The 57,163-nt window shown below is 72.8% G+C and carries 52 protein-coding genes; 23 read left to right on the forward strand and 29 right to left on the reverse strand.

What is annotated here, in order from left to right; translation table 11 throughout:
* Positions 1–39: 39 nt before the first annotated feature.
* Both ACFXAM_RS09215 and ACFXAM_RS09220 read right to left on the reverse strand, forming a co-directional pair.
* A complete protein-coding gene (locus tag ACFXAM_RS09215) occupies positions 40–306 on the reverse strand; it encodes a hypothetical protein (protein ID WP_380289052.1) in 267 nt (88 codons plus the stop codon).
* A complete protein-coding gene (locus ACFXAM_RS09220; protein ID WP_380289054.1) occupies positions 306–845 on the reverse strand; it encodes an RNA polymerase sigma factor in 540 nt (179 codons plus the stop codon). Before ACFXAM_RS09220 ends, ACFXAM_RS09215 begins: the two co-directional genes overlap by 1 nt.
* Before the next feature lie 217 nt (positions 846–1,062).
* On the opposite strand from ACFXAM_RS09220, the gene ACFXAM_RS09225 reads away from it, so the two are divergent.
* Positions 1,063–4,410, forward strand: a complete 3,348-nt coding sequence (locus tag ACFXAM_RS09225) for a HEAT repeat domain-containing protein (RefSeq protein WP_380289056.1) — start codon at positions 1,063–1,065, stop codon at positions 4,408–4,410.
* A 407-nt stretch (positions 4,411–4,817) separates the two neighbouring features.
* On the opposite strand, the gene ACFXAM_RS09230 is transcribed toward ACFXAM_RS09225, so the two are convergent.
* Together ACFXAM_RS09230 and ACFXAM_RS09235 are read right to left on the reverse strand one after the other, a co-directional pair.
* Entirely contained in the window at positions 4,818–5,246 is a 429-nt protein-coding gene (locus ACFXAM_RS09230) for a VOC family protein (RefSeq protein ID WP_380289058.1), read from the reverse strand.
* A gap of 78 nt (positions 5,247–5,324) precedes the next feature.
* Complete coding sequence (locus ACFXAM_RS09235; protein ID WP_380289060.1) at positions 5,325–7,682, reverse strand: LPXTG cell wall anchor domain-containing protein; 2,358 nt, start codon at positions 7,680–7,682, stop codon at positions 5,325–5,327.
* A 203-nt stretch (positions 7,683–7,885) separates the two neighbouring features.
* Here ACFXAM_RS09235 and ACFXAM_RS09240 point away from each other — a divergent pair, with 203 nt between their 5' ends.
* On the forward strand, positions 7,886–8,497 hold the full coding sequence (locus ACFXAM_RS09240) for an NADAR family protein (protein WP_380289062.1): 612 nt from the start codon (positions 7,886–7,888) through the stop codon (positions 8,495–8,497).
* 164 nt (positions 8,498–8,661) lie between these two features.
* Positions 8,662–9,942 (forward strand): hypothetical protein, encoded by a 1,281-nt coding sequence (locus ACFXAM_RS09245; protein WP_380289064.1) that lies wholly within the window; start codon positions 8,662–8,664, stop codon positions 9,940–9,942.
* A gap of 143 nt (positions 9,943–10,085) precedes the next feature.
* Here the strand turns inward: ACFXAM_RS09245 and ACFXAM_RS09250 are convergent, their stop codons facing one another.
* Positions 10,086–11,468, reverse strand: a complete 1,383-nt coding sequence (locus ACFXAM_RS09250) for a glycine--tRNA ligase (protein ID WP_380289066.1) — start codon at positions 11,466–11,468, stop codon at positions 10,086–10,088.
* Positions 11,469–11,659: 191 nt separating this feature from the next.
* Here ACFXAM_RS09250 and ACFXAM_RS09255 point away from each other — a divergent pair, with 191 nt between their 5' ends.
* From ACFXAM_RS09255 to ACFXAM_RS09270, 4 genes are read left to right on the forward strand one after another with little or no spacing between them, the layout of a single operon-like run.
* The gene (locus tag ACFXAM_RS09255; protein WP_380289068.1) at positions 11,660–12,673 is read left to right on the forward strand and encodes a metal ABC transporter substrate-binding protein; all 1,014 of its coding nucleotides are present in this window, start codon (positions 11,660–11,662) and stop codon (positions 12,671–12,673) included.
* A 13-nt stretch (positions 12,674–12,686) separates the two neighbouring features.
* Positions 12,687–13,466, forward strand: a complete 780-nt coding sequence (locus ACFXAM_RS09260; RefSeq protein ID WP_380289069.1) for a metal ABC transporter ATP-binding protein — start codon at positions 12,687–12,689, stop codon at positions 13,464–13,466.
* Entirely contained in the window at positions 13,463–14,407 is a 945-nt protein-coding gene (locus tag ACFXAM_RS09265) for a metal ABC transporter permease (RefSeq protein WP_380289071.1), read from the forward strand. Before ACFXAM_RS09260 ends, ACFXAM_RS09265 begins: the two co-directional genes overlap by 4 nt.
* A 35-nt stretch (positions 14,408–14,442) precedes the next feature.
* Positions 14,443–14,853, forward strand: coding sequence for a Fur family transcriptional regulator (locus tag ACFXAM_RS09270; RefSeq protein WP_355373061.1), 411 nt, complete (start codon positions 14,443–14,445; stop codon positions 14,851–14,853).
* Between the two features lie 138 nt (positions 14,854–14,991).
* On the opposite strand, the gene ACFXAM_RS09275 is transcribed toward ACFXAM_RS09270, so the two are convergent.
* From ACFXAM_RS09275 to leuA, 4 genes are all read right to left on the reverse strand, one after another.
* Positions 14,992–15,837 carry an isoprenyl transferase gene (locus tag ACFXAM_RS09275; protein WP_380289074.1) on the reverse strand — a complete coding sequence of 282 codons (846 nt, stop codon included), beginning with the start codon at positions 15,835–15,837 and terminating at the stop codon, positions 14,992–14,994.
* A gap of 4 nt (positions 15,838–15,841) precedes the next feature.
* The gene (recO, locus tag ACFXAM_RS09280) at positions 15,842–16,588 is read right to left on the reverse strand and encodes a DNA repair protein RecO (RefSeq protein ID WP_380289076.1); all 747 of its coding nucleotides are present in this window, start codon (positions 16,586–16,588) and stop codon (positions 15,842–15,844) included.
* Positions 16,589–16,798: 210 nt separating this feature from the next.
* On the reverse strand, positions 16,799–17,308 hold the full coding sequence (locus tag ACFXAM_RS09285; protein ID WP_380289078.1) for a TerB family tellurite resistance protein: 510 nt from the start codon (positions 17,306–17,308) through the stop codon (positions 16,799–16,801).
* A gap of 424 nt (positions 17,309–17,732) precedes the next feature.
* Positions 17,733–19,529: a 2-isopropylmalate synthase gene (gene leuA / locus ACFXAM_RS09290; protein ID WP_380289080.1), complete on the reverse strand. Its 1,797-nt coding sequence runs from the start codon at positions 19,527–19,529 to the stop codon at positions 17,733–17,735.
* Between the two features lie 357 nt (positions 19,530–19,886).
* Here leuA and ACFXAM_RS09295 point away from each other — a divergent pair, with 357 nt between their 5' ends.
* On the forward strand, positions 19,887–20,906 hold the full coding sequence (locus ACFXAM_RS09295; RefSeq protein ID WP_380289082.1) for a M4 family metallopeptidase: 1,020 nt from the start codon (positions 19,887–19,889) through the stop codon (positions 20,904–20,906).
* A gap of 67 nt (positions 20,907–20,973) precedes the next feature.
* Complete coding sequence (locus ACFXAM_RS09300; protein WP_380289084.1) at positions 20,974–21,240, forward strand: protealysin inhibitor emfourin; 267 nt, start codon at positions 20,974–20,976, stop codon at positions 21,238–21,240.
* A gap of 80 nt (positions 21,241–21,320) precedes the next feature.
* Here the strand turns inward: ACFXAM_RS09300 and ACFXAM_RS09305 are convergent, their stop codons facing one another.
* The 15 genes from ACFXAM_RS09305 to hrcA form a co-directional block, all read right to left on the reverse strand.
* Positions 21,321–22,034: an alpha/beta fold hydrolase gene (locus ACFXAM_RS09305; RefSeq protein ID WP_380289086.1), complete on the reverse strand. Its 714-nt coding sequence runs from the start codon at positions 22,032–22,034 to the stop codon at positions 21,321–21,323.
* Positions 22,035–22,056: 22 nt separating this feature from the next.
* Positions 22,057–22,986: a GTPase Era gene (gene era, locus ACFXAM_RS09310; protein WP_344337568.1), complete on the reverse strand. Its 930-nt coding sequence runs from the start codon at positions 22,984–22,986 to the stop codon at positions 22,057–22,059.
* A gap of 55 nt (positions 22,987–23,041) precedes the next feature.
* The gene (locus tag ACFXAM_RS09315) at positions 23,042–23,200 is read right to left on the reverse strand and encodes a hypothetical protein (protein WP_380289088.1); all 159 of its coding nucleotides are present in this window, start codon (positions 23,198–23,200) and stop codon (positions 23,042–23,044) included.
* Positions 23,201–23,339: 139 nt separating this feature from the next.
* Positions 23,340–23,693, reverse strand: coding sequence for a cytidine deaminase (locus ACFXAM_RS09320; protein WP_380289090.1), 354 nt, complete (start codon positions 23,691–23,693; stop codon positions 23,340–23,342).
* 43 nt (positions 23,694–23,736) lie between these two features.
* The gene (locus ACFXAM_RS09325) at positions 23,737–24,276 is read right to left on the reverse strand and encodes a DUF4383 domain-containing protein (protein WP_380289092.1); all 540 of its coding nucleotides are present in this window, start codon (positions 24,274–24,276) and stop codon (positions 23,737–23,739) included.
* A 30-nt stretch (positions 24,277–24,306) separates the two neighbouring features.
* The gene (locus ACFXAM_RS09330; RefSeq protein WP_380289094.1) at positions 24,307–24,543 is read right to left on the reverse strand and encodes a hypothetical protein; all 237 of its coding nucleotides are present in this window, start codon (positions 24,541–24,543) and stop codon (positions 24,307–24,309) included.
* A gap of 33 nt (positions 24,544–24,576) precedes the next feature.
* A complete protein-coding gene (locus ACFXAM_RS09335) occupies positions 24,577–25,902 on the reverse strand; it encodes a hemolysin family protein (RefSeq protein ID WP_380289096.1) in 1,326 nt (441 codons plus the stop codon).
* Positions 25,903–25,921: 19 nt separating this feature from the next.
* Complete coding sequence (gene ybeY, locus ACFXAM_RS09340) at positions 25,922–26,416, reverse strand: rRNA maturation RNase YbeY (RefSeq protein ID WP_350546232.1); 495 nt, start codon at positions 26,414–26,416, stop codon at positions 25,922–25,924.
* Between the two features lie 14 nt (positions 26,417–26,430).
* Positions 26,431–27,555 carry a PhoH family protein gene (locus ACFXAM_RS09345; protein WP_380289099.1) on the reverse strand — a complete coding sequence of 375 codons (1,125 nt, stop codon included), beginning with the start codon at positions 27,553–27,555 and terminating at the stop codon, positions 26,431–26,433.
* Positions 27,556–27,755: 200 nt separating this feature from the next.
* Positions 27,756–28,676, reverse strand: coding sequence for a ribonuclease Z (locus tag ACFXAM_RS09350; protein ID WP_380289101.1), 921 nt, complete (start codon positions 28,674–28,676; stop codon positions 27,756–27,758).
* Positions 28,677–28,680: 4 nt separating this feature from the next.
* The gene (locus ACFXAM_RS09355; RefSeq protein ID WP_380289103.1) at positions 28,681–29,034 is read right to left on the reverse strand and encodes a histidine triad nucleotide-binding protein; all 354 of its coding nucleotides are present in this window, start codon (positions 29,032–29,034) and stop codon (positions 28,681–28,683) included.
* A gap of 105 nt (positions 29,035–29,139) precedes the next feature.
* Positions 29,140–32,391 carry a S41 family peptidase gene (locus ACFXAM_RS09360; protein ID WP_380289105.1) on the reverse strand — a complete coding sequence of 1,084 codons (3,252 nt, stop codon included), beginning with the start codon at positions 32,389–32,391 and terminating at the stop codon, positions 29,140–29,142.
* Between the two features lie 67 nt (positions 32,392–32,458).
* Positions 32,459–33,208, reverse strand: a complete 750-nt coding sequence (locus tag ACFXAM_RS09365) for a 16S rRNA (uracil(1498)-N(3))-methyltransferase (RefSeq protein ID WP_380289107.1) — start codon at positions 33,206–33,208, stop codon at positions 32,459–32,461.
* Positions 33,209–33,289: 81 nt separating this feature from the next.
* Positions 33,290–34,435, reverse strand: a complete 1,146-nt coding sequence (gene dnaJ, locus ACFXAM_RS09370; protein WP_350546220.1) for a molecular chaperone DnaJ — start codon at positions 34,433–34,435, stop codon at positions 33,290–33,292.
* A 71-nt stretch (positions 34,436–34,506) separates the two neighbouring features.
* Complete coding sequence (gene hrcA, locus ACFXAM_RS09375) at positions 34,507–35,541, reverse strand: heat-inducible transcriptional repressor HrcA (RefSeq protein ID WP_380289109.1); 1,035 nt, start codon at positions 35,539–35,541, stop codon at positions 34,507–34,509.
* A gap of 276 nt (positions 35,542–35,817) precedes the next feature.
* Here hrcA and htpX point away from each other — a divergent pair, with 276 nt between their 5' ends.
* The 4 genes from htpX (at position 35,818) to ACFXAM_RS09395 (ending at position 39,088) form a co-directional block, all read left to right on the forward strand.
* Entirely contained in the window at positions 35,818–36,738 is a 921-nt protein-coding gene (gene htpX / locus ACFXAM_RS09380) for a zinc metalloprotease HtpX (RefSeq protein WP_380289111.1), read from the forward strand.
* Between the two features lie 55 nt (positions 36,739–36,793).
* The gene (locus ACFXAM_RS09385; protein WP_380289113.1) at positions 36,794–37,381 is read left to right on the forward strand and encodes a hypothetical protein; all 588 of its coding nucleotides are present in this window, start codon (positions 36,794–36,796) and stop codon (positions 37,379–37,381) included.
* A gap of 82 nt (positions 37,382–37,463) precedes the next feature.
* Complete coding sequence (locus ACFXAM_RS09390; protein WP_380289115.1) at positions 37,464–38,234, forward strand: DUF2785 domain-containing protein; 771 nt, start codon at positions 37,464–37,466, stop codon at positions 38,232–38,234.
* A gap of 20 nt (positions 38,235–38,254) precedes the next feature.
* Entirely contained in the window at positions 38,255–39,088 is an 834-nt protein-coding gene (locus ACFXAM_RS09395) for a DUF3097 domain-containing protein (RefSeq protein WP_380289117.1), read from the forward strand.
* Here ACFXAM_RS09395 and ACFXAM_RS09400 read toward each other — a convergent pair.
* The 3 genes from ACFXAM_RS09400 to ACFXAM_RS09410 are packed head-to-tail and all read right to left on the reverse strand — an operon-like array spanning position 39,079 to position 42,889.
* Positions 39,079–39,636 (reverse strand): Uma2 family endonuclease, encoded by a 558-nt coding sequence (locus tag ACFXAM_RS09400; protein ID WP_380289119.1) that lies wholly within the window; start codon positions 39,634–39,636, stop codon positions 39,079–39,081. The two genes, ACFXAM_RS09395 and ACFXAM_RS09400, sit on opposite strands and share 10 nt — an antisense overlap.
* Positions 39,637–39,677: 41 nt before the next feature.
* Positions 39,678–40,907: a radical SAM family heme chaperone HemW gene (gene hemW / locus ACFXAM_RS09405; protein ID WP_380289121.1), complete on the reverse strand. Its 1,230-nt coding sequence runs from the start codon at positions 40,905–40,907 to the stop codon at positions 39,678–39,680.
* A gap of 59 nt (positions 40,908–40,966) precedes the next feature.
* Positions 40,967–42,889: an AMP-dependent synthetase/ligase gene (locus tag ACFXAM_RS09410; RefSeq protein ID WP_380289123.1), complete on the reverse strand. Its 1,923-nt coding sequence runs from the start codon at positions 42,887–42,889 to the stop codon at positions 40,967–40,969.
* Positions 42,890–43,214: 325 nt separating this feature from the next.
* On the opposite strand from ACFXAM_RS09410, the gene ACFXAM_RS09415 reads away from it, so the two are divergent.
* The 4 genes from ACFXAM_RS09415 (at position 43,215) to ACFXAM_RS09430 (ending at position 49,398) form a co-directional block, all read left to right on the forward strand.
* Positions 43,215–44,948 carry an ABC transporter ATP-binding protein gene (locus ACFXAM_RS09415; RefSeq protein ID WP_380289125.1) on the forward strand — a complete coding sequence of 578 codons (1,734 nt, stop codon included), beginning with the start codon at positions 43,215–43,217 and terminating at the stop codon, positions 44,946–44,948.
* 227 nt (positions 44,949–45,175) lie between these two features.
* Positions 45,176–47,074 (forward strand): ABC transporter ATP-binding protein, encoded by a 1,899-nt coding sequence (locus tag ACFXAM_RS09420; RefSeq protein WP_380289170.1) that lies wholly within the window; start codon positions 45,176–45,178, stop codon positions 47,072–47,074.
* Positions 47,075–47,225: 151 nt separating this feature from the next.
* A complete protein-coding gene (locus tag ACFXAM_RS09425) occupies positions 47,226–48,200 on the forward strand; it encodes a sigma-70 family RNA polymerase sigma factor (RefSeq protein WP_380289127.1) in 975 nt (324 codons plus the stop codon).
* 130 nt (positions 48,201–48,330) lie between these two features.
* Positions 48,331–49,398 carry an NAD(P)/FAD-dependent oxidoreductase gene (locus ACFXAM_RS09430; protein ID WP_380289129.1) on the forward strand — a complete coding sequence of 356 codons (1,068 nt, stop codon included), beginning with the start codon at positions 48,331–48,333 and terminating at the stop codon, positions 49,396–49,398.
* 79 nt (positions 49,399–49,477) lie between these two features.
* Here the strand turns inward: ACFXAM_RS09430 and lepA are convergent, their stop codons facing one another.
* The gene (gene lepA / locus ACFXAM_RS09435) at positions 49,478–51,349 is read right to left on the reverse strand and encodes a translation elongation factor 4 (protein WP_380289131.1); all 1,872 of its coding nucleotides are present in this window, start codon (positions 51,347–51,349) and stop codon (positions 49,478–49,480) included.
* Between the two features lie 296 nt (positions 51,350–51,645).
* On the opposite strand from lepA, the gene rpsT reads away from it, so the two are divergent.
* On the forward strand, positions 51,646–51,915 hold the full coding sequence (gene rpsT / locus ACFXAM_RS09440) for a 30S ribosomal protein S20 (protein ID WP_350546166.1): 270 nt from the start codon (positions 51,646–51,648) through the stop codon (positions 51,913–51,915).
* A 229-nt stretch (positions 51,916–52,144) separates the two neighbouring features.
* Here the strand turns inward: rpsT and ACFXAM_RS09445 are convergent, their stop codons facing one another.
* The gene (locus ACFXAM_RS09445; protein WP_380289133.1) at positions 52,145–53,341 is read right to left on the reverse strand and encodes a tyrosine-type recombinase/integrase; all 1,197 of its coding nucleotides are present in this window, start codon (positions 53,339–53,341) and stop codon (positions 52,145–52,147) included.
* 639 nt (positions 53,342–53,980) lie between these two features.
* Here ACFXAM_RS09445 and ACFXAM_RS09450 point away from each other — a divergent pair.
* From ACFXAM_RS09450 to ACFXAM_RS09470, 5 genes are all read left to right on the forward strand, one after another.
* Positions 53,981–54,166, forward strand: a complete 186-nt coding sequence (locus ACFXAM_RS09450) for a helix-turn-helix transcriptional regulator (RefSeq protein ID WP_380289135.1) — start codon at positions 53,981–53,983, stop codon at positions 54,164–54,166.
* A 124-nt stretch (positions 54,167–54,290) separates the two neighbouring features.
* A complete protein-coding gene (locus tag ACFXAM_RS09455) occupies positions 54,291–55,055 on the forward strand; it encodes a hypothetical protein (protein WP_380289137.1) in 765 nt (254 codons plus the stop codon).
* A 181-nt stretch (positions 55,056–55,236) separates the two neighbouring features.
* Positions 55,237–55,509, forward strand: coding sequence for a hypothetical protein (locus ACFXAM_RS09460; protein ID WP_380289139.1), 273 nt, complete (start codon positions 55,237–55,239; stop codon positions 55,507–55,509).
* Positions 55,506–56,966 (forward strand): AAA family ATPase, encoded by a 1,461-nt coding sequence (locus ACFXAM_RS09465; protein WP_380289141.1) that lies wholly within the window; start codon positions 55,506–55,508, stop codon positions 56,964–56,966. Before ACFXAM_RS09460 ends, ACFXAM_RS09465 begins: the two co-directional genes overlap by 4 nt.
* Positions 56,945–57,139, forward strand: a complete 195-nt coding sequence (locus ACFXAM_RS09470) for a hypothetical protein (RefSeq protein ID WP_380289143.1) — start codon at positions 56,945–56,947, stop codon at positions 57,137–57,139. The genes ACFXAM_RS09465 and ACFXAM_RS09470 overlap by 22 nt, the downstream gene beginning before the upstream one ends.
* Positions 57,140–57,163: the final 24 nt, after the last annotated feature.

Below are 57,163 nucleotides of genomic sequence, written 5' to 3' on the forward strand. Positions count from 1 at the left end.
GTGGCCACCCGTTCCCCGGGGCGGGTGGCCACGACGCGGCTACGTCCTCCCGGCCTTCCTCAACTCGCACCGCCCGTCGGCACACTCACGCTGCAGCCGCCCCCGCGACACCGTCTCCACCAGCCCGATCACCCAGCACGTCGGACACCCGCGGAAGGCCAGCAGCCCGACCGGCAGCAACAGCAGTGCCACCGGCCCGGCGAACGGCAGCAGCACGAACGCCCCCGCCAACGCCCCCAACCCCACCCCGCCCCGGACCAGGTGCTCGGCCAGCGTCCGGCTGGCATACCCCGACTCCCCGGCCATCACCACTCCCCTGCGACGGTGACGGCACGGACCGCCGCCCGGGCCCGGTGCAGCCGCGACTTCATCGCGGCGGTGCTGAGGCCCAGCCGATCGGCGACCATCCGCCCGCTGAGCCCCTGCACATCACGCATGATCAGCACCCGCCGCTGGTCCGCCGGCAGCGCGGCGATCGCCTCGGCGACCCGCCCGGCCTCCAGCCGCCCCAGCACCTCGTCCTCCACGGAACGGGACAGCCCGTCGTAGGACTCCGGCCGCTCCCTCACCACCAGGCGCGCCCGCCGCAGGCACTCGTTGCGCACGATCCGGAACATCCACGAGGCCAGCGCCCCGGTCGCCCGCAGCATCCCGATCTTGCGGTACAGGATGATCAGCGCCTCCTGCGCCGCGTCCTCGGCGTCCTCCGGCGTGGCGCACAGCGACCGCGCGAACCGCTGCACGTGCGGATGCGCCCCCGACACCAACGCGGCGATCGCCTCCACGTCCCCGTCCTGCGCCGCGGCCACCACCGCGTTCCCCGGCCACTCCCGCACCTCAGCCACGCCGCCGCCCCCACTTCCTCAGCACCGTCACACTGCACATCACGACCAGCGCCGCGCCGACCGCCACGGCCACCCAGACCATCATCACCGTCTCCTCTTCCGCCCGGCCCTCGCCGCAGCTGTCCATAAGAGACGTCGACGCCCCCGAAGGATTCACACCCGTTCCTCCCCGCGCGCTACCGTTCTCGTCACCCGGGGTGGGGAACGAGGGGGAGCCGTGTCGCTCTGGTCGTGGAAGCGGAAGCCGTCGAACCTGCCGCACAGCCGGAACGAGGTGAGCGGCAGCACCGTCGGCGGGTCCGTGGTGATGAGCAACACCGTGGGGGAACTGCACATCCACCACGGGTCCGGGCCCGAACCCGCGCCCATGGACACCGAGGGGGCCGTCCAGGCCTACCTCCAGCGCGTCCGCGAGGTCTACCGCCGCCTCAACCTGGACGTCCTCGGCCCCACCGGCCGGTCCGGCGAGCAACCGCTGATCGAGCTGCGGCACGTCTTCATGCCCCAGCTCGCCCGCGCCCACGAGAAGAGGGTCCCGAGCGAGGTGCGGCGGCTGCTGGTCACCAGCGGCGAACTGGTCGAGGAACACGAGCTGCCGGAGCCGCAGCGCACGGAGCCGGCCAGACCGGTGCTCCAGGTCCTCGCGAGCGAGGCCGGCCGGCGCCTCGTCGTCCTGGGCGACCCCGGCGCGGGCAAGTCGACGCTCTCCAAGTACCTGGCGCTCGCCCTGGCGGGGGCCCTGGAGGAGGTCCCCGCCGAACTCGCCCCCCTGACCGGCCTGGTCCCGGTGGTGGTCGAACTGCGCCAGTACGCGCAGGCGGCCTGGCGGGAGCGGACGATCGAGGACTTCCTCGACCACCTCCACCGGCAGGAACGGATGTGCCTGCCCCGGACCGTTCTCGAAGAACTCCTCGCCGGCGGCCGGGCCCTGGTGGTCTTCGACGGCCTGGACGAGATCTTCGACCCGGAGGTCCGCTCCGAGACGGCCCGCCGGATCACCGCCTTCGCCGCCGCCCACCCGGGTGTGCGGACGATCGTGACGTCACGCGAATACGGCTACCGGCCAGGCGCGTTCACGACGACCGGCTTCGCTCAGGTGATGCTCCAGAACCTGGAACGGGACCAGGTCGAGACGTTCGTCCGCCGCTGGTACGCCGCCGCCCACCCCGAGGACCTGAACGAAGCCGAGCGTCTGACCCAACGGCTCCTCGGCGCTGTACGCGACATTCGCGCTGTCGCGGAACTGTCCGGCAATCCGCTGCTGCTGACCATCCTGGCCGCCATCGGCCTCGGCAGGGCCATCCCCCGCGAGCGCCGCGAGGTCTACGCCCACGCGGTGGAGGTCCTGATCAGCCGCTGGGACAAGGACGCCAAGTTCCTCACCCCGCAGTCCCCTTCGAACGCCGAGGCGGCGCAGGCCCTGGAGTGGCTCAACACCAGCCGCCGGCTGAAGCTGCTCGAACGCGTCGCCCGCCGCATGCAGAACGGCACCGGAAAGCCCGGCGGCACCTACGTCCAGCGCGACGAACTGGCCGGAATCATCGGCGGCTACCTCACCGAGCACAACATTTCCCGCCCTGCCGCCGACATCGCCGCCGACCACGTCGTGGAGCACCTGAGCACCCGCAACTTCCTCCTGGCCCACTACGGCGGGGGGATCTACGGCTTCGTCCACCGGACGTTCCTGGAGTACCTCGCCGCCGCCGACATCCTGCGGCGGCGCGAGGAGGAGGAATGGAGCCGGGAGGAGCTGGTGAGCCTCCTCGACGAGCGGGCCGGCGATCCCGCCTGGCATGAAGTCATCCTGCTCACGGCGGGAAAGCTCAAGCAACGGGACGTCGCGGCGCTCCTCGGCTGCCTGCTCGAAAGGCATCGGAGAGAGGAAAGGACCAGCGAGGCACCCCTGCTGGTACTCGCCATTCGAACCCTGGCCGAGGTCGAGGAGATCGGAACCCTCTCAGGGCGGCCGGATGCCAAGCGGCTTTCGGTGGCCGCTCAGAGCGATGCCGTCATCGATGCCCTCTGCGTTGCCCTGAGTCGCCGGCCAGTCCTCAACGTCGAGGAGGCCCTGCCTGCACTGGCCACGTTCGACCACTTCTGGAACGGCAGGGAGCAGTTCCTGCGGTGGTACTTCGCTGACCAAGTGCTGGACAGCATCCGCTCCGAGTCCTCCAGTGCCCGGATCGCGGCAACGCTCGGCCGAGACCTCACCGAGGTCATCCGCCAGACCCGCCTCTCGTGGGATCTGAACCTCCGGCCCGCTGCCCTGCGGAGACTGGCGGAATGCTGGCCCGACCACCCCGACACCCGCACCACCATCCGCAACGCCACCACCGACCCCGAATGGTCGATCCGCTACAAAGCGCTTCCGGTGCTCGCCAAGCACTGGCCCGACCACCCCGACACCCACACGACCGTTCGCAAGGCCACCACCGACCCCGAGTCCTTCGTCCGTGTCGAAGCGTTGCGGACGCTGGCCGCGCACTGGCCCGACGACCGGGACACGTACACCACCGTCCGGGACGCCGTCACCGACCCCGATTGGTTCGTCCGTGTCGAAGCGTTGCGAACGCTGGCCACACGCTGGCCCGAGCACCCCGACACCCACACCGCCATCCACAACGCCACCACCCCTCGTTCGAGGATCCGTGGCGCGGCGTTGGAGATCCTCGCCGAGCACTGGCCCGAGCACCCCGACACCCACACCGCCATCCGAAACGCCGCCGCCCCTCACTCGGAGATCCGTGGCGCGGCGTTGCGGATCCTCGCCCAACGCCGGCCCGACCACCCCGACACCCACACCACCATCCACAACGCCACCACCGACCCCGAATGGTCAACCCGATACGAGGTGCTCTCGGTACTCGCCAGGCATTGGCCCGAGCACCCCGCTACTCGCACCACCGTCCGCAACGCCATCACCGACCCCGAATGGATCGTCCGACGCGCGGCGTTGCGGACTCTCGCCGAGCACTGGCCCGAGCACCCTGACACCCGCGCCACGCTCCACAACGCCACCACCACCCCTCACTCGGAGATCCGTGGCACGGCGTTGGAGATCCTCGCCACACGCTGGCCCGACCACCCCGACACCCACACCGCCATCCGAAACGCCGCCACCCCTCACTCGGAGGTCCGTGGCACGGCGTTGGAGATCCTCGCCACACGCTGGCCCGACCACCCCGACACCCTCGCAACCCTCCACAACGCCGCCGCCCGCCGTTCGAAGATCCGCGGCACGGCGTTGCGGATCCTCGCCCGACACTGGCCCGAGCACCCCGACACCCACACCACCCTCCGCAACGCCACCACCGACCCCGACGACCGCATCCGCGCCACGGCCTTGTCCCTCATGGCCTGGCGGGCCAGGGACGCGGCTTTCCCGATCACTCGGCAGGCCGCCCGAGCCGACAGTTCCGCCGACGTCAGGGTGGTGGCCGTCAAGTTGCTCGCACTGCTGTGGCCCAACGAGCCCGGGGTGCCCGGCCTGGTCGGAGAACTCGCAAAGGATGACAACGAGAACGTCCGCCTCACGGCTGAACGGGCCCTCGCCCTGCTGAAGTAGTCCGTCCGCTGTGCGCCCCCGCCGACGGGGTCCTCACACAGCGACCCGACGGCCCCGCACGAGCCCCACGGCCGTTCCCCAGCCGTGGACGGGCGCCGGCAGGTCCGGCGCATCCGTGAACCAGACGACCTTGCAAACCCGGGAAGGGGAGTAGTGATCACGGGATTCGGACGTCGTGCGGTTCACCGCTCATGACGCGTCATCGGCTCGCGCCTTCGACGAACTCGCAGAGGAGGCGCTCGCGGGCATCCGCGCGCTGGAGCCGGGCACGCTCGTCTACGTCAATCACGCGGTGCCCGACGAACCGAACGTCCGCGTGTTCTACGAGGAACGAGCTGCTGCGGCTCGCGGAGCGCGCGAACGCCGTCGGTTGAACCGGAAAGGGCGCCCCGGAGCGTTCGAGGAGGTCAGTCCGAGGCCGGCTCGCCGAGTTCGGTGAAGAGGGTGAGCTGGAGGGCGCCGGGCGCTTCCAGGCGGGAGTTGAGGGAGTTCCAGGGGGTGCGGACGGGCTCGGCGAGGACTTCGGCGCCCGCGGCGGCGAGGCGGGCGGTGGTGGCGGTGGCGTCGTCGACCTGGAAGGCGACCCGGAGGTGGCCGGCGACGCGGCGGCCGACCTCCACCTCGTCGATGAAGTCGGCGTGGTTGGGGTCGGCGATCTCCAGGGTGGCGCGGCCGGCTTCGAGGATGGTGACCCGGCCGTCGGGGGAGGTGAAGGCGCCGCGTTCGGGGAGGCCGAGGACGTCGCGGTAGAAGTGCAGGGCCTGTTCGTAGTCGGCGGCGGTGACGACCAGGCGCAGTTCACGTACGGCGGGGGTCTCGTCGGACGGCCGGGACACATCGGCTCCTCGGGGAAGGGAAAAGCGGCCCCACCGACAACAGCGGTGGGGCCGCCTTCATTTCCGGCTCAGGGCGCGTCAGTGCCGGTGGCGCCGGCGGCGGGAGGCGAGGACGAAGGCCGCGCCGGCGAGGACGACGGCGGCGCCGATGCCGCCGATCAGCGCGACCTGGCTGCCCGTCTGGGCGAGGCTGCCGCCCGGGCGGTCAGGGGTCGTGGTGGGCTGCGGGCGGGGGCTGTCGGTCCCGGTCCCGGTCGAGGGCGCCGAGGGGGAGGCGGTCGGGGAGCCGGTGGCATCGGTGGTCGGCGAGCCGGTGGGCTCGGTGGTCGGCGAGGCGGTGGCGGTGGCGGTCGGGGAGGCGGTCGGGGTCGGCGAGAACGTGGTCACCGTGACCGTGGCGGTGCACTCCCCCGCCGTCGAGCCGGCCGGGCAGTTGCCGCCGGGCCGGTCGGCCACCACGGTGTTGCGCAGCGTGTGGTCCCCGGCGGCCGGGTCCTTCACCTTCACCGTGTACGTCAGCCGGGCCCCGGCGCCGACCGGCAGGTCGCCGGTCCAGCTGAGCACCGGCTGCGCGTAGGACGCCTTGCCGGCGGTGGCGGCGGCGTCGCCGTTGTAGTCCGCGTCGTCGAGGACGGCGCTCAGGTCGTCGGTGACGGTCAGCCCGGTGAGCGGGGCGTTCCCGGTGTTGGTGATGTCCACCTGGTACTTCACGGTGTCGCCGGGCAGGGCCTGGGCCTTGTCGGCGGTCTTGGCGATCCGGTAGCCGGTGTGCTCGGAGACGGTGTTGCGCACGGTGTTGCTCGTGCGCTGCTGGTCGCGGCCGGTCTGGGCGCCCCGGTAGGCGAGCGAGGCGGTGTTGTCGAGCTTGGTGCCCGGCGCGAGGCCCGCGTCGACCCGGGCCCGGAAGGAGACGGTGGTCTCGGCGCCCGGCCTGAGGTCGCCGACGGCGCAGGTGACGTTGCGTCCGGCGGCGGTGCAGCCGGGGCCGGAGCCGTCGACGTAGCCGGTTCCGGCGGGCAGCGCGTCGGTCAGGGTGACGCCGGTGGCGGTGTCGAGGTCGGCGGCGGTGCCGTCCTTGTGCCGGTTGGCGACGGTGAAGGTGTAGGTGATCTCGGCGCCGGGGTCGACGTTGCCGGGCGGGTTGTTCGTGGTGGAGCCGGCCGGCTGGTTGGCCTTGGTGATCTGCAGATCCGGTTCGAGGGCGTCGACGGCGAGCCAGACGGCCTGCGGGTGCAGCGCGTCGCCCGCGCCGTTGATCCGCAGCACGGCCTGGGTGCTGCCGGCGGGGATCCTGCCGGTGACGTCGATCGTCCGGGCGTCGTAGCCGTAGTTGTTGACCGGCGCGGGGGTGCGGGTGGTGAGATTGCTGCCGGTGCCGTTCGCCGCGACGTGGTCGATCCGGCTGGTGAAGGCATTGTCGGTGGCGGTGCCGGCGGGGCCGGGCATCGGCAGCACCGTCAGGTCGTCGACCGAGGAGCCGACCAGCAGCTGGTCGCCCGCGATCGGCACGTCGCCGTCGCCGACGGTGACGCCCATGGTGGCCGGCGGGGCCGTGGCGGGCGTGTGGATGCCGGAGAGGGTGAGCGTCGCCAGGTTGTCGGGGCTGCGCAGCAGCTGGAAGCCGTCCCAGACCTGGAGGTAGCGCAGCGGCTCCGCCTGGTTCTCGTAGGCGACGACCAGCGACCAGCCGCCCCAGCAGCCGACGTTGTTGCCGCCGAAGTTCTGCGCGGAGGAGCGCCCGGCGCAGGCCTGGATGCCGGCGACGGTGTAGTTGCCCGGGCCGGCGGCCTTCACCTGGGCGGTGACGTCCTTCACGCCCGCCCCGGCGAGCAGCGGCTCCGGCGGGGTGCCGCCGACCTGCTGGTCGAACCAGTCGTAGGTGTCGGCGGTGAGCTGCTCGTAGGAGGAGCTGCCCGGAACCTTCCAGGACACCTTGTCGCCGGCGTTGATGTCACCGGAGGTGCCGCCCGCGTTGCTGGTGTTGGTCGGGTTGAACTGCCAGTACAGGCGGGCCGACCGCACCTGGGACCCGGCGGGGATGACCAGCTGCGCGGAGGACGCGTTGTCGCCGGGGGCGTCAGGGTCGGTCTTCACGTACTTGGTGCGGTTGTTGTTGGTGCCCTCGGTGTCGTTGCAGACCGAGCCGTCGCTGTCGTCACAGGTCAGCACGGAGTTGGACGCCATGGTGAGGTTGCCGTGCGCGAGCAGGTCGACGGCCGGGTCCGGGCCGATCGGCCGCTGGGCGCCGAGCCCCCGGGCCGCCTTGCCCGCCGGTGCGGCGGCCGCCGACGGGGCGGCGAGCGGCGCGGCCACCGCGAGCGCGAGCGCCGAGGCGGCCAGGGCCCCGAGGACCGCCCTGCCGGGCGGCAGGAGCCGGGACCGGTGTGCGGGTGCCGGGCGTTTCCCGCCGGCGGCGGATGGTATGCGGTCGCTCATGGGGGACTCCAGGAGGTGTTCGAGGGTGCGGAGGGTGAGGGCGCCCTCCGGGAGGAATCGTGACGATACGTCCGGATTCGACCGAGCCCGATAATATGTCACATTCTTTAGTTCATGGCTCAACTGTTTCGCCGCCATCACCGTGCGGCCGGGACCGGGAAAATCCGTGGTCGCCGCGGACCCCTTCGTGTCAGCATGACGATATGAGCGACGAACGCACGACCGACCCCCTCGACACCCGTGACCGCGCCGCGCTGGCCACCGCCGTGGCGGCCGGGGCGGAGCCCAAGTGGCTGATGTTCTGGGGGCACCAGGAGCAGCGGGACGGCTCGCTCGGCCCCGGGGTGCTGAGCCAGTGGTGGCCCGGGCACCCGTTCACCGTCGACGGCGTCGAGTACGCGACCGCCGAGCACTGGATGATGGCAGGCAAGGCCCGGATGTTCGGGGACGGGCGGACGCTCGCCCGGATCCTCGCGGCGGCGAGCCCCGCCGAGGCGAAGAAGCTCGGCCGGCAGGTCCGCGACTTCGACGACGCGACGTGGACGGCCGGCCGGTTCGAGCTGGTGGTCCGGGGCAACGTGGCCAAGTTCGGCGGCCACGAGGACCTGCTCGGCTACCTGCTGTCGACACACCGGCGCGTCCTGGTGGAGGCCAGCCCGCTCGACCGGATCTGGGGCATCGGCCTCGGCGCCGACGACGAGCGCGCCCGGCGCCCCGCCGAGTGGCGCGGCGAGAACCTGCTCGGCTTCGCCCTCATGGAGGCCCGCACCCGGCTGGCGGCGGCCACGGCGACCGCCACGACCGCCGCCGGGTAGGCGCTCCGGCCGGGCGCGCGCGCCGGGGTGCTCACCACCGCGGCGCCCCGCGCGCTCCCAAACACCACTCGCAAGCCAGTGGACGCACTGCCGTAACGCCACCGCCGTATTCCGACGCGAGGATGTCTTGCCGTCAGGGCCCAGTTGGACAGGTTGCGGTGATCATGCGTACACGGCAGACGGAACAGCCCCTCGCCCCGGACGCGGGCGGCAGCGAGAGCGAGCAGGCCGCTCTCGAACTCAGAGCGCAGCTGGACGAGTTACTCCGCGCCCGGCAGTACGCGGGGCAGCGCGAGCGCCGGCTCACCGAGGCGCTGCGCGCCCTGCCCGAGCGGCAGCGGCCGGACGGCGAGCTGCTGCGGCAGCTGACCCAGGCGCGGACGCTGCGCGAGGGGCTGGGCGCCCGCTGCCTGGAGCTGAGCGACCAGCTGAAGGAGCTGGAGGACCGGCTGCGGCAACCGGCGCCGCGCCGCTGGATCCCGCGTCAGCCCACCGGCACGCCCACCGACCCGCCGGCCACCCCCGCCCCGCCCGCTCCACCCGCCCCGCCCGCCCCGCCCGCCGCCGACCGCGGAACCACGAGCGCGAGCACGAGCACGAGCGGGCACGACGGCGTGCGCACCGGCGGCACCGGCCGCCCCCACGACGGCGGGCAGGCCCCCGCCGGGAAGCAGGCGCCCCCCGCCCCGCCCCGGCGCCGCACCCCGGCCGAACTGTCCGCCCTCGCCGAGCGCATCACCACCCTGTACCGCCGGACCTCCCCCGAGGAGGCCGCCGCCGTCCTGGAGCAGGGCGCCGAGCACCTCACCCCGCACGACACCGCCCAGCTGGCCGCCCTGCTCGCCCGCCGCGGCCCGGCCGGCGCCTCCGTCCAGCTGGTCCGCAGCGCCGTGCACGCCGGGCCCCAGCACGCCGCCACCACCCTCGCCGAGCTGCGCCAGGCGGGGCTGGCCGAGGAGGCCGGCGACCTGTTCCACGCGCTGCGCTCCTGCCCGGCCGCCGCGCTGCCCGCGCTGCTGGACGCCCTGGAGCGGGCCGGCCAGCACGCCGACGGCGTCACCCTGCTCTGGGAGTGGGGCTCCGCGCCGACCGCCGAGCTGGCCGCGCTGGCCACCGGGCTCTACCGGGCGGACCGCGCCGCCGACGCCCGCACGCTGCTGCGCCAGGCGGCCGGCCGGCCCGCCGGGGACCTCGCCGCGCTCGCCGTCACCATGGCCCCGCCGCTGCCCGCCCTGCTGCTGGGCGGGCTGCCGGCGATCCGCCCGCCGGCCGAACTGGTCCGGCTGGCCGCCGCGTTGGCCGGCCGCCCGGACCTGTACGAGGCACTGCTCACGCCGCTGCTCGACGATCCCGCGCGCCACCGCACCACGCTCGCCGCGCTGCGCACGGCCGGCCTGCCGACCGCCCCGGCCGCCCGGCCGCGCTCCCGCTGGGGCCGCCGCTGACGGGCCGCGCCGACGCGTGCGCGACGGCGGGCGTCGCGACGGCGGGAAGCACGCCGGGCGGGCAGCGCGACGGCCCGGGAACAGCAGGAGCCCCCGCCCGCCCGGGAGGGGCGGACGGGGGCTCCCCGCGAAGCGATCGGGCGTCAGCAGCCGATGAGGCGCGCGGCCAGGTAGGACTTCACCTGGTCGAGCGAGACGCGCTCCTGCGTCATGGTGTCGCGCTCGCGCACGGTCACCGCGTTGTCCTCCAGGGTGTCGAAGTCGACCGTCACGCAGAACGGCGTGCCGATCTCGTCCTGGCGGCGGTAGCGCTTGCCGATGGCACCGGCGTCGTCGAACTCGACGTTCCACGCGGTGCGCAGGTCGGCGGCCAGGCCGCGGGCCTTCGGCGAGAGGTCGGCGTTGCGCGACAGCGGCAGCACCGCGACCTTGACCGGGGCCAGTCGCGGGTCCAGGCGCATGCCGACGCGCTTCTCCATGACGCCCTTGGCGTTCGGCGCCTCGTCCTCGAAGTAGGCGTCGAGCAGGAAGGCCAGCAGGGCGCGGTTGAGGCCCGCCGCCGGCTCGATGACGTACGGGAAGTACCGCTCGCCGGACTCCTGGTCGAAGTACTTGAGGTCCTGGCCGGAGGCCTCGCTGTGCACCGACAGGTCGTAGTCGGTGCGGTTGGCGATGCCCTCCAGCTCGGAGAACTCGGTGCCGCCGAAGTTGAAGCGGTACTCGATGTCCACCGTGCGCTTGGCGTAGTGGGAGAGCTTCTCCTTCGGGTGCTCGAACAGGCGCATGTTCTCGGTGCGCAGGCCGAGGCCGACGTACCAGTCCCAGCGCTGCTGCAGCCAGTACTCGTGCCACTGCTCGTCGTCGCCCGGCTTGACGAAGAACTCCATCTCCATCTGCTCGAACTCGCGGGTCCGGAAGATGAAGTTGCCGGGGGTGATCTCGTTGCGGAAGCTCTTGCCGACCTGGGCGATGCCGAACGGCGGCTTCTTGCGCGAGGTGGTCTGGACGGCCTTGAAGTTGGTGAAGATGCCCTGGGCGGTCTCCGGGCGCAGGTACGCCAGGCCGCTCGCCTCCTCGGTGACGCCGAGGTGGGTCTTCAGCATGCCCGAGAAGTCCTTGGGCTCGGTGAACTGGCCCTTGGTGCCGCAGTCCGGGCAGTTGATGTCCTGGAGGCCGTTCGGCGGCGGGAAGCCGTGCTTGGCCTCGTACTTCTCCTCCAGGTGGTCGGCCCGGTGGCGCTTGTGGCAGGAGAGGCACTCGGTCAGCGGGTCGTTGAAGGTCTTGACGTGGCCGGACGCCTCCCAGACCTCGCGGGCCAGGATCACCGACGAGTCGAGTCCGACGACGTCCTCGCGGGCCTGGACCATCGCACGCCACCACTGGCGCTTGATGTTCTCCTTGAGCTCGACGCCCAGCGGACCGTAGTCCCAGGCGGCACGCGTGCCGCCGTAGATCTCGCTGCAGGGGTAGACGAAGCCACGGCGCTTGCTCAGGCTGACGATCGTCTCGATCTTGTCGGCTGCCACAGTGCTCTCTTCAGTACGTACGGCCCGGTCAGGGCACGGCTGGTTGCGCGTACCCGAATACCTCAGGTTACCGGCCATATGGGTACAGGGTTCAAATCGGTATCGCCGGTACCGGCCCACTCACCGTCACCGCCCGTTCACCCGTCCGAGTGATTTGACAATCATTTCCATCTAATCTGAGAATGGTTGTCATGATGATCCGACGACGTGCCCGCAGCACCCTGGCCCTGGCCGCCACCGCCCTCGCCGCCGCCCTCACGCTGACGGCCTGCGGCAGCAGCGACGGCGCGCAGGGTACGGACGGCCGGCTGAACGTCGTCGCGTCCTTCTACCCGATGGAGTTCCTCGCCACGAAGATCGGCGGCGAGCACGTGAAGGTCACCGGCCTGACCGCCGACGGCGTCGAGCCCCACGACCTCGAACTCACCGCCAAGCAGGTCGGACGCGTCCAGAAGGCCGACGCGATCGTCTACCTCAAGGGCCTGCAGCCCACCGTCGACAAGGCGGTCGCCGGCTCCCACGCCAAGGTCACGGTGGACGCCACCACCGCCGTCCCGCTGGAGGACCACCACCTCCCCGAGGGCCACGCCGAGGACGACGGCCACGACCACCACGCCGAGGACGACGGCCACCACCACGACGAGGCCGCCGGCGACCCGCACATCTGGCTCGACCCGACCCGCTACGCCGCCGTGGCCCGCAGCGTCGGCGCCGGGTTCGCCGAGGCCGACCCGGCCCACGCCGACGACTACCGCAGGAACACCGACGCGCTGGTCGGCCTTCTCACCACCCTGGACCAGGAGTTCAAGGACGGGCTGAAGGACGCCCGGAGCCGCACCTTCGTCACCAGCCACGCCGCCTTCGGCTACCTCGCCGAGGCCTACGGCCTCACCCAGGTCTCCATCAACGGCGTCGACCCCGAGTCCGAGCCCACCCCGGCCCGCCTCGCCGAGGTCCAGAAGGCCGCCCGGGACAACGGCGTCACCACGATCTTCTTCGAGACCCTGGCCAGCCCCAGGCTCGCCGAGACGGTCGCCAAGGACCTCGGACTCGGCACCGCCGTCCTCGACCCGCTGGAGGGCGTCAAGGACCGGGCCAAGGACGACTACCTCACCGTCATGCGGCAGAACCTGGCCAACCTCCGGGCCGCCCTGGGCACCGGCGCGAACGCCGGCCCGGGCGCCGCCGCCACCCCCACCAGCTGACGGGACCACCGGCATGACTCCCCCGACACCCCCGGCCGTCCGCCTGCACGACGCCGTCGCCTCGCGCGGCGGACGCCCGGTGCTGCGCGGCGTCGACCTCACCGTCCGCCCCGGCGAAGTGGTCGCCCTGCTCGGCGCCAACGGCTCCGGCAAGTCCACCACCGTCAAGGCCGTCACCGGCGCCGTCCCGCTGGAGCGCGGCGGCCTGGAACTGTTCGGCACCCCGCTCGCCCGCTTCCGCGCCTGGCACCGGATCGGCTACGTCCCGCAGCGCACCACCGCCGCCTCCGGCGTCCCCGCCACCGTGCGCGAGGTCGTCTCCACCGGCCGGCTGCCGCTGCACCGGCTGCTGCCGTTCCGCCGCGCCGACCGCACCGCCGTGGACCGCGCACTGGCCGCCGTCGGCATGCTCGACCGGGCCGGCGACGGCGTCGCCGACCTCTCCGGCGGCCAGCAGCAGCGGGTGCTGATCGCCCGCGCGCTGGCCGGCTCCCCCGACCTGCTGATCATGGACGAGCCGATGGCCGGCGTGGACGCCGCCAGCCAGCAGGTGCTCGCCGACACCCTGCGCGCCGAGGTCGCGCGCGGCGCCGCCGTCCTGCTGGTGCTGCACGAACTCGGGCCGCTGGAACCGCTGATCGACCGCGCCGTGGTGCTCCGCGACGGCTGCGTCGCGCACGACGGCCCGCCCGTCCCCAACACCGGCCTGCACGCCCTGCCCGGCCACGACCACGTCCACCCGCACGCCGACCACGGCCACGACCACGAACGGATCCGGGGACTGCTGTCATGACCGAGATGCTCAGCTACGACTTCATGCAACGGGCGCTGATCGCCGCCGTCCTGGTCGGCTTCACCGCCCCCGCCGTCGGCATCTACCTGGTGCAGCGCCGCCAGGCCCTGATGGGCGACGGCATGGGCCACGTCGCGATGACCGGCGTCGGCCTCGGCTTCATCTTCCAGACCAGCCCGGTCTGGATGGCCGTCCTGGTCTGCGTGCTCGGCGCCGTCACCATGGAGCTGGTCCGCTCGCGCGGCAACCAGCGCGGCGACATCGCCCTCGCGATGCTCTTCTACGGCGGCATGGCCTGCGGCAAGCTGCTGGTCTCCAAGTCCGCCCAGGCGGGCGCCGGTTCACTGGAGAGCTACCTCTGGGGCTCCATCCTGACCGTCTCCCCCGCCGACCTGGCCACGATCGCCGCGCTCGGCGCCGTCGTCGTCGCCGTCACCCTCGGCCTGCGCCGCCAGCTCTTCGCGATCTGCCAGGACGAGGACTTCGCCAAGGTCACCGGCGTCCCGGTGCGGCTGCTCAACCTGCTGCTCGCCGTGATGGCCGCGGTCACCGTCACCGTCGCCATGCGGGTGGTCGGCCTGCTGCTGGTCAGCGCGCTGATGGTGGTCCCGGTGGCCGCCGCCCAGCAGCTCACCCGCTCCTTCGCCGCGACCCAGGCCGGCGCGATCGCGGTCGGCGTGATCGTCGCCCTGGCCGGCGTCACCGGCTCCTACCAGCTCGACGTGCCGTCCGGCCCGGCCATCGTGCTGCTCGCCATCGCGGTGTTCGCGGTGTTCAGCGCGATCGCCGCGCCGCTCGCCCGGCGCCGCCACCGCACCACCCCCGACGCCGGACCGCAGGTCTGCGACGTCCGGCTGCCGGACCCGGAGCGGGCCGGGCCCGGCCTGCCGGACCGGACCGGCGAGATCACTCCGGCGCCCAGTGCGGGGCTGGCACAATGAGGTGCCAACCGCCCACACCACCAGGAGGACCCACGGTGACCACCGCAGGCCCGTCGCCGCGAGCCCGATCGACCCGGCAGCGCGCCGCCGTCTCGGCGGTCCTGGACGAGATCGAGGACTTCCGCAGCGCGCAGGAGCTCCACGACATGCTGAAGCACCGGGGCGACTCGGTCGGCCTCACCACCGTCTACCGGACGCTCCAGTCGCTCGCCGACGCCGGCGAGGTGGACGTCCTGCGCACCGCCGACGGCGAGGCCGTCTACCGCCGGTGCAGCAGCGGACACCACCACCACCTGGTCTGCCGGCAGTGCGGCGCCACCGTCGAGGTCGAGGGCCCGGCCGTCGAGCGCTGGGCCAACTCGGTCGCCGCCGAGCACGGGTTCAGCGACATCGCGCACACCCTGGAGATCTTCGGCACCTGCGCGGAGTGCGCCAAGCGCGCCTGAAGCCGGACGCGGGAACCCGGGCGCCCCAAGCCGGGCACGGGAAGCCGGGCACGGGAAGCCGCAAGCCCCACGAGGGCCCGCGGGAGTCACCTCCCGCGGGCCCTTCCGCGCACCCGGCGCCGGCGCCGGACGACGCGCTCAGCGCTGCGCCGGCACCTCGGCACCCAGCTCGGCCGGCACCTCGTTGGGGATCGCCCCGCCGAACCGGCGGTCACGCATCGCGTACTGCTCGCAGGCCCGCCACAGGTCGCGCCGGTCGAAGTCCGGCCAGAGCACGTCCTGGAACACGAACTCCGCGTACGCCGACTGCCAGAGCAGGAAGTTGGACGTCCGCTGCTCGCCGCTGGGCCGCAGGAAGAGGTCCACGTCCGGCATGTCCGGGTGGTACAGGTACTTGGCGAGGGTCTTCTCGTTGACCTTCTTCGGGTCCAGCCGGCCCGCCGCCACATCGGCCGCGATGGCCGCCGCGGCGTCCGCGATCTCCGCCCGGCCACCGTAGTTGACGCACATGTACAGGGTGACGGCGTCGTTGTCCTTGGTCTGCTCCTCGGCGACCTGGAGCTCCTGGACGACGCTCTTCCACAGCTTGGGCATCCGGCCCGCCCAGCGCACCCGCACGCCCATCGCGTCCATCTCGTCGCGGCGGCGGTGGATGACGTCGCGGTTGAAGTTCATCAGGAACTTCACCTCGTCGGGTGAGCGCTTCCAGTTCTCGGTGGAGAACGCGTACAGCGAGACGTTCTTCACGCCCAGCTCGATCGCGCCCTTCAGCACGTCCAGCACGACGCCCTCGCCGACCTTGTGGCCCTCGGTGCGCGGCAGCCCACGCTCCTTCGCCCAGCGGCCGTTGCCGTCCATGACGATCGCGACGTGGCCGGGGACCAGCTCGCCGGGGATCTTCGGGGGCCGGGCGCCGCTGGGGTGCGGGGTCGGGGGGAGGTACTCCCGCTGCTTGCCGCCGCCGAAGAGCCGTCGCGCTGCCATGTGCTCACTTCTCCACGTATCTCATCGAGCGGATGCCCCGCTCCAGGTGCCACTGCAGATAGGCCGCGACCAGGCCGCTGCCCTCCCGCCAGTACCTCGGCTCACAGGCGTCGGCCGTCCGCCAGTCCCCTGACAGCAGCGCCCCGAGCAGTACCAGTGTCTCAGGGGAGGGTACGGCACATCCGGGTACCCGGCAGTCCGCGCAGAGCACGCCGCCGGCCTGCAGCGAGAAGAACCGGTTGGGGCCCTCCATGCCGCACTTGGCGCAGTCGTCGAAGCTCGCGCCGTACCCGTTGACCGCCAGCGACCGCAGCAGGAAGGCGTCCAGCACCAGGTGCGGCTGGTGCGGCCCGTCCGCCAGCGTGCGCAGCCCCCCGACCAGCAGCAGGTACTGCTGGACGGCCGGCTGGCCCTCGTTCTCGGCGAACCGTTCCGCCGTCTCCAGCATGGCCGTGCCGGCGGTGTAGCGGCCGTAGTCGGCGACGATCCGACCGCCGTACGGGGCGATCGTCTCGACCTGGGTGCAGAGCGGCAACCCGCGCCCGACCAGCTCACTCCCCCGGCTGAAGAACTGCACGTCCACGTGGGAGAACGGCTCCAGACGCGCGCCGAACTTCGACTTGGTCTTGCGCACCCCGCGCGCCACCGCGCGCACCTTGCCGTGGTGACGGGTGAGCAGGGTGATGATCCGGTCGGCCTCGCCGAGCTTCTGCGCCCGGAGCACCACGCCGTCGTCCCGGAAGAGGCTCATGCGCCCGCCTCGCCGGAGCGGGCCTCGAACAGTACGGACATCCCACCATTGTCCCCCAGCCGTCCCGCTCCGGCGGACAGCCGTGTGCCCGCACCGGGCCGTGGGGGATCGCCGAACGGTGCGGGTCACGGCGGGCCCCGGAGGGGGTGGGGGCCCGGTTTGTGGGGGTCCGGAGGAACGGGGCACGGGGGGGAGGACGAAGGGGAAGGTCTAGTACGGCGCCCGGGTGGCCGCCTCCAGCAGCGCCCCGACCCGCGCCTGCGGCAGGTCCAGGCAGCGCCCGACGGCGTCCAGCGCCTCCCGCTCCTGCGGCCGGTACCGGCCGTCGGCCAGCGCGATCGCCGCGCCCTGGAGCAGCAGCCGCTCCCGGCCGGGCCCGGCCAGGTGCGGGGCGAGCGGTTCGAGCACCGCGTGCAGTTCCACCGCCAGCCCGCCGGCCATGCCGTGCGCGTCGTAGAGTTCGCCGCCGAGCCCGGACAGCGCCGCCATCGCGGCCAGCACCTGGGCCTCGCCGCAGTCCTCGAAGCCGGCGTCCCGGACCGCCGCGCAGGCGGCCTCGCGGGCCGCGCGGTGCGCGGTGCCGCCCGCGGCCAGCAGGGCCAGCGCGACGGTGTACTGCGCGTCGCGCAGCATCCCGCCCAGGCGCACGCAGGTGGGCTGTTCCAGGCTCTCCACCCCGAACCGGCCGTGGCAACTGGTGCACTGCACACTGCCGATCACCGGTCCGAGCGGAAGCACCGGGGTTCCCAGCAGCCGCAGCCACCGCCGGCCGTGTTGCCGGCGGTAGTTGCGGTCCCCGCCGCAGCCTGGACAGAAGAAGTCACCGAGAACGTCAGTCCGCCACCGCGGGCGAACACCCCACATCCCTGTCACGGCGCCACTCCCCAGACATGGCAGGCGGCCTGCACAACAATGGGCAGGTCACGCGACCGGCCACCGGATCGTCCCACCGACCCGGCTTTCCGGTGGGACGATGTTGCCACGGTTGCCGACACGTGTCAGTACTTCGAACGGTCCGATCCCGGAAAAAATGTGGCGCAGGACACAGCGCGTGCGCCCCCCGGCCCGCGGCCGTCCGGCCCGGTCCGGGAACGCCGCCGGGCCGCCCCGAACGGGACGGCCCGGCGATGTCCACTCGTACGAACTACCCGCGCCGCGCCCGGTTGACGGCGCTGATCATCGCCTTCAGCGAGGCCAGCACGGTGTTGCCGTCGATCCCGACGCCCCACAGCACCCGGCCGTCCACCGCGCACTCGACGTACGCGGCGGCCTGGGCGTCGCCGCCCTCGCTCAGCGCGTGCTCGGCGTAGTCCAGCACCCGTACGTCCACGCCGATCTGCGCCAGCGCGTCGGCGAACGCGGAGACCGGGCCGTTGCCGGTACCGGCCAGGGTGACCGGCGCGCCGTCCACCACGGCCTCGGCGGTCAGCGCGTCCCGGCCGTCCTCGGTGGTCAGGGTGCGCGAACCGCTCAGCGAGATCCGGCCCCACGGGTTCGCCGTGGTCGGCAGGTACTCGTCCTCGAAGACCCGCCAGATCTCGGCCGGGGTGACCTCGCCGCCCTCGGCGTCGGTCATCGTCTGGATGATCCGGGAGAACTCGATCTGCATCCGGCGCGGCAGGTCCAGCTTGTGGTCGTTCTTCAGCACGTACGCCACGCCGCCCTTGCCGGACTGGCTGTTGACCCGGATGACCGCCTCGTAGGTGCGGCCGACGTCCTTCGGGTCGATCGGCAGGTACGGCACGCCCCAGGTGTGCTCCTCGACCGGCACGCCCGCCGCGGCCGCGTCCGCCGCCAGGACGTCGAAGCCCTTCTTGATGGCGTCCTGGTGCGAGCCGGAGAAGGAGGTGTACACCAGGTCGCCGGCGTACGGGTGGCGCGGGTGCACCTCCATCTGGTTGCAGTACTCGGCGGTGCGGCGCACCTCGTCGATGTCGGAGAAGTCGATCTGCGGGTCGATGCCCTGCGAGAACAGGTTCATGCCCAGGGTCACCAGGTCGACGTTGCCGGTCCGCTCGCCCTGGCCGAACAGGCAGCCCTCGATCCGGTCGGCCCCGGCCATGTAGGCCAGCTCGGCGGAGGCGACGGCGGTGCCCCGGTCGTTGTGCGGGTGCACCGACAGGCAGACGAACTCGCGGCGCGACAGGTGGCGCGACATCCACTCGAACTGGTCGGCCTGGACGTTCGGGGTGGCCCGCTCGACGGTGGCCGGCAGGTTCAGGATGATCTCGCGGCCCTCGCCCGGCTGCCAGACGTCCATGACCGCCTCGCAGACCTCCAGCGCGAAGTCCAGCTCGGTGTCGACGAAGATCTCCGGCGAGTACTGGTAGCCGAAGACGGTGTCGTCGCCCAGCAGCTTCTCGGCGTACTCCATCACCAGGCGGGTGCCGTCGGTGGCGATCGCCTTGGTGGCCTCCTTGCCGTTGCGGAACACCACCCGGCGGAACAGCGGCGCGGTCGCGTTGTACAGGTGCACGGTCGCCCGCGGCGCGCCGACCAGCGACTCGACGGTCTTCTCGATCAGCTCCTCGCGCGCCTGGGTCAGCACCGAGATGGTGACGTCCTCCGGGATCGCCCCCTCCTCGATCAGCGAGCGCACGAAGGCGTGGTCGGTGGCCCCGGAGGACGGGAAGCCGACCTCGATCTCCTTGTAGCCCATCGCGACCAGCAGGTCGAACATCTTGCGCTTGCGGGCCGGGGACATCGGGTCGATCAGCGCCTGGTTGCCGTCCCGCAGGTCGGTGGAGAGCCAGCGCGGCGCCTCGGTGATCACCTTCGACGGCCAGGTGCGGTCCGGCAGGTCGACGGTGCCGAAGGGCAGGTAGCGGCCGTGCCGCATGCCGGACGGCCGCTGGCGCACCGAGCCGGCGGTGATCGGGGTGGGCCGGCCGGCGAAGGCGCGGGCGGCGGGGACGGGCGCGGCGGAGCTCTGCTCGGTCATGGGGGCGACTCTCGGCTTCCTGTGATGCGTGGTGCGGGCTGGTCGGGGCGGTGTCCTCACCCGACTCGGCCGGCCTGCTGCCGCTCGCGGCCCCCGTGGGGCCACCGGAATCAGCGCGCAGCACAGTCCCCGCGGCGAGGGAGCCGGCCCTTGGTGGACTACAGGCCCTCGACGCGGCAGCTAAGAAGAAGCAGCCCGTTGCGCATGATGCGGCCCAGCCTAACCCAGGGCCGCGCGACCCCGAAGCCGGCCGCGCGCTCTTCCCACCCCTTGAGACGGCGCGCGGATGCGCCCGGGCGGCGCGCAATCCCGTCCGCGCCGGTGACAACACGTCATCGATGCCTCACGCTGGGCCACATGACAGCCGAACCGACGCTCTGCGCGATCGTTCCGCCGTACGTCCTGGACCGCCTCGCCGAGGACGGTCACGCGCCCGCCGCCCGCTCCCTCGCCCTCGACGCCGCGCACCGGGCCGCCCGGCTCACCGCCGCCCCGCCCGCCCCGGCCGCCGACCGCCTGGAGCGGGTGATCTCCGACGCCGGGCACCGCGAACGCCTGCCCGGCCGCACCGTCCGCCGGGAGGGCGAGAGCCCCCTGCCCGACCAGTCCGTCAACCACGCCTACGACGGCCTCGGCGCCACCTGGACACTGTTCTCCGCCGTCTACGGACGGCACTCCATCGACGACCAGGGCCTGCGGCTGGACGCCACCGTCCACTACGGCCAGGAGTACGACAACGCCTTCTGGGACGGCCGGCGGATGGTCTTCGGCGACGGCGACGGCGAGGTGTTCGGCGACTTCACCGCCTGCGTCGACGTCATCGGCCACGAACTCGCCCACGGCGTCACCCAGTTCACCGCCGGCCTGGAGTACCGCGACCAGCCCGGGGCGCTCAACGAGTCGGTCTCCGACGTCTTCGGCTCCCTGGTCAAGCAGTACGCGCTGCAGCAGGACGCCGCCGCGGCGGACTGGCTGGTCGGCGCCGGACTGCTCGCCCCCGGCGTGCAGGGGGTCGCCCTGCGCTCGATGAAGGCGCCCGGCACCGCCTACGACGACCCCCGGCTGGGCAAGGACCCGCAGCCCGCCCACCTGCGCGACTACGTGCGCACCTCCCGGGACAACGGCGGGGTCCACATCAACTCGGGCATCCCCAACCACGCCTTCTACCTGCTCGCCACCGCACTCGGCGGCCCGGCCTGGGAACGCGCCGGCCGGATCTGGTACGACGCGCTGACCGGCCGGCGGCTGCCCTCCGACGCCGACTTCACGGCCTTCGCCCGGGCCACCGTCGCCGCCGCGAAGGCCCGCTACCCGGAACCGGAGGTCGCCGACACGGTGACCGCCTCCTGGGCGAAGGTCGGCATCAGCCCGGCTTGAGTCGCGCTTAAGTCAAGGTCCGGGAAAACCCCGGCAAACGCCATCGCTGGGTAGCACCATGGACACCATGCGTATCCAGGTGACCCGGACCGGCGGCCTCGCGGGACACGTCCGCCGCGCTGAGCTCGACACCACCGAGCGGGTGGACGCCCCGCACGTGCACGCGCTCGCCCGCGAGGCCGTCGCGGGCGGGCTGCGCACGCCCTCCTACGGGGTGCCGGACGGCTACCACTACGAGATCACCGTCGACGGGCGCACGGTGCACTGCGCGGACCCGAAGCTCACCGCGTCCCAGCGCGAACTGGTCTCCCTCGTCCTGCGCGAAGGCGCCTGAGCCCCTCCGCCCCGCTCCCCGCCCGGCGCTCAGGGCCGGCCGTCGCTCAGGGCCAGCCAGCGCTCAGAGCCGGCCGGCGCTCAGAGCCAGCCGTCGAGGGAGGCCAGGAAACCCGCGAGGTCGTCCCGGTGGATGGTGTGGCCGGCCCCGTCCACCCGGCGGACCTGGTAGCCGAGGCCGCGCAGGACCTCGGCGTCCTCGGGCCCGATCAGCCAGCTGTTGCCGGCCAGCTGCACCAGCGAGGGCACGACCGGGGCGCCCGGCAGCACGGCCCCCTCGTACAGCGAGGAGAGCGCGAACGCGGTGTCCGGGTCCCACAGGGCCAGGGTGGCCAGCTCCACGTCCACGTCGGCGGGGGCCCAGCGCGGGTTGACCATGGTGAGCTGCGCCCGGGTGGCCCGCTTGAACTGCGCGAAGACCGCCGGGTCGAACAGGCCCGGCTGGACGAACTTCCACGCCGGGTCCGAGTAGACGGCCCGGGCCGGCCGCAGCCGCTCGACGGCACGCAGCAGGACCAGCCCGCCCAGCGAGTGGCCGATGGCCAGGTCGGCGCCCTGCGGCAGGGTGTCGACCAGGTCGTCGGCGTAGCGCTCGGGGCCGTAGCGCTCCACCGGGGTCGCGCCCTCGCCGCGCGGGCTGGCGCCGTGGCCGCGCAGGTCCACGGCGATCACCCGGTAGCCGCGCTCGGCGAGCGCCGGGCCGACCGACGCCCAGCTGCGGTGGTCGGTCATGATCCCGTGGACCAGCAGCGCGACCCGGTCGCCGGACCCCCACTCACGCGTGTGCAGCTTCATCGCGCCCCCTCCCCCTCGGTGGTCAGAACCCGAGCTTGCGCAGCTGCTTCGGGTCCCGCTGCCAGTCCTTGGCGACCTTGACGTGCAGGTCCAGGAAGACCGGGGTGCCGAGCAGCGCCTCGATGTGCTTGCGGGCGGTGGTGCCGACGTGCTTGAGCCGGGCGCCCTTGGCCCCGATCACGATGGCCTTCTGGCTCTGCCGCTCGATGTAGACGTTGGCGTGGATGTCGAGCAGCGGCCGGTCCGCCGGGCGGCCCTCGCGCGGCAGCATCTCCTCGACCACGACGGCCAGCGAGTGCGGCAGCTCGTCGCGCACGCCCTCCAGGGCGGCCTCGCGGATCAGCTCGGCCACCATGATCTGCTCGGGCTCGTCGGTGAGGTCGCCGTCCGGGTAGAGCGGCATGCCCTCCGGCAGCAGCTTGCTGATCAGCTCGCCGACCAGCTCGACCTGCTTGTCGCCCACGGCGGAGACCGGGATGATCTCGGCCCACTCGATGCCCAGCTCGGCACCGAGCTGGTGGACGGCGATCAGCTGCTCGGCGAGCCGCTTGGAGTCGACCAGGTCGGTCTTGGTGACGATGGCCACCTTGGGGGTCTTCTTGATCTCGGCGAGTTCCTTGGCGATGAACTTGTCGCCGGGGCCGAGCTTCTGGTCGGCGGGCAGGCAGAAGCCGATCACGTCGACCTCGGCCCAGGTGCTGCGCACCAGGTCGTTGAGGCGCTCGCCGAGCAGGGTGCGCGGCTTGTGCAGGCCGGGGGTGTCCACCAGCACCAGCTGGGCGTCCGGGCGGTGCACGATGCCGCGGACGGTGTGCCGGGTGGTCTGCGGGCGGTCGGAGGTGATCGCGACCTTCGTCCCCACCAGAGCGTTGGTCAGGGTCGACTTGCCCGCGTTGGGCCGGCCGACGAAGCACGCGAAGCCGGAGCGGTACGAGGAGGAAGGGGCATTCATGGGCTCCATTCTCCCTGATCACCCCCGCCGGGACGGACACCGCCCGTCCGGTCCCTCACTTCTTCCCCCCGAACACCGCGCCCAGGCCCCAGCCGAGGACGAGCAGCAGGAAGGAGACCGAGCCCCAGAGCCAGAACGGCGACCCGGTCTCCTGCCACTTGCCCATGCCCATCACGCCCAGCAGCAGCCCCGCGAAGAACGCGAACGGCCCCATCGCCCAGCCCCCTCACCGCGCCGTCCCACCGCGCCGTCTCCCCGCCCGTCCCCGGTGAGATTATCCGCCACGCCCGAGGGGCCCGGAACGCGCCGGTGCCCGGGGCGTGAACCCCGGGCACCGTACGGACCGCGTGCGCTCAGCGGGCCCCGACCGCGACGCGCAGCGCCCCGTCCGGGCCGGCCAGCAGCAGCGGGGTGCCGGCCCCGCCGAGGTCCCGCACCGCCGCCAGGTCGGCCTCCGAGGGCTGCTCCGCCTCGGTCACCACGGCCGCCGCCTCCAGCGACTTCGCGCCGCTGGCCACCGCCATCGCCACCGCCGTCTGCACCGCGCTCAGCCGCAGCGACTCCAGCGCGACCGTCCCGGCCACGTAGGTGCGGCCGGTCTCGTCACGCACCGCGGCCCCCTCCGCCACGCCGTTGCGGGCGCGGGCGGAGCGGGCCAGGGTGATGATCTTCTTGTCTTCGGGGTCCAGCTCGACGATGTCACTCATGCCCAGGAGCATAGGCCCCGGCGGGGCGCCCGGGCGGCGCTCCTCAGTGCCCGATCGGGTTGGGCGGTCCGGGCCGCATCACCTTCACGAAGGTCTTGGGACCGGTCGGCAGCGCCCCCTCCTCCCCGGTGCGCTTGCGCCAGTACGGGTTGTCGTGCGGCAGGTGGCTGCTGACCCGCCCGTACATCCCGAACGCGGTGATCACCACGCCGAAGGCGAAGGCGAAGATCACGTTGTGGATGCCGAAGTTCAGGATGTTGGCGTCCGGCCGTTCGAGCACCGTCAGCCCGTAGAACCCGGAGAGGATGAACAGCGCGCCGGCCGCCATGTTCAGGTTGGCGGCGAAGTTCCCGCCGATGACCGCCCCGATCACCAGGATCCCGCCCACCACGATGGACAGGATGCTCAGCGCCCCGTTGGTGGACATCCCGGCGATCTCGTTGCCCTGGGTGGACAGGAAGCCCGGGTGGTCGGCCAGCCCCAGGCAGCCGAACACGATCAGGAAGATCCCGCCGAGCCCCGCCCCGATCCGCCAGACCAGCACCAGTTTGTGGTCGACGGGCAGTTCGTCTTGCAGCTTCATGGCGACCTCCGAGGTGGCCGAAACGCCTGGCTAGCTGTAGGGGTGGCTGCCCTGCATGTGCGGCACCTCATGCATGTACAGCGAGCCGCACTGCTGGCAACCCCGCAGGCCGGTCCCCCACTCCTGCTCCGGCCTGGTCTCGGCCTCGGCGGGAATGGTCCGGCCGCACAGTGCGAGCGCCGGGTCCCTGTCCCGCACGACGTGCCAGACCTTCACCCCGCCCGCCGTCCCCTGCGGGCCGTACTCCGCGCGAAGTTGGTGCGTCATGCCTCCCATGGTCGCCCCGCGGGCACCCGACCGCTACTCGCCGCCCTCCCGGGCCGCCCGCACCTCGGCCCGCACCGGGGCGGCGACCACGGAACCGATCCGGTTGCGGCGCCCGGCCGAGCTCTCGGCGGTCAGCCGGATCGCGGTCAGCCCGCCCGGCACCTCCTCCGGCACCGGGATCTCGCAGGACGACCCCGGGATCGGGACCCGGCCCAGGTGCTTGGCCAGCAGGCCGCCGACCGTCTCGACGTCCTCGTCCTCCAGCTCGATCCCGAACAGTTCGCCGAGGTCCTCCACCAGCAGCCGCGCGGTGATCCGGTAGGAGCCGTCCCCGAGGTCCTCCACCGGGGGGATCTCCCGGTCGTACTCGTCGGTGATCTCGCCGACGATCTCCTCCAGGATGTCCTCGATGGTGACCAGTCCGGCCGTGCCGCCGTACTCGTCGATCACGATCGCCACGTGTGAGCGCATCTGCTGCATCTCGCGCAGCAGGTCGGCGGCCGGCTTGGAGTCCGGGACGAACACCGCCGGGCGCAGCACGGCGCCCACCTCGTCGGCCTCCGAGTCCCGGTTGATGTGGGTGCGGCGCACCAGGTCCTTGAGGTAGACGATGCCGACCACGTCGTCCTCGTTGTCGCCGACCACCGGGATCCGCGAGAAGCCCGAGCGCAGCGCCAGGGTCAGCGCCTGCCGCACGGTCTTGTGCCGCTCGATCATCACCAGGTCGGTGCGCGGCACCATCACCTCGCGCACGATGGTGTCGCCCAGCTCGAAGACCGAGTGCACCATGCGGCGCTCCTCGTCCTCGATGACGTCGTTCTTCTCCGCGAGGTCGACCAGGGCCCGCAGCTCCGCCTCGGAGGCGAACGGGCCCTCCTTGTAGCCCTTGCCCGGGGTCAGCGCGTTGCCGAGCAGGATCAGCAGCCGCGGGATCGGGCCGAGGATCCGGGCCAGCGGCAGCAGCACGAAGGAGGCCGCGGTGGCGGTGGTCAGCGGGTGCTGGCGGCCGATCGTGCGCGGCGAGACGCCCACCGCCACGAAGGACACCAGCACCATCACGCCGAACGCCAGCAGCACGGCCTGCCAGGTCGTGTCGATGGTGCGCACGCACACCACGGTGACCAGGACCGCCGCCGCCATCTCGCTGGCCACCCGGATCAGGGTGGCCAGGTTGAGGTAGCGGATCGGGTCGGTGGCCAGCGCCAGCAGCCGGGCCGAGCCCTTGCGCCCGGAGCGCACGGCCTCCTCCGCCCGGAACCGGGAGACCCGGGAGATGCCCGCCTCGGCGCACGCGGCCAGCCAGCCGAGCACGACGAGCAGGACGGCACCGAGGATGAAACTCGTACTCTCACCACTCACAGGGGTTCGGGCTCCGCGCTCAGTGGGTGGTGGGGGCCGGCGAGATGCCGCCGAGGCCCCGCTCGGCCCGCCAGCCGTCGAGGATCGCCTTCTGGAGGCCGAACATCTCGGCCTCCTCGTCCGGCTCCTCGTGGTCGTAGCCGAGCACGTGCAGCACGCCGTGCACGGTGAGCAGCTGCAGCTCCTCGTCCATCGAGTGCTTCGACGGGGCGGCCTTGCCCTGCTGCTCGGCGACCTCGGGGCAGAGCACGATGTCGCCGAGCAGGCCCTGCGGCAGTTCCTCGCCCTCCTTGCCGGGGCGCAGCTCGTCCATCGGGAAGGACATCACGTCCGTCGGGCCCGGGAGGTCCATCCACTGGATGTGCAGCTCCTCCATCGCCGCCCCGTCCACCAGGATCACGGACAGTTCGGACTGCGGGTGGATCCGCATCTTGTCCAGTGCGTAGCGGGCGACGGCGAGGACGGACTCCTCGTCGACGTCCCAACCGGACTCGTTGGCGATGTCGATCGACATGAGGGGCTGGTTACTCAGCTTTCGGTGCGGTGGGACTGTCGGGGTGCGCGCGAGCCGCGCCGCTGGGCGGGCTTGACCGGGAGCCTGCGCTCGTCGGTCTCCTGGGCCTCCTGGCGGGCGTCCCAGCGCTCGTACGCGTCCACGATCCGGCCGACCAGCTTGTGGCGGACCACGTCGGTGCTGGTGAGGACGGAGAAGTGGATGTCGGGCACGTCGACCAGGATCTCCTGGACGACCTTGAGGCCGCTGCGGGTGCCGCCCGGGAGGTCGATCTGGCTGGTGTCGCCGGTGACGACCACCCGGGAGTTGAACCCGAGGCGGGTGAGGAACATCTTCATCTGCTCGGGCGAGGTGTTCTGGGCCTCGTCGAGGATGATGAAGGCGTCGTTGAGGGTGCGGCCGCGCATGTAGGCGAGCGGCGCGACCTCGATGGTCCCGGCGGCCATCAGGCGCGGGATGGAGTCCGGGTCCATCATGTCGTGCAGCGCGTCGTACAGCGGGCGCAGGTACGGGTCGATCTTCTCGTAGAGGGTGCCGGGCAGGAAGCCCAGCCGCTCCCCCGCCTCGACGGCCGGGCGGGTCAGGATGATCCGGTTGACCTCCTTGGCCTGCAGGGCCTGGACGGCCTTGGCCATCGCGAGGTAGGTCTTTCCGGTGCCGGCCGGGCCGAGGCCGAAGACGATCGTGTGCTTGTCGATCGCGTCGACGTAGCGCTGCTGGTTGAGGGTCTTGGGACGGATGGTCCGGCCCCGGTTGGACAGGATGTTCGCGGTGAACACCTGCGACGGGGCCGGGCTGTCGGGGTCGTCCGCGGCACCGCGGAGCATGGCGATGGAGCGCTCCACGGCGTCCTCCGTCAGGGGTTGGCCGGTGCGCAGCACCAGCATCATCTCGCTGAACAGCTGCTTGACGAGGGCCACCTCGGCGCGCGCGCCGGTCGCGGTCACCTCGTTGCCGCGGACGTGGATGTCGGCGGCGGGGAAGCCCTGCTCGATCACCCGCAGCAGCGAATCGGCGGCGCCCAGCAGGGTGACCATCGGATGCTTCTCGGGGATGACGATCCGGGCGCTGACGCGGCCGTCGTCGGCCGGCTCGGGGCGCGGCTGTCCGTTGGTACGGGTCTGCGATGTGTCACTCATAGGTCGGCGCTGGGGCCTGCCTCATCCCATCCGTGTGTCGTGGTGCCGCTGGGTCTCTCCGGGGCACCAGGGTACGCCGCGCACGTGATCGACGCGGCGGGCGGCGGGGCCGCACCCGACGATGCTGCGGCAGACCGCCCGGGTGGCGCGAACTGTTTTCCGCGGCGTCCGGGCGCCGGGCCCGCGCCGGGGCGCCGCGGTCACCCGTGCCGGGGCGGTACTGGTACCCGGGCGAGGTCCTCGGCAAGCACGATCGGGCCGTCGAAGTGCTTGCGGGCGTCGGCCAGGTGCCGGCCGAGGTCCGGGTAGCGCTGGGAGAAGTGGGTCAGCACCAGGGTGCGGGCGCCCGCCTCGGCGGCGACCTTGCCGGCCTGGCCGGCGGTGAGGTGGCCGTGCTCCTCGGCGAGCCGGGCGTCGGCGTCGGTGAAGGTGGCCTCGACGACCAGCAGGTCGGCTCCCTCGGCGAGCTCGTGCACGCCCTCGCAGAGCCGGGTGTCCATGACGAAGGCGAACCGCTGTCCGGGCCGGGGCTCGCTGACCTCGTCCAGGGTGACCCGCCGGCCGGCCGCCCCGATCGCGCCCTGGCGCTGGAGCCGGCCGACGTCCGGGCCGCCGATGCCCAGGGCGGCCAGCCGTTCGGGCACCAGCCGGCGGCCGTCCGGCTCGCGCAGCCGGTAGCCGAAGGACTCGACCGGGTGGGAGAGCCGGACGGCGTCGAGCGCGAAGCGAGCGCCGGGCGCCTCCAGCGGGCCGGGCTCCTCGATCGGGCGGGGCCGCAGCACGGCCGTCTCGTGGAAGGCGGTGGCGTGGCGCAGCCGCTCGAAGTACACCTCGCCGGAGGCCGGGAAGTAGACGTCCACCGGGTGCGGGACGCGGTCGAGGTTGATCCGCTGGATCACCCCGGCCAGGCCCAGGCTGTGGTCGCCGTGGAAGTGCGTGACGGCGATCCGGGTGAGCTGGGTGGCCGAGACCCCGGCGCGCAGCATCTGGCGCTGGGTGCCCTCGCCGGGGTCGAACAGCAGGCCCTCGCCGTCCCAGCGCAGCAGGTAGCCGTTGTGGTTGCGGTGCCGGGTCGGCACCTGGCTGGCGGTGCCGAGGACGACGAGTTCGCGCTGGGACACCGGGTCAGACCATGTCCTCGGTCATCGTCCGGCCGCCGAGCACGTGGACGTGGGCGTGGAAGACCGTCTGCCCGGCACCGGCGCCGGTGTTGAAGATCAGCCGGTAGTCCTGGACGCCCTCGTCGGCGGCGACCCGGCCGGCCTCGGCGAGCAGCTCGCCGGCGATCTCCGGCTCGTCGGCGGCCAGCGCGGCGGCGTTCGGGTAGTGGGCGTGCGGGATCACCAGGACGTGCAGCGGGGCCTTCGGCGCGATGTCCCGGAAGGCGAGCACCCGCTCGGTCTTGCGCACCACGGTGGCCGGGATCTCGCCCGCCACGATCTTGCAGAACAGGCAGTCGGGCTGCGGCTCGCCGGCCATCGGGGTCTCCTCGCGGGGTCGGGTCGGTGCGTACGGCGGCATGCTAGCCGAGGCGGCCCCGGCGGGGGCGGGGGGACCGGGCCGCCCTCCCGCCCCGGCGCCGCCCTACCGCTGCCCGGGCAGCGGCGGCGGGGTCCTGGCCGGCCGCTCGGCGAGCGCCTCCAGGGCCAGCCGGACGCCCTCGGCGAGCTGCGGGTCCTCCCCCGCCGCCCACGCGTGCGGCGGGAACGGCACCTCGACGTCCGGGTCCACGCCGTGGTTCTCCAGGCCCCAGCCGACCCGCTCCGACCAGAAGGCGTACTTCGGCTGGGTCACCAGGGTGCCGTCCACCAGCGAGTAGCGGCTGTCGATGCCGATCACCCCGCCCCAGGTGCGGGTGCCGACCACCGGGCCGATGCCGAGCGCCTGGATGGCCGCGTTGACGATGTCGCCGTCCGAGCCGGAGTACTCGTCGGCCAGGGCGACGACCGGCCCGCGCGGCGCGTCCTCGGGGTACGGCGAGGGGCTGGCGACGTCCCGGGCGACGCCCCAGCCGATGATCCGCCGGGACAGCTTCTCGATCACCAGCTGCGAGGTGTGCCCGCCCCGGTTGCCCCGGATGTCGACGATCACGCCCTCCCGGGCCATCTCCGAGCGCAGGTCGCGGTGGATCTGCGCCCAGCCGGTGGTCTGCATGTCGGGGATGTGCAGGTAGCCGAGCCGGCCCCCGGACAGCTCGCGCACGGCGGCCCGCCGCCCGGCCACCCAGTCGTGGTAGCGCAGCGCCTCGTCGTCGGCGAGCGGGACGACCACCGGGTGGCGCCGGTCGGTGCCGTCCTTGCCGGCCACGGTCAGTTCGACCGGCTGCCCGGCGGTGCCCGCCAGCAGCGGCGCCGGGCCGGTCAGCGGGTCCACCGGGCGGCCGTTGACCGCGAGGACCGCGTCCCCCGGGCGGACGGCCACCCCCGGCGCGGCCAGCGGCGAGTGCGCCCTCGGGTCCGAGGACTCGCCGGGCAGGACGCGGGCGATCCGCCACACCTCGCCGTCGCGGACCAGGTCGGCGCCGAGCAGGCCCTGCCGGCGGGCCGCCTCGGTGTGCCGGCCGGGCGGCACCACGTACGCGTGGGAGGTGCCCAGCTCGCCGTGCACCTCCCAGAGCAGGTCCACCAGGTCGTCGTGCGAGCCGAGCCGCTCCACCAGCGGGCGGTAGCGGGCCAGCACCCCGGCCCAGTCCACCCCGGAGAGGTCCGGGTGCCAGAAGTTGTCCCGCATCAGGCGGCCGTTCTCGTCGAACATCTGCCGCCACTCGGCCGCCGGGTCGACGGTCACCCGCAGCCGGGCCAGGTCGACGTCGATCTCGTCGTCCTCGCCGGACGCCTTGTGGCCGGCCGGCAGGATCCGCAGCTCATCCTCGTCCAGCACGGCCAGCCGGGTGCCGTCGCCGCTCACCGCGAACGCGTCCAGGCCGTCCACCAGCTGCTCGGCCCGGCGCTTGCGGAAGTCGAAGCGCTCCAGGGCCGGGCGCGGGCGCTCGTCGTCGAGCGAGGCCGCGTCGTCGCCCAGCTCGCCGACCAGCGGGACGCGCGTCCACAGCACGCCGTCCTTGGCGGCCCGCAGGGTGCCGAAGCGGCCGCCCTCCACCGGGAACGGCACGATCCGGTCGGCGATGCCCGCCAGGTCGACCCTGGTCACCGGCGGCGCGTCGGCCCCGCCCTCCTCGCCGCCGTCCCGCTTGCCCCGGGGCTCGTCGTCCTCGCCGCCGACCGGGCGCCCGGCCCGGCTCGGCCCGAACGGGGACGGCGTGTCGGCGGCCAGGGTGATCAGGTACGGGCGGCAGCCGTTGGGGAACGACAGGTCGAAGACGTGCGAGTCGTACACCGGGTCGAAGTTGCGCATCGAGAGGAACGCCAGGTGCCGGCCGTCCGCGGTGAACGCCGGCGAGGTGTCGATGAACCGCTGCGGGGTCGCCTCGGAGACCGTCCGGGTGGCCAGGTTCGCCAGCACGATCTGGCGCAGCGACCACGGCCCGAGGGCCGGCTGCGACCAGGCCAGCCACGCCGAGTCGGGGCTGAACGCCAGCCCGCTGACCTCACCGTCCGTGCTGTGCGCCAGCTCGTGCACGGATCCGTCGGCCAGCGAGACCAGCAGCACCCGGCCGTCGTGCGCGCCGACCGCCAGCTGCTTGCCGTCCGGCGACACCACCAGGGCGCGGACCCGTCCCAGCAGCCCGGCGGCCAGCCGGCGGCGCTCGGTGCCGAGCACGGCGGGCGCGTACTCGACCGCGTCCTCGCCCTCGGCGTCGGTCACCCAGACCACGCCCTGCGCGGCGTCCTCGCCCGCCGCGCCCGGCACCACCCGGGCCAGGCGGGCCCGCACGCCCGGTGTCTCGTCCAGCACCCGGGCCGGGCCCTCCCGGTGGGCCAGCCAGTGCACGGTGCCGCGCACCACCACCGCGCCGGCCCGGCCGGTGCGGTCCGGGGCGGCGCCCTCCAGCCAGTACGCGGCGGACACCGGGCGGGGGCGGCGGCCGGTGCGGGGGCCGCCCAGCCGCACGTCGAGCCGGCGCGGCCCGGCGCCGGCCAGGTCGTCCAGCAGCCACAGCCCGCCGGCACTGTGCCAGACCACCCGGGCGCCGTCGGTGGCGGCGTCGCGGGCGTAGAAGCCCTCCGGGGAGATGCCGTGGCGGCGCAGGCCGGAGCCGTCCGGGAGGCTGGAGTACAGCGCGCCGACGCCCTCGTGGTCGGAGAGGAACGCGATGCGCCCGCCCACCCACAGCGGCGACTCGATGTTGCCGGCCAGGTCCTCGTGGACGCGCTCGAAGCGCTCGGCGCCGATCCACAGCTTCCCGGCCCGCCCGCCCCGGTACCGCTTCCACCAGGCCGGTTCCATGCCGAACGCGGAGACCAGCAGCACCCGCCCGCCGCCCGGCTCGAAGGCCAGCCCGCCGACCGGGCCGTAGGGCAGCCGCACCGGCTCGCCGCCGTCCGGCGGCACGGCGTGCGCCCAGGTGCGGCGCAGCGAGGCCTGCCCGGCGGCGGTGGTGGCGATCGGCCGGCCGTCCGCCGTCCAGCCGCGCAGCTGGGTCTGCGCGTCGCCCCAGTGGGTGAGGCGGCGCGACGGGCCGCCGTCCACCGGCGCGAGGTGCACCTCGGGGGCGCCGTCCCGGGCCGAGGTGAACGCGACGTACCGGCCGTCCGGGGAGAAGCGGGGGCGGCGGACCGGGACGTGATCGGCCGTCAGCCGCCAGGCCCGGCCGCCGTCCAGCGGGGCGAGCCACACGTCGTTCTCGGCCACGAAGGTGATCAGGTCGCCGTGCAGGTGCGGGTGGCGCAGATAGGCGCCCACGGAGGTGCTCTCGGGTTCGCTCACACCCGTCACCCTGGCACGGGGCCGCTCCCCCGCGCCCGGACTTTGCCGACCACGGCCCCCTGCGGGGGAGGTCCTGCTACGACCAGCGGCCGGTGCGGCCCAGCAGCAGCGCGCCGGCCGCCACCCCGGCGGTGGAGGTGCGCAGCACCGACGGGCCGAGCCGGTACGGCTTCGCGCCGTCCTCGGCGAAGGCGGCCAGCTCCTCCGGGGAGACCCCGCCCTCCGGGCCGACCACCAGCACCAGGTCCCCGGTGTCCGGGAGGGCCGCGCCGGCCAGCGGCTCGGCGCCCTCCTCGTGCAGCACGGCCGCGAACGCGGCGCCGGCCAGCACCGGGACCAGCTGCCGGGTGGTCATCACGTCGCGGATCACGGGGAAGCGCAGCCGGCGGGACTGCTTGCCGGCCTCCCGCGCGGTGGCCCGCCACTTGGCGAGCGCCTTGCCGCCGCGCTCGCCCTTCCACTGGGTGATGCAGCGCGACGCCGCCCAGGGGATCACCACGTCCACGCCGACCTCGGTCATGGTCTCCACGGCCAGCTCGCCCCGGTCGCCCTTGGGCAGCGCCTGGACGACGACGATCCGCGGCGCCGGCTCCGGCTCGCGGCGCACCGCCGCCACCGTCACCTCGATCGCGTCCTTGCCGAGCACCGCCGCGACGGTGCCGTCCACGCCCAGGCCGAGGCCGTCCGTCAGGGTGACCGCCTCGCCCGGCTGCAGCCGCTTCACCGCGGCGGCGTGCCGGCCCTCCGGCCCGTCCAGCAGCACCGGCGCGCCGGGCTCGACGGCGGAGATCCGCTCGGTCTCGGCGACGAACACGGGCGCGGTCATGCGGGGAACCTCCGGGGTGGGAAGGGGAACGGGAACGCGAAAGGGGTGCCGAGGAAGCCTCGGCACCCCCGCGCGGGACGGCTACCGGCCGTTGAAGGCGTCCTTCAGCCGGGAGAACAGCCCCTGCTGCCCGGGCGCGAACTGGCCGGAGGGCCGTTCCTCGCCGCGCAGCACCGCCAGGCGGCGCAGCAGGTCCTCCTGCTCGGCGTCGAGCTTGGTGGGCGTCTGCACCTCGACATGCACTATCAGGTCGCCCCGGCCGCCGCCGCGCAGGTGGGTGATGCCCCGGCCGTGCAGCGGGATGGACTGGCCGGACTGGGTGCCGGGCCGGATGTCGACCTCCTCCACCCCGTCCAGGGTCTGCAGCGGCACCTGGGTGCCGAGCGCGGCCGCCGTCATCGGGATGGTGACGGTGCAGTGCAGGTCGTCGCCGCGCCGCTGGAACACCGCGTGGGTGGTCTCGGCGATCTCGACGTACAGGTCGCCGGCCGGGCCGCCGCCGGGGCCGACCTCGCCCTCGCCGGCCAGCTGGATGCGGGTGCCGTTGTCGACACCGGCGGGGATCTTCACGGTCAGGGTGCGGCGGGCGCGGACCCGGCCGTCGCCGGCGCACTCCGGGCACGGGGTCGGCACGACGGTGCCGAAGCCCTGGCACTGCGGGCAGGGGCGGGAGGTCATGACCTGGCCCAGGAAGGACCGGGTGACCTGGGAGACCTCGCCCTTGCCGCGGCACATGTCACAGGTCTGCGCGGAGGTGCCGGGCGCGGCGCCCTCGCCGCTGCAGGTGGTGCAGGTGACGGCGGTGTCGACCTGGAGTTCCTTGGTGGTGCCGAACGCGGCCTCCTCCAGGGTGATCTCCAGGCGGATCATGGCGTCCTGGCCGCGCCGGGTCCGCGAACGCGGGCCGCGCTGGCCGGAGGCGGCGCCGAAGAAGGCGTCCATGATGTCGGAGAAGCCGAAGCCGGCCGCGCCCGCGCCGAAGCCGCCCGCCCCGCCGCCCCCGCCGTTGGGCGAGAGGGGGTCGCCGCCGAGGTCGTAGACCTGGCGCTTCTGCGGGTCGGAGAGCACCTCGTAGGCGGCGTTGATCTCCTTGAACCGCTCCTGCGTCTTCGGGTCCGGGTTGACGTCCGGGTGCAGTTCGCGTGCCAGGCGCCGGAACGCCTTCTTGATCTCGTCCTGCCCCGCATCCCGTCGGACGCCGAGTACCGCGTAGTAGTCCGTGGCCACCAAATGCTCCGCTTGTTCCGCCTGTAAGAGTGCTTGCGACTTCGGACCGTCAGAATTCTAACGGTCCGTACCTACGACTCGGCCAGGATCTGGCCGACGTACCGTGCCACCGCTCGCACCGCCCCCATTGTGCCCGGATAGTCCATCCGGGTCGGACCGATCACACCCAGTTTGGCCACGCTCTCGTCGCCCGAACCGTAACCGACCGAGACGACCGACGTGGAATTCAGCCCCTCGTAGGCGTTCTCGCGGCCGATCCGGACCGTCATCCCGGCGTCCGCGGTCTCACCCAGGAGGCGGAGCAGGACGACCTGCTCCTCCAGTGCCTCCAGCACCGGCTGGATGGTCAGCGGGAAGTCGTGGCCGAAACGGGTCAGGTTGGCCGTGCCGGCCAGCATGATCCGCTCCTCGCTCTGCTCGGCGAGCGTCTCGAAGAGCGTCGCCAGCACCGTCGTCACGGTCGGCCGGTCGGCCGCCTCGAACAGTGCGGGCAGTTCCTCCAGCAGCCCGGGGACGTCGGGCAGGCGCTGGCCGGCGGCCCGCGCGTTGACCCGGGCCCGCAGGTCCGCCAGCAGGGTCTCGCCGACCGTGCCGGGGCAGTCCACCAGCCGCTGCTCGACCCGGCCGGTGTTGGTGATCAGCACCAGCATCACCTTCGCCGGGGCCAGCGCGACCAGCTCGATGTGCCGCACCGTGGAGCGGCTCAGCGAGGGGTACTGCACGACCGCGACCTGGCGGGTCAGCTGGGCCAGCAGCCGCACGGTGCGGGCGACCACGTCGTCGAGGTCCACCGCGCCGTCCAGGAAGTGCCGGATCGCCCGCCGCTCGGGCGCGCTCATCGGCTTGACCTCGGCCAGCTTGTCGACGAACAGCCGGTAGCCCTTGTCGGTGGGGATGCGCCCGGCGCTGGTGTGCGGCTGGTGGATGTAGCCCTCCTCCTCCAGTGCGGCCATGTCGTTGCGGACGGTGGCCGGGGAGACCCCGAGGTTGTGGCGGTCCACCAGGGCCTTGGAGCCCACCGGCTCCTCCGTCCCCACGTAGTCCTGGACGATCGCGCGAAGCACCGCGAGCTTGCGGTCGTCGAGCTGACGGACCTCACCGGCCATGGGGCACGCACCTCCGTCTTCACGCGTTGTCCGTTGTGACACGCCCTTGGGGCATGTGTCCGCATTCGAGCTGTCCGGGCCGGCCCCGCAGGGCCCCGGCTTTGGCACTCCGACCATCCGAGTGCCAGAACCGTACCTGCCAGTGTAAGGCCCGGGTCCGACGGCAGGAACGGTCCGGCCGGGGTGATCCTGCCCGCAGTCCGGCGGCACGCGGATGATGCCGCGGGCCCGCCCGGGTGGCAGCATCGAAAGCGGACGGCGAACGGAGGAACAGCGATGTCGACCTCGGGCCAGCACACCCGTTTCGCCCCCGACCGCGGCCTGACCGGCCGGATGGTGGGGACGATGTTCCTGATCGGGCTCCTGTACGTCGGATTCACCGGGCTGCTGATCGCCCTGCTGCGCGGCGCCTGGCCGATCATCGTCCTGATCTCCGGCGGCCTGTTCGTCGCCCAGTTCTGGTTCAGCGACAAGATCACCGAACGGGCCATGGGCGCCCACCCGGTCACCCCGGAGCAGTACCCGCAGCTGCACGGCGCCGTCGACCGGCTCTGCGCGCTCGCCGACATGCCCAAACCCCGGGTCGCCGTCGCCCGCAACGACATGCCGAACGCCTTCGCCACCGGCCGCAACCCGCAGAAGGCGGTGGTCTGCGTCACCACCGGGCTGCTGCGCCGCCTGGAGCCGGAGGAACTGGAGGGCGTGCTCGCCCACGAGCTGTCGCACGTCGCCCACCGGGACGTCGCCGTGATGACGGTGGCCGGCTTCCTCGGGGTGCTGGCCGGCGCGATGACCAGGATCGCCGTGTACGGCGGCTTCATGGGCGGCGGGCGCAACAGCAACGACTCCAACGCCGCGATCGTCGCGCTGGTCATCCCGCTGGTGTCGATCGCCGTCTACGCGATCAGCTTCCTGCTCACCCGGCTGCTCTCCCGCTACCGCGAGCTGGCCGCCGACCGGGCCGCCGCCCAGCTCACCGGCCGGCCCAGCGCACTGGCCTCCGCGCTCACCAAGGTGACCGGCCAGATCGCCGCCATCCCGACCAAGGACCTGCGCCAGGCGCAGCCCTACAACGCCTTCTACTTCGCCCCCGCGCTGAGCGCCCGGGAGGCCGCCGCCCAGCTGTTCTCCACCCACCCGACCCTGGAGCAGCGGCTGGCCCAGCTCGCGAAGATCTCCGAGCGGCTCGGCCGCTGACGCCCCCGCGCCTGCCCCGCCCCCGCCCCCGCCCGCCGCTACCGGAAGGACCGCCGTGGGAATCCTGGACGCGTTGTTCGGCCGCACCAAGCCCGTCAGACCCGACCTCGACCAGCTGTTCGGGGTGCCGTCCGCCGCGCTGACCCTGGAGGCCGGCGCGGGCCTGCGGCCCACCGGGCTCGGCTCGGTCTGCTTCGCCTCCGTCGAGGGCGGGGCCTTCGACGAGGTCGAACGCCAGGTCCGGGCGCTGCTGGACGCCGACACCGGGCGCGGCGGCGTCCCCGTCGAGGCGTCCAGGGACGACTACGGCTACTCCTGGCTGCTCGCCCGGCACGCCCCCGAGGAGCTGCCCGAGCTCGTCAACGACCTGCACGCGGTCAACAGCGAACTGGAGGCGAACGGCTTCGGGCCGCAGCTGCTCTGCTCGCTGGTCGGCTTCCGCGACGCCACCGGCCGCCGGCCGCTGGCCCTGGTCTACCTGTACAAGCGCGGCACCTTCTACCCGTTCGCGCCGCTGCCCGGCCGCGGGGAGAAGCGCGACAGCCCGCTGGAGCTGGAGGTCAACGCGATGCTCGGCAACGACCTGCGGCTGGAGAAGGACCTCACCCGCTGGTTCCCGGTCTGGGGCGCGCCGGGGCTGTGAGGACGCCACGCCGGGCGGCGAGGACGCCCCGGGGCGGCGAAAACCGCTGGCCGCGGCGGCCCGGGCCGCCTAGGGTCCGGCCGTGATCAACTGGACCGAGATCGAGACCGCCGAACCCACCCCCGACCTGCTCGCCGCCGTGAGCGCCGCCCTGCGCTCCCGCGACTCCGGGACCCGCGACACCCACGCCTACGAGCAGCTGTGCCGCTGGGTGCCGCTGCTCACCCCGGAGCGGCGCCTCGCCCTCGGCGACGAGATGGCCGAGCGGCTGTCCGACCCCGAGATCCAGGCCCGCACCTTCGCCCCGCTGGTCCTCGCCGAACTCGTCGACGCCGGCGCCCACCGCCCCGCCTGGCTGGACGCCTTCGCCCACTGGTACGTGACCGAGACCGACCTGCGCGGCTGGGACGCCGAACTCGGCTGGCTGCACGCCGTCGCGCACGGCGCCGACCTGCTGGGCGCGCTCGGCCGCAGCCCGCTGGTGGCCGACCCGGCGCCACTGCTGGAGCTGGCCTCGGCCCGGCTGCTCGCCCCCACCGACCACGTCCTGGACGCGATGGAGGACGACCGGCTCGGCCGCGCGGTCGGCCAGGTCCTCACCCGCCCGGAACTGACCGAGCGCCAGGCGCTGGCCTGGCTCGATCCGATCGCCGCGACCGGCCGGCGCGAGCCCGGCGTCGTCCCCGCGACCGTCTCCAACACCCTGCGCACACTGCGGGTGGTGTACCTGCTCACCGACCGCGGGGTGCGCCCGGCCCCGGGCGCCGAGCCGCTGGCGCTGCGCCATGCCGCCGCCCTGCGCGAGCGACTCGCCGAGGTCCTGGCGATCAACACGTCCTACTACCTCGGCTGACGCCTCGTAGACTCCGTGGAATGCGCAGCCGCCAGTACGGACCCGATCTGACCCCGCCGTGGAAGAAGCAGGCGCCCGCCCCGGAGGTGCCCGCGGAGCGGGACCTGGTGGTCGAGGAGGCGGCGAGCGGCTTCTGCGGGGCGGTGGTGCGCTGCGAGAAGACCGCCGAGGGCTTCACCGTCACCCTGGAGGACCGGTTCGGCAAGCACCGGGTCTTCCCGCTGGTGCCGCGCGGCTTCCTGCTGGAGGGCCGCCCGGTCACCCTGGTCCGGCCCACGGGCCCGGCCCCCGCCCGCACGCCCGGCCGCACCGCTTCCGGTTCGCTCGCCGTCCCCGGCGCCCGGGCCCGGGTGGCCCGCGAGTCGCGGATCTACGTCGAGGGCCGGCACGACGCCGAGCTGGTGGAGCGGGTCTGGGGCGACGACCTGCGGATCGAGGGCGTGGTCGTCGAGTACCTGGAGGGCGTCGACGACCTGCCCGCGATCGTCGCCGACTTCGCCCCCGGCCCGGGCCGGCGCCTCGGCGTCCTGGTCGACCACCTGCTCCCCGGCACCAAGGAGCACCGCATCGCCGCCCGGGTCACCGGCCCGCACGTGCTGGTCGTCGGCCACCCCTACATCGACGTCTGGCAGGCCGTGAAGCCCTCCTCCGTCGGCATCCCCGCCTGGCCCGACGTCCCCCGCGGCGAGGACTTCAAGCTCGGCACCTGCCGCCGCCTGCGCTGGCCCGAGGACACCCCCGCCGCGTGGAAGCGCATCCTGTCGGCGGTGAACTCCTACAAGGACCTGGAGCCCGAGCTGCTGGGCCGCGTCGAGGAGCTGATCGACTTCGTCACCCTCCCGGGTCAGGAGTAGGTCCGGAACTCCGAGGTGTCGAGAACGACGCCCAGCAGGTCCAACGGCACCGGCTCGCCGAACTTGGTGGTCCGCTCGGCCGCGTAGTCCGGCGCCCCCGAGGCCCCCGCCGGGGTCGGCTCGGTCAGCAGCACGCAGAGGCCCTTGATCGGATCGACGATCAGGTAGACGGGAACCGCGCCCTCGGCGTACAGCTCCCGTTTGGTCCGGTAGTCGCGCAGCACGCTGGTCTTCGACACGACCTCGACCACCAGCGTCACGGCCGGCGCCGGCACCAGCCGCCCGGGCCCCTCGACGGCTCCCCGCTCGATCACCACCAGATCCGGCTGCGGCTCGCTGGCGTCGGCGGGGAATGCGACGTCCTGCGTCTGGAGCCGGTGCCAGCGACTGCGCGGGACCTGGTCGACGATCGCCTCGACGATGAGGCTGTGGGCCAGGTCCGGCCCCGCCGTCATCACGATTTCCCCCCTGATGAGCTCGGCCTTGAAGCCTTCGGGGACCTCCAGGTTCTCGAAGATCCCCGTCATCCGGTCATCGATGGCGGTCATGTGCGCGCTCCCTCCGACGGCTGACACCACGGTAATGACACTCAGTCCACCAGGTCACGCACCACCGCGTCGGCCAGCAGGCGGCCCTGGAGGGTGAGGGCGGCGCGGCCCCGGTCGTAGGGGGCGGGGGCGAGGAGGCCGTCGGCCAGGGCGCGGGCGGCGGCGGCGCGGCCGGCGGTGGTGAGCAGGTCCAGGGGGATGCCCTCGGCCAGGCGCAGTTCCAGCAGGATCCGCTCGACGCGGCGGTCCTCGGCGGTGAGGCGCTCGCGGCCCTGGGCGGGGGTGCGCCCCTCGGCGAGGGCCCGGGCGTAGGCGGCCGGGTGCTTGGCGTTCCACCAGCGCACGCCGCCGACGTGGCTGTGCGCGCCGGGGCCGGCGCCCCACCAGTCGCCGCCGGTCCAGTACAGCTCGTTGTGCCGGCAGCGGCCCTCGTCGGTGGTGGACCAGTTGGAGACCTCGTACCAGGAGTAGCCGGCGGCGGCCAGCGCCTGCTCGGCGATCAGGTAGCGGTCGGCGTGCACGTCGTCGTCGATCATCGGCAGCTCGCCGCGGTTGACCCGGGCGGCCAGCCGGGTGCCCTCCTCGACGATCAGCGAGTAGGCGGAGACGTGGTCGGGGCCGGCGCCGATCGCGGCGTCCAGCGAGGCCCGCCAGTCGTCGTCGGACTCCCCGGGGGTGCCGTAGATGAGGTCGAGGTTGACGTGCTCGAAGCCGGCCGCGCGGGCCTCGGCGACGCACGCCTCGGGGCGGCCGGGGGTGTGGTGGCGGTCCAGCAGCCGCAGCACGTGCGGGCGGGCCGACTGCATGCCGAAGGAGATCCGGTTGTAGCCGCCCTCGCGCAGCTCCGCCAGGTACGCCGGGTCCACCGACTCCGGGTTGGCCTCGGTGGTGACCTCGGCGCCGTCGGCGAGCCCGAACTCCTCGCGGATCGCGGCGAGCATCCGCACCAGGTCGCGGGCCGGCAGCAGGGTCGGGGTGCCGCCGCCGAGGAAGACGGTGCGCACCGGCGGGGCGTCCGCGCCGAGGACCCGCCGGGCGAGCCGGACCTCGGCGACCACGTTGTCCGCGTACGTCTCCTGGGAGGCGACGGTGCCCGAGGAGCGCAGCTCGGTGGCGGTGTAGGTGTTGAAGTCGCAGTAGCCGCAGCGGCTGGCGCAGTAGGGCACGTGCAGGTAGAAGCCGAACGGCCGCGAGCCCAGCCCGTCGAGGGCGTGCGCGGGCAGGGAACCGTCGGACGGCACCGGTTCGCCGTCGGGAAGTGCGGAGGGCATGACCCCATTGTCCCGTACGGCCGGGGTGATCCCCCCGGCCGTACGGGACGGCGGGCGGATCAGGCCTCGTTGGCGCCCGCGTACATCGCGGTGACCGCCTCCGCGTAGGTCCGCTCCACCACCGGGCGCTTGATCTTCAGGCTCGGGGTGAGCTCGCCGTGCTCGATGTCCAGGTCGCGCGGCAGCAGGTGGAACTTCTTGATCGTCTGCCAGCGCTGGAGCCGGCCGTTGAGCCGCTGCACGAAGCCGTCGATCAGCGCGTGGGTGGCCGGGTCGGCGACCACCTCGGCGTAGGACCTGCCGGCCAGGCCGTGCTCGGCGGCCCACGGCATGATCACCGCCTCGTCCAGGCCGATCAGCGCGGTGCAGTAGTTGCGGCCGTTGCCGATCACCAGGATGTTGCTGACGAACGGGCAGACCGCCTTGAACCGGCCCTCCACCTCGCTCGGCGCGACGTACTTGCCGCCGGAGGTCTTGAAGAGGTCCTTCTTGCGGTCGGTGATCCGCAGGAAGCCGTCCGGGGAGAGCTCGCCGATGTCCTCGGTGTGGAACCAGCCGTCCGCCTCCAGCACCTCGGCGGTCTTCTCCGGCAGGTTGTGGTAGCCGCGCATGACGCCGGGGCCGCGCAGCAGGATCTCGCCGTCCTCGGCGATCCGCACCTCGGTGCCCGGCAGCGGACGGCCCACCGTGCCCACCCGGATGTCCTCGGCCCGGTTGACGCAGGAACCGGCGCTGGTCTCGGACAGTCCGTAGCCCTCCAGGATCGGCACCCCGGCGCCGACGAAGAAGTAGCCGATCTCCGGGGCCAGCGCCGCGCTGCCGGACACCGCCCCGCGCAGCCGCCCGCCGAAGGCGGCCCGGATCTTCGCGTACACCAGCCTGTCGGCGAGGGCGTGCTTCATCCGCAGCGCCGCCGGGGCGCTGCCCACGCCGGTCGCCACCCGGGAGTCCTGGACCGCGCGGGCGTGGTCGCGGGCGGTGCGCGCCGCCCACTGGAAGATCCGGTACTTGGCGCCGCCCTCCGCCCGGGCCTTGCCGGCGATGCCGTTGTAGACCTTCTCGAAGATCCGCGGCGCCGAGGCCATGATGGTCGGACGGATCACCGGCAGGTTGTGGATGATCCGCTCCACCCGGCCGTCCACCGCCATCACGTGGCCGGTCGCGATCTGCCCCGAGATCAGCGTCTTGCCGAACACGTGCGACAGCGGCAGCCACATGAACTGCACGTCGTCGGCGGCCAGCAGCCCGCTCGCCTCCTGCGCCCGCCCCTCGTAGGCCCAGCAGTCGTGCACCAGGCGCACGCCCTTGGGGCGGCCGGTGGTGCCGGAGGTGTAGATGAGGGTGGCGAGCTGCTCCTTGCCGAGGGCGGCGACCGCCTTCTCGACGGCGTCCGGGTGGGCGGCCAGGTGCTCGGCACCGAGCCGCTCCAGCTCGGCGAGGGTGATCACCCGCAGCCGGCCCGCCCGCGGGGCCCCGTCCGGCGCGTCGAACAGGATCACCGTCTCCAGCCCGGGCAGCCGGTCCAGCTCGGCGACCACCTTGTCCAGCTGGGCGGCGTTCTCGGCGAACAGGGCCCGCGAGCCGGAGTCGGAGAGGATGAACGCGGTCTCGTCGGCGTTGGTGCTCGGGTAGACGGCCGTGGTGGCCGCGCCCGCGCACATGTTGCCGAGGTCGGCGAGGATCCACTCCAGCCGGGTGGAGGAGGCCAGCGCCACCCGGTCCTCGGCCTCGATGCCCAGGGACAGCAGGCCGGCCGCCACCGCGTACACCCGGGCGGCGGTCTGCGCCCAGGTCAGCGAACGCCACTGCTCGGCGCCGGGGGTGCTGTCCGCCGCGTGCTCGTCCACCGGGACGGGGTGGCGGTAGGCCTCGCCGCCGGGCGTCAGCGCCACCCGTTCCTGGAACAGGTGGGCGACGGAGGCGGGGCGCCCGGCGACGATGTCGGTACGGCCGGAGTCGATCAGGGACTGCGCGGAACTCAACGAGGACCTCCGGGAGCGGGTGGCCGTCTGTCTGAAGGATGTGACGTCCGTGGGGGCGGCCGCCGGCCCCCTGCCGGCCGGAACCGGTACCGGCGAGTAACAAGAGGGCTGCCAGCAGCCTAGGGGGAAACCGGTCATTCCGTAAGAGGGCGGACCGACCTGACACCCTCCCGGACCGGCGGTGCACGGCACCTCCGCGCACCCCGGCACGTTCGGCAAAGGACTGGACAAAGATCCGGCTCGCTTGCCCGGAATCTCCTGTGCCGGACCCCCGACCAACGAGAATTGGGATGCCAAAGCCGCCGCCGACGACAAGAGTGAGCCAGTGCTGATCAGACTGCTCAGGGCGTACCTACGCCCCTACACCCGACCGATCACCCTGCTGGTGCTGCTCCAGCTGGTCTCCACCCTCGGGCTGCTCTACCTGCCCACACTCAACGCCGACATCATCGACGGCGGAGTGGTCAAGGGGGACACCGGCTACATCCTGCGCGTGGGCGCCGTGATGATCGGCGTCACCCTCCTCCAGACCCTCTGCTCGATCTGCGCCGTCTACTACGGCGCCCGCACCGCCATGGCCGTCGGCCGCGACGTCCGGGCCGCCGTCTTCGACCGCGTCCAGGGCTTCTCCGCCCGCGAGATCGGCCAGTTCGGCGCCCCCTCCCTGATCACCCGCACCACCAACGACGTCCAGCAGGTCCAGATGCTGGTCCTGATGTCGTTCACCCTGATGGTCGCCGCACCGATCATGTGCGTCGGCGGCATCATCATGGCCCTCAACCAGGACGTGCCGCTCTCCGGACTGCTGCTCGCCGTCGTCCCCGCCCTCGGCGTCGTGGTCGCCGCCCTGGTCCGCCGGCTGCGCCCGCGCTTCCGCAGCATGCAGGAGCGGATCGACACCGTGAACCGGGTGCTGCGCGAGCAGATCACCGGCATCCGGGTCATCCGCGCCTTCGTCAAGGACGACCACGAGCAGAACCGGTTCGCCGGCGCCAACGAGGACCTCACCGACGTCTCGCTCCAGGTCGGCCGGCTGATGGCCTACCTGTTCCCCGGCGTCATGCTCGTCGTCAACGTCTCCAGCGTCGCCGTCCTGTGGTTCGGCGCCCACCGGATCAACAGCGGCGACATGGAGATCGGCGCCCTCACCGCGTTCCTCTCCTACCTGCTGCAGATCCTCATGAGCGTCATGATGGCCACCTTCATGTTCATGATGGTGCCGCGCGCCGAGGTCTGCGCCGAACGCATCCAGGAAGTCCTCGACACCTCCTCCAGCGTCGTGCCGCCCTCCGACCCCGTCACCGGGATGCTGCGCCGCGGCCACCTCGAACTGCGCGACGTCGACTTCCGCTACCCCGGCGCCGAGGCCTCCGTGCTGCGCGGCATCGGCATCACCGCCCGCCCCGGCGAGACCACCGCCGTCATCGGCTCCACCGGCAGCGGGAAGTCCACCCTGCTCGGCCTCGTCCCGCGGCTCTTCGACGCCACCTCCGGCCAGGTCCTGCTCGGCGGCGTCGACGTCCGCGAACTCGCCCCCGGGACGCTCGCCGACAGCGTCGGACTCGTCCCCCAGAAGCCCTACCTGTTCTCCGGCACCGTCGCCAGCAACCTGCGCTACGGCCGGCCCGACGCCACCGACGAGGAACTCTGGCACGCCCTGGAGATCGCCCAGGCCAGGGAATTCGTCGAACAGCTCCCCGAAGGCCTGGACGCGCCCATCTCCCAGGGCGGCGGCAACGTCTCCGGCGGCCAGCGCCAGCGCCTGGCCATCGCCCGCACCCTGGTGCGCCGCCCCGACGTCTACCTGTTCGACGACTCCTTCTCCGCGCTCGACTACGCCACCGACGCCAGGCTGCGCAAGGCCCTCGCCCGCGAGACCTCCGAGGCCACCGTGGTGATCGTCGCCCAGCGGGTCTCCACCATCCGCGACGCCGACCGGATCATCGTCCTGGACGAGGGCTCCGTCGTCGGCAGCGGCACCCACGGCGAGCTGATGGCCGGCAACCCCACGTACCGGGAGATCGTGCTCTCCCAGCTCACCGAGCAGGAGGCGGCGTGACCAGCCCCGACAGGCCCGCGGCCGGATCCGCGCCCGGCCCCGGCAAGGCGCCCGGCCCCGGCGGGGCTCCCGGGCCCGACAAGGCCCCCGGGCCCGACAAGGCCCCCGCACCCGGCGGGGCACCCGGGCCCGACAAGGCCCCCGCACCCGGCGGGCGCCCGCCGGGGCCGGCCGGCGACTCCCAGGCCGCCGCCGCCCGCCGCGGCCCCGCCGGCCCCGGACGCTTCATGGGCGGCCAGGGCGCCGAGAAGTCCATGGACTTCAAGGGCTCCGGCAAGCGGCTGCTCAAACTGCTGCGCCCCGAACGCGCCCTCATCGCCGGCGTCCTCGCCCTCGGCGTCCTCAGCATCGGCGCCGCCGTCATCGGCCCCAGGATCCTCGGCCACGCCACCGACCTGATCTTCGCCGGCGTCGTCAGCGGCCGCTTCCCCGCCGACGCCTCCAAGCAGCAGATCATCGACGGCCTGCGCGCCCGCGGCGACGGCGACCTCGCCAACCTGCTCTCCGCCGTCGACTTCACCCCCGGCCAGGGCATGGACTTCGGCGCCATCGGCACCATCCTGCTCTGGGTCCTCGCCATCTACGTCGCCGCCGCCGTCTTCGGCGTCGTCCAGGGCCGCCTCGCCGCCCACGCCATCCAGCGCGCCGGCTACCGGCTGCGCCAGGACACCGAGGCCAAGCTCGCCCGGCTGCCGCTCAGCTACTTCGACAAGCAGCCCCGCGGCGAAGTCCTCAGCCGGGTCACCAACGACATCGACAACATCAGCCAGACCATGCAGCAGACCATGGGCCAGGTGGTCAACTCGCTGCTCACCGTGGTCGGCGTGCTGGCCATGATGTTCTGGATCTCCTGGCTGCTCGCCCTCATCGCCCTGATCGCCGTCCCGCTGTCCGTCGTCGTCGCCACCCGCGTCGGCAAGCGCGCCCAGCCCCAGTTCGTCCAGCAGTGGAAGTCCACCGGACAGCTCAACGCGCACATCGAGGAGATGTACACCGGCCACACCCTGGTCAAGGTCTTCGGCCGGCAGAAGGAGTCCGCGGAGACCTTCCGCGAGCACAACGAGGCCCTCTACGCCTCCAGCTTCAAGGCCCAGTTCATCTCCGGCATCATCCAGCCCGCGATGATGCTCATCGGCAACCTCCAGTACGTGCTGATCGCCGTCGTCGGCGGCCTGCGGGTGGCCGGCGGCGCGCTGTCCATCGGCGACGTCCAGGCGTTCATCCAGTACTCCCGCCAGTTCAGCCAGCCGCTCACCCAGGTCGCCAGCATGGCCAACCTGGTGCAGTCCGGCGTCGCCTCCGCCGAGCGCGTCTTCGAACTCCTCGACGCCCCCGAGCAGACCCCCGAACCGGCCATGCCCGAACGCCCCGACACCGTGCGCGGCCGGGTCGTCTTCCAGGACGTCGCCTTCCGCTACGACCCCGACAAGCCGCTCATCGAGGACCTCTCGCTCAAGGTCGAACCCGGCCAGACCGTCGCCATCGTCGGCCCCACCGGCGCCGGCAAGACCACCATGGTCAACCTGCTGATGCGGTTCTACGAGGTCAGCTCCGGGCGGATCACCCTCGACGGCGTCGACATCGCCGCCATGTCCCGCGAGGACCTGCGCTCCGGCATCGGCATGGTCCTCCAGGACACCTGGCTGTTCGGCGGCACCATCGCCGACAACATCGCCTACGGCGCCGACGGAGCCACCCGCGAGCAGGTCGTCGAGGCCGCCCGGGCCGCCCACGTCGACCGCTTCGTGCGCACCCTGCCCGACGGCTACGACACCGTCATCGACGACGAGGGCACCGGCGTCAGCGCCGGCGAGAAGCAGCTCATCACCATCGCCCGCGCCTTCCTCGCCCAGCCCTCGATCCTCGTCCTCGACGAGGCCACCAGCTCCGTCGACACCCGCACCGAGGTGCTCATCCAGCGGGCCATGGCCCGGCTGCGCACCGGGCGCACCAGCTTCGTCATCGCCCACCGGCTCTCCACCATCCGGGACGCCGACGTCATCCTCGTCATGGAGAACGGCTCCATCGTCGAGCAGGGCGGCCACGACGAGCTGATCGCCGCCGACGGGGCCTACGCCCGGCTCTACAAGGCGCAGTTCGCCGAGGCGGTCGCCGAGGTCGAGTAGCGTCACGGCCCGCCGGGGAGCCCGGGGCGGACGGACGGTGCGTCCGCCCCGGGCTCCCGCGCGTCCGGGCCGGGGTCCCCGCGCGCCCGGGCCCCGCGCGTCCGGGCCCCGCGCCCGCGGTCGCCGGGGCGGCGGGCGCTACGGTGGGGGCGTGAGTGACGAACCGTCGACAGCCGCCGAGCCGGGCGCCACCGAACCGGGCGCCGACGGCCCGGGCGTCTTCGAGCCCGCCGCCGACGGCCCGGACCTCTTCGAGACCCACCGGCGCTACCTCGGCTCCGTCGCCTACCGGATGCTCGGCTCCTTCACCGACGCCGAGGACGTCCTCCAGGAGGCCTGGCTGCGCTGGCGCGCCGCCGACCGCACCGCCGTCGCCGACCCCCGCGCCTACCTCACCACCGTCGTCACCCGCCTCTGCTACGACCAGCTCGGCTCCGCCCGGGCCCGCCGCGAGTCCTACGTCGGCGAATGGCTGCCCGAGCCGTCCCTCTCCTACCAGGACGCCCCCGCCTCCCCCGCCGACCTCGCCGAACGCGGCGAATCCGTCTCGCTCGCGCTGCTCGCCGTCCTCGAACAGCTCACCCCGGCCGAGCGCGCCGCCTTCGTCCTGCACGACGTCTTCGCCGTCGGCTTCGACGAGATCGCCGCCTCCCTGGAGCGCAGCCCCGACGCCACCCGCCAGCTCGCCTCCCGCGCCCGGCGCCGGATCAAGGACGGCGGGCGGCGCACCGCCGCCGACCCCGCCGAGCACCGCCAGGCCGTCGAGGCGTTCACCGCCGCCAGCGTCCGCGGCGACATCGAGGGCCTGCTCGCCGTCCTCGACCCCGGCATCGTCTGGCACTCCGACGGTGGCGGCGTCGTCTCCGCCGGCCTCCGCCCGGTGCTCGGCGCCGAGAAGGTCTCCCGGCTCGTCCTGGGCCTCGTCGCCAAGTGGGTCACCGCCGAGGCGGTGGAGTTCGCGCTGGTCAACGGCGAGCCCGGCCTGGTCTGGTACGCGCAGCCGGGCGTGATCGGCGGCGTGCTGGCCTTCGCCGTCGCCGACGGCCGGATCACCGAGGCCTACGCCGTGGTCAACCCGGAGAAGCTCGCCCACCTCAACGCCCCCGCCGCCGGCCCGGAGGTGTGACGCAGGTCACCGTCACACTCCCGCGGGCACCGTCGTCCCCCTTCCGAACACGCGGAGAAGCGCTCCCCGGCCACCCCGGGGGGCACCGCGAGAGGACGCCGCCGACGGCGCCACGAAGGAGCGGGACGACATGACCGAGAAGCAGATCGTCGTACTGGGTGCCGGCTATGCGGGCCTCGCCGCCGCGACCCGGGCCGGCAAGCGCGGCCGGGTGACCCTGGTCGCCCCCGAGAGCCGCATCCTGCACCGCATCCGCCAGCACGAGACCAGCGCCGGCCTGCCCGTGCGCCGGCCCGCCGTCGCCGAGGTGCTGCGCGGGCGCGGCGTGCGGCACGTCCGGGCCCGCGCCACCGAACTCGACCTCGCCGGGCGCAAGGTCCTCCTCGACAACGGCGACGCCCTCGCCTACGACACCCTCGTCTACGCCCTCGGCAGCCGCACCGCCTGGCACGACGTCCCCGGCGCCGCCGAGCACGCCCACCCCGTCGAGCGGGCCGCCGAGATCGCCGAGCGGCTGCGCACCGCGCAGCGCCCCGGCACCGTCGCGGTCGTCGGCGGCGGCGCCACCGGCATCGAGCTGGCCGCCGAACTCGCCGAGGCCCACCCCCGCTGGACCGTGCGGATCGTCGCCGCCGGGCAGGTCGGCGGCTGGTTCTCGGCCAAGGGCCACGACCACGTCCACAAGGTGCTGCGCGGACTCGGCGTCGCGGTCCACGAGCACGCCGCCGTCACCGCCGTCGACGCCGGGGGCCTGACCACCGCCGCCGGCCGGATCGACGCCGACCTGGTCGTCTGGGCCGCCTCGATGGAGCCGCAGCCGCTGGCCGCCGAGGCCGGCCTCGCCGTCACCCCCGACGGGCGGGCGGTCGTCGACGACCACCTGCGGTCGGTCTCGTACCCCGAGGTGTACGTGATCGGCGACGCCGCCGAGGTCACCGTGCCCGGCACCGGCACCCTGCGGATGGGCTGCGCGACCGCCCTGCCGCAGGGCCAGTACCTCGGCAAGGTGCTCACCGGGCGCACCGACGAGCCGTTCACGTTCCGCTACGTCGTGCAGTGCCTGAGCCTCGGGCGCCGCGACGGGCTGCTGCAGTTCATCCACGGCGACGACTCGATGCGGCCCGCCGTGCTCACCGGGCGGGCCGGGCGGCTGGCCAAGGCGGCGATCCTCCGGAGCGTCGTGATGTCGCTGCGCTGAGCGGCGGGGACCACGCACGGGGGCCCGGGACGCGTCGTGCGTCCCGGGCCCCGGTGGCGGCGCCGTTACTTCTTCTCGCCTACTTCTTCTCGCCCTTGGGCGCCTCGGCGTCGGTGGACAGCGCGGCGATGAAGGCCTCCTGCGGGACCTCCACGCGGCCGACCATCTTCATCCGCTTCTTGCCTTCCTTCTGCTTCTCCAGCAGCTTCCGCTTCCGGGAGATGTCACCGCCGTAGCACTTGGCGAGGACGTCCTTGCGGATCGCGCGGACGGTCTCGCGGGCGATCACCCGCGAGCCGATCGCGGCCTGGATCGGCACCTCGAACTGCTGGCGCGGGATCAGCTTCTGCAGCTTGCCGGCCATCATCACGCCGTAGCTGTAGGCCTTGTCCTTGTGCACGATCGCGGAGAACGCGTCGACCGCGTCGCCGTGCAGCAGGATGTCGACCTTCACCAGGTTGGCGGTCTGCTCGCCGATGGGCTCGTAGTCGAGCGAGGCGTAGCCGCGGGTCTTGGACTTCAGCTGGTCGAAGAAGTCGAAGACGATCTCGGCGAGCGGCAGGGTGTAGCGCAGCTCGACCCGGTCCTCGGACAGGTAGTCCATGCCCTGGAGGTTGCCGCGGCGGGACTGGCACAGCTCCATGATCGCGCCGACGAACTCGTTGGGCGCCAGGATGGTGCCGCGCACGACCGGCTCGTACACCTCGGCGATCTTGCCGGTGGGGAACTCGCTCGGGTTGGTGACGGTGTGCTCGGTGCCGTCCTCCATGATCACCCGGTAGACCACGTTCGGGGCGGTGGAGATGAGGTCGAGGTTGAACTCGCGCTCCAGGCGCTCCCGGATGATCTCCAGATGCAGCAGGCCGAGGAAGCCGCAGCGGTAGCCGAAGCCGAGCGCCACCGAGGTCTCCGGCTCGTACACCAGCGCCGCGTCGTTCAGCCGCAGCTTGTCCAGCGCGTCGCGCAGCAGCGGGTAGTCCGAGCCGTCCAGCGGGTACAGGCCGGAGAAGACCATCGGACGCGGGTCCTTGTAGCCGCCCAGCGCCTCGGTGGCACCCTTGTGCTGCGAGGTGATGGTGTCACCGACCTTGGACTGCCGGACGTCCTTCACACCGGTGATGATGTAGCCCACCTCGCCGACGCCCAGGCCGTCGGCGACCTTCGGCTCCGGCGAGATGACGCCGATCTCCAGCAGCTCGTGGGTCGCGCCGGTGGACATCATGGCGATGCGCTCGCGCTTGGTCAGCTGGCCGTCGACCACCCGGACGTAGGTGACCACGCCGCGGTAGGCGTCGTACACCGAGTCGAAGATCATCGCGCGGGCCGGGGCCTCCGCGACGCCGACCGGGGCCGGGACGGTGTTGACGATGTGGTCCAGCAGGTCCTCGACGCCGAGACCGGTCTTGGCGCTGACCTTCAGGACGTCGCCCGGGTCGCAGCCGATGATGTGCGCGATCTCCTCGGCGTACTTCTCCGGCTGGGCGGCCGGCAGGTCGATCTTGTTCAGCACCGGGACGATCGTGAGGTCGTTCTCCAGCGCCAGGTACAGGTTGGCGAGGGTCTGCGCCTCGATGCCCTGGGCCGCGTCGACGACCAGGATGGTGCCCTCGCAGGCCGCGAGGGACCGGGACACCTCGTACGTGAAGTCCACGTGGCCCGGGGTGTCGATCATGTTGAGGATGTGCGTGCTGCCGACGTTCGGGCCGGTCTTCGGCGCCCAGGGGAGTCGGACGGCCTGCGACTTGATCGTGATGCCGCGCTCGCGCTCGATGTCCATCCGGTCGAGGTACTGGGCGCGCATCTGCCGCGGGTCGACCACACCGGTGATCTGCAGCATCCGGTCGGCGAGCGTCGACTTGCCGTGGTCGATGTGGGCGATGATGCAGAAGTTGCGGATCAGCGCCGGGTCGGTACGGCTGGGCTCTGGCACATTGCTGGGGGTCGCGGGCACCTTGGTCCGATTCTCCGTTGGTCCGGGGGCCGGGGGTGTCCGGATCATCGCTGACCGGCTTCCCGGGCGACCGGACGGTCGTCCGATCGAGATAGTTCCTCCCATCCTCCCACTTCCCGCGAGCGGGCCGCGCGCCAGCGCCCGGTTTGGGCCGGACCGGGCGCCCCTGGTAGCGTTGGGCGCTGCACCTGGCCTCGGCATGCCCTCTCAGCTGGTCCGACGGCCGCGCGGTGCAGCCCTCCCCAGCCTCCGGCCGGGGGGACTTCAGAACCGATGACACAGACTGAGGCTCTTTCGTGGCGAACATCAAGTCCCAGATCAAGCGCAACAAGACCAACGAGAAGGCGCGCCTGCGCAACAAGGCCGTCAAGTCCTCGCTGAAGACCGCCCTGCGCAAGGCCCGTGAGGCCGCTGCCGCCGGCGAGACCGAGAAGGCCACCGAGCTGGCCCGCGCCGCCTCCAAGGCGCTGGACAAGGCCGTGAGCAAGGGCGTCATCCACGCCAACCAGGCCGCCAACAAGAAGTCGGCCATCACCAAGCGCGTCAACGCGGCCGTCCAGGCCTGACGCCCCCGGGGCCGCCTCGACGGCCCCACCCCCTCGGGACGACCCGGCCCTCTACCCGGAAACCCGAGGCACAGCACACTTCGCACCGCACGCGGCCTGCGTTCGCCACGCGGGTGCGGTGCACACAGATTGACCGAAAGCGGCAGCTCATAGGCCCTTTCACTACTGCCCGATCGGTCCCCACCGGTCGGGCAGTACGCATTTTGTACACATGGATCCGGACGGGCCGCTACGCGGCGAGCGCAGTCCTGGCCGCCAGTGCGGCGGCACGACCCGTGTCGAGCGCGTTCGCCACCTCGTCGAGCCGGTCCGGGAACAGGTGCCCGTAGACGTCGAGGGTCATGGCCGCCGACTTGTGGCCGAGCATCTGCTGCACCACCTTGACGTCCGCGCCGGCCGCGATCGCCAGCGAAGCCGCGGTGTGCCGGAGCTTGTGCGGGGTGAGGCCGAGGCCGTCGAGCCCGGCCGCCTTGACCGCCGGATCGAAGATCGCCGAGCGGAACTCCCAGTAGCCCATCGGCTTGCCGTCGCGGCCGGTGAACAGCAGGGCATCCCGCCCCTTGCCCTTGAGTACGTCCCGCAGGTCGGCCACCAGCGAGCCGAGCAGCGGCACGGACCGCTTCTCGTGGTTCTTCACGTCCTTGAGCAGCAGCCCGCCGCCGCGCTTGCGGGTGTACGCCTGTACGATCCGCAGCCGCCTCGTCGAGGCCTGCACCCGGCCGGCCTTGAGCGCCGACACCTCGCCCCACCGGATGCCGCAGTAGGCCAGCACCAGCATCAGCAGCGCGTACTCACCCGCGGCGGCGGCCAGCGCCTCGACCTGGTCGTGCGTGAGGTAGACGTGGTCGTCGTCGTCCTCGTCCTGCGGAAGCTCGTGGTCCACGGCCGGGCTGGTCGCGATCTTCCCCGTGCGCACGGCGCACTTCAGCACCATGCCGAAGACCAGGTGAATCTTCGCGATCCGGGCCGGGGAGAGCGGCTTGCCCCGCTTGCCGGGGGTGTTGCACAGCTCGGTCAGCCACTCGGAGACGTTCTCCCACCGGATCGAGGCGACCGGCCACATCCCCCACTTCGGCAGGACGTAGAGGTCCAGCAGCTCGCGGTAGTCGTCCTTCGTGCGCTCCCCGGGCCGACGGAGCGCCCCGAACCAGCCGGCGGCCACCTCGGAGAACAGGGTCTTGCCCTGCTTCGGGTCGCGGTAGGTGCCCTTGTCGAGCCGGTCGAGCGTGTCCTGCTGGTGCTTCTCGGCGGCCGGCACCGTGCCGAACGTCTTCGCCTTCGGGTCACCGTTCGGGTCGTACCACCGCACCCGCCACCGGCCGGGCGCGGCCCGCTTGCTGCCGGCCTTTTTCGCCGCCCGCCACTTCTCCATGGCGGTGATGTAGTCCTTCTGCGTCGACCGGTCCTCGATCCAGACCCTAGCCACTGGCCCCCCTCGACCGCCGCGGCGCCAAGGGCATCAGCCTGTCGTCTCCCTGGGCAGCGAACAGGCCGATGGGGCGCGCGTTCAACAGAAACTCCGCGACAGCCCGGTCCGCTTCTTCTTCCCCCTCCGGGAGAGCCAGCGGCTCACTGCACCATGCCCACATCCAAGCGTCGTGGGAACTGACACGACCGGCCCCCGTGACCTCGGTCTCCCCTCGGGCATCCGGCGGCAGAAGCAGCGTCACGGGGGAAACCCCCAATGCCACGGCCAACGCGACCAGATCGTCCACGTCGACCCGCCGAACGGCCCTCGGTTCCTCGCTAGCCCCATTCTCGATCTTGTTCAGAGCATCTGCGCTTAGCGGACGCCCTTGCTCTTTCAGCGATGCAGAGAGCGCCCGGAGGGTAAGCCCCCGCGCCTCTCTCAGTCGCTTCACGTTCGCGGCGACAGTGCGCCCGCTCGGTCCCACCTCAATACGTCCCGTCGTCATGATCCTGACGCTAGCAGTCGAGGAAACCTCGACAAAGCACAGAATCTTGCGGACCGGCATTGTCCCGGCTACGCTCCACATCATCACGGACTGTCCCGCGATGATGCAAGCCCTTGTCGAGAAAAACTCGACAAATGGAGGCGTGAGTGATGGACTACCTGACCGAAGCTGAAGCCGCGAAGCTCACGGGCTTCAGCCCGAAGACGCTACGGAACTGGCGGTACCTCGGCTTGGGACCGAGGTACCGAAAGCTCTCCACCGGCCGCGGTAGACGTATCCGCTACCGCCGCACCGACGTCGAGCAGTGGCTCGACGGCCACACCATCGCGGCCTGAGACGCGAACGGCCCCTACCAGGACGGCAATCCCAGCAAGGGCCTAACGCACTCCCACACGACGAAGCCCCGGGCACATTCGCTCGCCAGCGACCCGGGGCGACGACCTCACGAAGGAGAACGCTGTGAAGCACCGTACCGCCCGGCGTGACGTGATCGCCACCGACCACGCTCCCGCCAGCGACGGCCTGATGGCGCTCGTTGACGCCACCCGCGAGCCGCGGCCGACCGCCGAGGACATGATGGCGCTCGTCGCCGCCACCCCCGACCCCCGCGCCACCGTCCGCGTCGTCGCCGAAACGCTCCGCGCCCTCGACGGCGGCCCCCTCACCCCCGACGTGGCCCGCTACCTGCCCACGGACGCCCTGCTCGACCGCGTCGGCCTCGACATGCAGGAGATCGACCGCGCCGAACTGCCGGCCACCGTCCGCACCACCTACACCGGCATGCTGCAGCCGATCGACGGCCGCCCGTTCCTTCTCCTCCCGCGCGGCCAGGACGACGCCGAGCGCGACCGCGTGATCCGCATCCTCGCCTGGCGCCAGTACAACGACCCGGTCGACTCCGGACAGCCGATCCACCTGCCCGGCAGCAAGGCCGAGTGCATCATCCCGGGCTGCCTCAACAGCCACCTGCCCGACCCCGACTTCGAGGGCCCGAACGTCAACCACTTCGGCACCGCGCACCACGCCGACGACGCCGACGGCCGCCACGTCATCGGCTCGTGGTTCGAGATCAACGCCGGCCGGGCCCCGCACATCGAGGTCGAGACGTTCCCGGCCCGCGTCGAGCTGTCCGCCCGCGACGCCCGCGCGTTCGCCGAGCAGCTGCGGCGCCTGGCCGCCGCGATCGAGCACGACGCCGACACCATCGAGGCGGCCGGCAAGTGAACCACCGCACCACCGCGGGTGCCCCGGCCGCTTCAGCGGCCGGGGCCTCCCCCCGGATCCTCCACAGGCTGACTCTCCGCGAGACCCGCGCCGAGGTACGGCGACTCGCGGCCGCCGGCTGGCAACTGTGGGAACTGCACCACCTGTTCGGCCACCCCCGCCACTGGGGGCGGCCGTGGACATGAACCCCACCCTCGTCGACGCGTTCGTCCGCCACCTCGAACACCACCTGTTCCAACGCTGGACCGACGCGATGGACGCCGCCGAAGCCGCCGCATGGGAGCCGATCCGGGCCCGCCTACGCGCCATGGCCGGCATGCCGACCGTCGCCGAGCAGGACGAGCGGCGCCGCTTCCCCCCTCCACGACAGCTTCGCCCCACCCCGGGCTGGCCGCCCATCGCCATTCCCGGCTGCCCCGGGCAGTACCTCACCCCCCTGGAGATCGCCGCGTGACCGACTTCGAGCAGAACATCTGGGAGAGGTACGGCCCGTCCACCGACACCGACAGTCCGGCGCCCGGCGAGTCGACCCGCCGCCTGGTGCTGACCCCGGCCTCCGCCATCGAGCCCGAGCCCGTCATCTGGGCATGGGAGCCCGAACAGGGCGAGGGCCGCATCCCCGCCGGAGCGCTCACCCTCGCCGCCGGCCGGGAGGGCACCGGCAAGTCCTCGTTCGGCATCTGGCTTGCCGCCCAGCTCTCACTCGGCAAGCTGCCCGGCTCGTTCTTCGGCAAGCCCCGCACCGTCTTCTACGCCGCGGTCGAGGACTCATGGTCCCGCACCCTGGTTCCCCGGCTGATGGCGGCTGGCGCCGACCTGAACTACGTCTACCGGGTCGAGGCGCAGGACATCCTGCGCGGCGAGACCATGATCTCGCTGCCCCTCGACGTGGAGCTCATCGAGCAGGCCATCGCCGAGTATGGTGCCGCCGCGCTGATCGTGGACCCGCTCATGTCCACCCTCGGCAGCGGCACCGACGCTCACCGCACGCAGGACGTGCGCCAGGCGCTCGAACCCCTGGTGCGCATGGCCGAGCGCACGAAGGCGCTGACGCTGGGCATCGCCCACTTCAACAAGGCATCCGGATCCGACGCCTCCCAACTCATCTCAGGATCGGGCGCGTTCAAGGACCTTGCCCGCGCCATCATCGCGTTCGCCCGCGACCCCGAAGGCGAACAGCAGGTCATGACGCAGACGAAGAACAGCCTCGGCCGGCTGCTCGACCTGCCCTCGCTCGGCTACCGCATCGAGGGCACCGACATCCACACGCCGAAGGGCGTGGCCAACGTCGGCCGGCTGGAGTGGACCGGCATCGCCGAGCGCAGCGTCGAGGACACCCTCGCCGCCTCTGGCGACCGAGGCGACGTCACCGAGCGGGATGAGGCGGCCACATGGCTGCGGGACTACCTCACCGACAACGGCGGCGAGGCTCTGGTGAAGGACATCAAGAAGTCCGCGGCCGCCGACGACATCGCCGAGCGCACCCTTGAGCGCGCCAAGAAGAAGATCGGCGCCAGCACCGTCCGACGGGGTTTCGGGCAGGGCGCGGTGTGGCGGCTGCCCGCTACGGATGGTGACTCCCCTTCCCCATTCCCGCCACAGTCCCGCCATTCCCGCCAGGCCGTGGGGGTTGGCGGGAATGGCGGGAATGAGGGCGGGAATGGGCCCCACCTCTCCGACGCATCACTCAACGTCACCGACCACGGCGAAGGTGGCACGAAGGCGCCGAAGGTGCCAGGGCCTCGGGGGTTGGCGCCTTCGCCCAGCACGGAGCCGAGTGTGAGCGGGAACGCCGCGCCCTGCGACGTCTGCCGGTTCCCCCTCGACCCGGTCCACGCCGCGACCGGAGAGACCACCCACCCCACGTGCGACACCGAGGAGACACCCCCATGCCCGCCGACGACCGCGTGACCGACCTCATCGCCGAGGCCGCCCGGCGCCGTGCCGCCAACGCCGCCCGGCGCGCCCGCCTCGACGCCGCCCGGCAGGCCGGCCTCGCGGCACGCCACCACCTCAAGCTCGCCCGCCTCGACCAGCCCGACCAGCGTCCGGCAGACGAACCGGAACCCCCCGACGCCGCCTAACCGCCCCGGCAGCCCAGCCAGTCA

Origin of the sequence: Kitasatospora sp. NPDC059462 (assembly GCF_042749955.1) — a bacterium.
Lineage (GTDB): Bacteria > Actinomycetota > Actinomycetes > Streptomycetales > Streptomycetaceae > Kitasatospora.

Coding starts and splice junctions, on each gene's coding strand:
- ACFXAM_RS09300 (WP_380289084.1), top strand. CDS start 20,974: ATGCGTATCCAGGTGACCCGGACCGGCGGCCTCGCGGGACACGTCCGC.
- ACFXAM_RS09265 (WP_380289071.1), top strand. CDS start 13,463: ATGACCGAGATGCTCAGCTACGACTTCATGCAACGGGCGCTGATCGCC.
- ACFXAM_RS09255 (WP_380289068.1), top strand. CDS start 11,660: ATGATGATCCGACGACGTGCCCGCAGCACCCTGGCCCTGGCCGCCACC.
- ACFXAM_RS09330 (WP_380289094.1), bottom strand. CDS start 24,543: ATGACGCACCAACTTCGCGCGGAGTACGGCCCGCAGGGGACGGCGGGC.
- ACFXAM_RS09400 (WP_380289119.1), bottom strand. CDS start 39,636: ATGACCGCCATCGATGACCGGATGACGGGGATCTTCGAGAACCTGGAG.
- hemW (WP_380289121.1), bottom strand. CDS start 40,907: ATGCCCTCCGCACTTCCCGACGGCGAACCGGTGCCGTCCGACGGTTCC.
- ACFXAM_RS09395 (WP_380289117.1), top strand. CDS start 38,255: ATGCGCAGCCGCCAGTACGGACCCGATCTGACCCCGCCGTGGAAGAAG.
- ACFXAM_RS09245 (WP_380289064.1), top strand. CDS start 8,662: ATGCGTACACGGCAGACGGAACAGCCCCTCGCCCCGGACGCGGGCGGC.
- hrcA (WP_380289109.1), bottom strand. CDS start 35,541: ATGGCCGGTGAGGTCCGTCAGCTCGACGACCGCAAGCTCGCGGTGCTT.
- ACFXAM_RS09305 (WP_380289086.1), bottom strand. CDS start 22,034: ATGAAGCTGCACACGCGTGAGTGGGGGTCCGGCGACCGGGTCGCGCTG.
- ybeY (WP_350546232.1), bottom strand. CDS start 26,416: ATGTCGATCGACATCGCCAACGAGTCCGGTTGGGACGTCGACGAGGAG.
- ACFXAM_RS09430 (WP_380289129.1), top strand. CDS start 48,331: ATGACCGAGAAGCAGATCGTCGTACTGGGTGCCGGCTATGCGGGCCTC.
- ACFXAM_RS09240 (WP_380289062.1), top strand. CDS start 7,886: ATGAGCGACGAACGCACGACCGACCCCCTCGACACCCGTGACCGCGCC.
- ACFXAM_RS09345 (WP_380289099.1), bottom strand. CDS start 27,555: ATGAGTGACACATCGCAGACCCGTACCAACGGACAGCCGCGCCCCGAG.
- leuA (WP_380289080.1), bottom strand. CDS start 19,529: ATGACCGAGCAGAGCTCCGCCGCGCCCGTCCCCGCCGCCCGCGCCTTC.
- ACFXAM_RS09295 (WP_380289082.1), top strand. CDS start 19,887: ATGACAGCCGAACCGACGCTCTGCGCGATCGTTCCGCCGTACGTCCTG.
- ACFXAM_RS09320 (WP_380289090.1), bottom strand. CDS start 23,693: ATGAGTGACATCGTCGAGCTGGACCCCGAAGACAAGAAGATCATCACC.
- ACFXAM_RS09365 (WP_380289107.1), bottom strand. CDS start 33,208: ATGACCGCGCCCGTGTTCGTCGCCGAGACCGAGCGGATCTCCGCCGTC.
- ACFXAM_RS09460 (WP_380289139.1), top strand. CDS start 55,237: ATGAACCCCACCCTCGTCGACGCGTTCGTCCGCCACCTCGAACACCAC.
- ACFXAM_RS09450 (WP_380289135.1), top strand. CDS start 53,981: ATGGACTACCTGACCGAAGCTGAAGCCGCGAAGCTCACGGGCTTCAGC.
- ACFXAM_RS09420 (WP_380289170.1), top strand. CDS start 45,176: ATGGGCGGCCAGGGCGCCGAGAAGTCCATGGACTTCAAGGGCTCCGGC.
- ACFXAM_RS09235 (WP_380289060.1), bottom strand. CDS start 7,682: ATGAGCGACCGCATACCATCCGCCGCCGGCGGGAAACGCCCGGCACCC.
- ACFXAM_RS09325 (WP_380289092.1), bottom strand. CDS start 24,276: ATGAAGCTGCAAGACGAACTGCCCGTCGACCACAAACTGGTGCTGGTC.
- ACFXAM_RS09275 (WP_380289074.1), bottom strand. CDS start 15,837: ATGGCAGCGCGACGGCTCTTCGGCGGCGGCAAGCAGCGGGAGTACCTC.
- ACFXAM_RS09470 (WP_380289143.1), top strand. CDS start 56,945: ATGCCCGCCGACGACCGCGTGACCGACCTCATCGCCGAGGCCGCCCGG.
- ACFXAM_RS09215 (WP_380289052.1), bottom strand. CDS start 306: ATGGCCGGGGAGTCGGGGTATGCCAGCCGGACGCTGGCCGAGCACCTG.
- ACFXAM_RS09355 (WP_380289103.1), bottom strand. CDS start 29,034: ATGGCCGGCGAGCCGCAGCCCGACTGCCTGTTCTGCAAGATCGTGGCG.
- ACFXAM_RS09315 (WP_380289088.1), bottom strand. CDS start 23,200: ATGGGGCCGTTCGCGTTCTTCGCGGGGCTGCTGCTGGGCGTGATGGGC.
- ACFXAM_RS09260 (WP_380289069.1), top strand. CDS start 12,687: ATGACTCCCCCGACACCCCCGGCCGTCCGCCTGCACGACGCCGTCGCC.
- htpX (WP_380289111.1), top strand. CDS start 35,818: ATGTCGACCTCGGGCCAGCACACCCGTTTCGCCCCCGACCGCGGCCTG.
- recO (WP_380289076.1), bottom strand. CDS start 16,588: ATGAGCCTCTTCCGGGACGACGGCGTGGTGCTCCGGGCGCAGAAGCTC.
- era (WP_344337568.1), bottom strand. CDS start 22,986: ATGAATGCCCCTTCCTCCTCGTACCGCTCCGGCTTCGCGTGCTTCGTC.